General features: G+C 71.9%; 57 protein-coding genes. 19 read left to right on the top strand and 38 right to left on the bottom strand.

The features are described 5' to 3' along the window. Nucleotides 1-204 precede the first annotated feature (204 nt). Nucleotides 205-711 (bottom strand): A24 family peptidase, encoded by a 507-nt coding sequence (locus A5481_RS30715; RefSeq protein WP_048434687.1) that lies wholly within the window; start codon nt 709-711, stop codon nt 205-207. A gap of 179 nt (nt 712-890) precedes the next feature. Next, entirely contained in the window at nt 891-1,055 is a 165-nt protein-coding gene (locus A5481_RS30710) for a Flp family type IVb pilin (protein ID WP_060850171.1), read from the bottom strand. A 293-nt stretch (nt 1,056-1,348) separates the two neighbouring features. On the opposite strand from A5481_RS30710, the gene A5481_RS30705 reads away from it, so the two are divergent. From A5481_RS30705 to A5481_RS30695, 3 genes are all read left to right on the top strand, one after another. Beyond that, nucleotides 1,349-1,885 (top strand): pilus assembly protein N-terminal domain-containing protein, encoded by a 537-nt coding sequence (locus tag A5481_RS30705; RefSeq protein WP_048434688.1) that lies wholly within the window; start codon nt 1,349-1,351, stop codon nt 1,883-1,885. 85 nt (nt 1,886-1,970) lie between these two features. Continuing rightward, a complete protein-coding gene (locus A5481_RS30700; RefSeq protein WP_053082410.1) occupies nt 1,971-2,588 on the top strand; it encodes a TadE/TadG family type IV pilus assembly protein in 618 nt (205 codons plus the stop codon). After that, nucleotides 2,585-3,265: a TadE/TadG family type IV pilus assembly protein gene (locus tag A5481_RS30695; RefSeq protein WP_082173186.1), complete on the top strand. Its 681-nt coding sequence runs from the start codon at nt 2,585-2,587 to the stop codon at nt 3,263-3,265. The genes A5481_RS30700 and A5481_RS30695 overlap by 4 nt, the downstream gene beginning before the upstream one ends. 113 nt (nt 3,266-3,378) lie before the next feature. On the opposite strand, the gene A5481_RS30690 is transcribed toward A5481_RS30695, so the two are convergent. Further along, nucleotides 3,379-3,891 carry a retropepsin-like aspartic protease family protein gene (locus A5481_RS30690; RefSeq protein ID WP_048434689.1) on the bottom strand — a complete coding sequence of 171 codons (513 nt, stop codon included), beginning with the start codon at nt 3,889-3,891 and terminating at the stop codon, nt 3,379-3,381. A gap of 296 nt (nt 3,892-4,187) precedes the next feature. Here A5481_RS30690 and A5481_RS30685 point away from each other — a divergent pair, with 296 nt between their 5' ends. The 5 genes from A5481_RS30685 to A5481_RS30665 all read left to right on the top strand — a co-directional run bounded on the left by A5481_RS30685 (nt 4,188) and on the right by A5481_RS30665 (nt 8,501). Beyond that, entirely contained in the window at nt 4,188-4,874 is a 687-nt protein-coding gene (locus A5481_RS30685) for a 50S ribosomal protein L25/general stress protein Ctc (protein WP_048434690.1), read from the top strand. A gap of 90 nt (nt 4,875-4,964) precedes the next feature. After that, nucleotides 4,965-5,576, top strand: a complete 612-nt coding sequence (gene pth, locus A5481_RS30680) for an aminoacyl-tRNA hydrolase (RefSeq protein ID WP_048434691.1) — start codon at nt 4,965-4,967, stop codon at nt 5,574-5,576. A 79-nt stretch (nt 5,577-5,655) separates the two neighbouring features. Next, nucleotides 5,656-6,753, top strand: a complete 1,098-nt coding sequence (gene ychF / locus A5481_RS30675; RefSeq protein WP_048434692.1) for a redox-regulated ATPase YchF — start codon at nt 5,656-5,658, stop codon at nt 6,751-6,753. A gap of 19 nt (nt 6,754-6,772) precedes the next feature. Further along, on the top strand, nt 6,773-7,438 hold the full coding sequence (nfi, locus tag A5481_RS30670; protein ID WP_048434693.1) for a deoxyribonuclease V: 666 nt from the start codon (nt 6,773-6,775) through the stop codon (nt 7,436-7,438). Between the two features lie 64 nt (nt 7,439-7,502). Continuing rightward, nucleotides 7,503-8,501, top strand: a complete 999-nt coding sequence (locus A5481_RS30665; RefSeq protein WP_048434694.1) for a MaoC family dehydratase — start codon at nt 7,503-7,505, stop codon at nt 8,499-8,501. Here the strand turns inward: A5481_RS30665 and mtnA are convergent. The 6 genes from mtnA to A5481_RS30635 form a co-directional block, all read right to left on the bottom strand. After that, nucleotides 8,498-9,595, bottom strand: a complete 1,098-nt coding sequence (gene mtnA / locus A5481_RS30660) for an S-methyl-5-thioribose-1-phosphate isomerase (RefSeq protein ID WP_048434695.1) — start codon at nt 9,593-9,595, stop codon at nt 8,498-8,500. The two genes, A5481_RS30665 and mtnA, sit on opposite strands and share 4 nt — an antisense overlap. A 54-nt stretch (nt 9,596-9,649) precedes the next feature. Then, a complete protein-coding gene (locus tag A5481_RS30655) occupies nt 9,650-10,030 on the bottom strand; it encodes a type II toxin-antitoxin system death-on-curing family toxin (RefSeq protein WP_048434696.1) in 381 nt (126 codons plus the stop codon). Nucleotides 10,031-10,033: 3 nt separating this feature from the next. Next, complete coding sequence (locus A5481_RS30650) at nt 10,034-10,258, bottom strand: AbrB/MazE/SpoVT family DNA-binding domain-containing protein (RefSeq protein ID WP_048434697.1); 225 nt, start codon at nt 10,256-10,258, stop codon at nt 10,034-10,036. Between the two features lie 99 nt (nt 10,259-10,357). Beyond that, complete coding sequence (gene serA / locus A5481_RS30645; protein ID WP_048434698.1) at nt 10,358-11,956, bottom strand: phosphoglycerate dehydrogenase; 1,599 nt, start codon at nt 11,954-11,956, stop codon at nt 10,358-10,360. Between the two features lie 407 nt (nt 11,957-12,363). Further along, on the bottom strand, nt 12,364-13,536 hold the full coding sequence (locus A5481_RS30640) for a phosphoserine transaminase (protein WP_048434699.1): 1,173 nt from the start codon (nt 13,534-13,536) through the stop codon (nt 12,364-12,366). 95 nt (nt 13,537-13,631) lie between these two features. Then, a complete protein-coding gene (locus tag A5481_RS30635) occupies nt 13,632-13,847 on the bottom strand; it encodes a hypothetical protein (protein WP_048434700.1) in 216 nt (71 codons plus the stop codon). 142 nt (nt 13,848-13,989) lie between these two features. On the opposite strand from A5481_RS30635, the gene A5481_RS30630 reads away from it, so the two are divergent. Then, nucleotides 13,990-14,694: an ABC transporter permease gene (locus A5481_RS30630; protein ID WP_048434701.1), complete on the top strand. Its 705-nt coding sequence runs from the start codon at nt 13,990-13,992 to the stop codon at nt 14,692-14,694. 16 nt (nt 14,695-14,710) lie between these two features. Here A5481_RS30630 and A5481_RS30625 read toward each other — a convergent pair whose 3' ends face one another. The 5 genes from A5481_RS30625 to A5481_RS30605 form a co-directional block, all read right to left on the bottom strand. Beyond that, complete coding sequence (locus A5481_RS30625) at nt 14,711-15,511, bottom strand: ABC transporter substrate-binding protein (protein WP_048434704.1); 801 nt, start codon at nt 15,509-15,511, stop codon at nt 14,711-14,713. Between the two features lie 158 nt (nt 15,512-15,669). Then, the gene (locus A5481_RS30620) at nt 15,670-15,951 is read right to left on the bottom strand and encodes a hypothetical protein (RefSeq protein WP_064504495.1); all 282 of its coding nucleotides are present in this window, start codon (nt 15,949-15,951) and stop codon (nt 15,670-15,672) included. After that, nucleotides 15,938-16,732 (bottom strand): Crp/Fnr family transcriptional regulator, encoded by a 795-nt coding sequence (locus A5481_RS30615; RefSeq protein ID WP_064504494.1) that lies wholly within the window; start codon nt 16,730-16,732, stop codon nt 15,938-15,940. The genes A5481_RS30620 and A5481_RS30615 overlap by 14 nt, the downstream gene beginning before the upstream one ends. Before the next feature lie 197 nt (nt 16,733-16,929). Beyond that, a complete protein-coding gene (gene trmD / locus A5481_RS30610; protein ID WP_064504493.1) occupies nt 16,930-17,646 on the bottom strand; it encodes a tRNA (guanosine(37)-N1)-methyltransferase TrmD in 717 nt (238 codons plus the stop codon). A 67-nt stretch (nt 17,647-17,713) separates the two neighbouring features. Continuing rightward, on the bottom strand, nt 17,714-19,102 hold the full coding sequence (locus A5481_RS30605; protein WP_048434872.1) for a deoxyribodipyrimidine photo-lyase: 1,389 nt from the start codon (nt 19,100-19,102) through the stop codon (nt 17,714-17,716). A 376-nt stretch (nt 19,103-19,478) separates the two neighbouring features. Here A5481_RS30605 and A5481_RS30600 point away from each other — a divergent pair, with 376 nt between their 5' ends. Further along, nucleotides 19,479-19,670, top strand: a complete 192-nt coding sequence (locus A5481_RS30600) for a hypothetical protein (RefSeq protein WP_048429329.1) — start codon at nt 19,479-19,481, stop codon at nt 19,668-19,670. A 45-nt stretch (nt 19,671-19,715) separates the two neighbouring features. Here the strand turns inward: A5481_RS30600 and A5481_RS30595 are convergent, their stop codons facing one another. Next, nucleotides 19,716-20,801: a TRAP transporter substrate-binding protein gene (locus tag A5481_RS30595; RefSeq protein ID WP_048434873.1), complete on the bottom strand. Its 1,086-nt coding sequence runs from the start codon at nt 20,799-20,801 to the stop codon at nt 19,716-19,718. 197 nt (nt 20,802-20,998) lie between these two features. On the opposite strand from A5481_RS30595, the gene A5481_RS30590 reads away from it, so the two are divergent. Next, on the top strand, nt 20,999-21,580 hold the full coding sequence (locus A5481_RS30590; RefSeq protein ID WP_048434874.1) for a tyrosine phosphatase family protein: 582 nt from the start codon (nt 20,999-21,001) through the stop codon (nt 21,578-21,580). A gap of 6 nt (nt 21,581-21,586) precedes the next feature. On the opposite strand, the gene A5481_RS30585 is transcribed toward A5481_RS30590, so the two are convergent. After that, a complete protein-coding gene (locus A5481_RS30585; protein ID WP_048434899.1) occupies nt 21,587-22,390 on the bottom strand; it encodes a Cof-type HAD-IIB family hydrolase in 804 nt (267 codons plus the stop codon). A gap of 26 nt (nt 22,391-22,416) precedes the next feature. Next, the gene (locus tag A5481_RS30580; RefSeq protein ID WP_048434875.1) at nt 22,417-23,694 is read right to left on the bottom strand and encodes a lipase family protein; all 1,278 of its coding nucleotides are present in this window, start codon (nt 23,692-23,694) and stop codon (nt 22,417-22,419) included. Between the two features lie 229 nt (nt 23,695-23,923). Between A5481_RS30580 and A5481_RS30575 the strand changes: the two genes are divergently transcribed. Then, the gene (locus A5481_RS30575) at nt 23,924-25,093 is read left to right on the top strand and encodes a polysaccharide biosynthesis/export family protein (RefSeq protein WP_048434876.1); all 1,170 of its coding nucleotides are present in this window, start codon (nt 23,924-23,926) and stop codon (nt 25,091-25,093) included. A gap of 468 nt (nt 25,094-25,561) precedes the next feature. Here A5481_RS30575 and A5481_RS33035 read toward each other — a convergent pair whose 3' ends face one another. From A5481_RS33035 to A5481_RS30515, 12 genes are all read right to left on the bottom strand, one after another. Then, complete coding sequence (locus tag A5481_RS33035) at nt 25,562-27,994, bottom strand: PAS domain-containing protein (RefSeq protein ID WP_245238919.1); 2,433 nt, start codon at nt 27,992-27,994, stop codon at nt 25,562-25,564. Between the two features lie 120 nt (nt 27,995-28,114). Further along, nucleotides 28,115-28,936, bottom strand: coding sequence for an IclR family transcriptional regulator (locus tag A5481_RS30565; protein WP_048434877.1), 822 nt, complete (start codon nt 28,934-28,936; stop codon nt 28,115-28,117). A 29-nt stretch (nt 28,937-28,965) separates the two neighbouring features. Further along, entirely contained in the window at nt 28,966-29,691 is a 726-nt protein-coding gene (locus tag A5481_RS30560; RefSeq protein WP_048434878.1) for an SDR family NAD(P)-dependent oxidoreductase, read from the bottom strand. Beyond that, the gene (locus tag A5481_RS30555) at nt 29,688-30,014 is read right to left on the bottom strand and encodes a hypothetical protein (protein WP_048434879.1); all 327 of its coding nucleotides are present in this window, start codon (nt 30,012-30,014) and stop codon (nt 29,688-29,690) included. The genes A5481_RS30560 and A5481_RS30555 overlap by 4 nt, the downstream gene beginning before the upstream one ends. 167 nt (nt 30,015-30,181) lie before the next feature. Next, the gene (locus tag A5481_RS30550) at nt 30,182-30,739 is read right to left on the bottom strand and encodes a 2,4'-dihydroxyacetophenone dioxygenase family protein (RefSeq protein ID WP_048434880.1); all 558 of its coding nucleotides are present in this window, start codon (nt 30,737-30,739) and stop codon (nt 30,182-30,184) included. Nucleotides 30,740-30,932: 193 nt separating this feature from the next. Continuing rightward, on the bottom strand, nt 30,933-31,193 hold the full coding sequence (locus tag A5481_RS30545; protein WP_048434881.1) for a GCG_CRPN prefix-to-repeats domain-containing protein: 261 nt from the start codon (nt 31,191-31,193) through the stop codon (nt 30,933-30,935). Nucleotides 31,194-31,318: 125 nt separating this feature from the next. Then, nucleotides 31,319-32,770 (bottom strand): sensor histidine kinase, encoded by a 1,452-nt coding sequence (locus tag A5481_RS30540; protein WP_245238921.1) that lies wholly within the window; start codon nt 32,768-32,770, stop codon nt 31,319-31,321. Continuing rightward, complete coding sequence (locus tag A5481_RS30535) at nt 32,767-33,507, bottom strand: response regulator (RefSeq protein WP_048434882.1); 741 nt, start codon at nt 33,505-33,507, stop codon at nt 32,767-32,769. Before A5481_RS30535 ends, A5481_RS30540 begins: the two co-directional genes overlap by 4 nt. A 137-nt stretch (nt 33,508-33,644) precedes the next feature. Then, on the bottom strand, nt 33,645-34,436 hold the full coding sequence (locus A5481_RS30530; protein WP_048434883.1) for a Crp/Fnr family transcriptional regulator: 792 nt from the start codon (nt 34,434-34,436) through the stop codon (nt 33,645-33,647). Nucleotides 34,437-35,312: 876 nt separating this feature from the next. Continuing rightward, nucleotides 35,313-36,086: a NepR family anti-sigma factor gene (locus tag A5481_RS30525; protein ID WP_053082416.1), complete on the bottom strand. Its 774-nt coding sequence runs from the start codon at nt 36,084-36,086 to the stop codon at nt 35,313-35,315. 248 nt (nt 36,087-36,334) lie between these two features. Then, nucleotides 36,335-36,706 (bottom strand): CsbD family protein, encoded by a 372-nt coding sequence (locus A5481_RS30520; protein WP_048434884.1) that lies wholly within the window; start codon nt 36,704-36,706, stop codon nt 36,335-36,337. 113 nt (nt 36,707-36,819) lie between these two features. Beyond that, nucleotides 36,820-37,023 carry a CsbD family protein gene (locus tag A5481_RS30515; RefSeq protein ID WP_048434885.1) on the bottom strand — a complete coding sequence of 68 codons (204 nt, stop codon included), beginning with the start codon at nt 37,021-37,023 and terminating at the stop codon, nt 36,820-36,822. A gap of 168 nt (nt 37,024-37,191) precedes the next feature. Here A5481_RS30515 and A5481_RS30510 point away from each other — a divergent pair, with 168 nt between their 5' ends. Then, on the top strand, nt 37,192-38,439 hold the full coding sequence (locus tag A5481_RS30510; RefSeq protein ID WP_048434886.1) for an Hsp70 family protein: 1,248 nt from the start codon (nt 37,192-37,194) through the stop codon (nt 38,437-38,439). A gap of 22 nt (nt 38,440-38,461) precedes the next feature. On the opposite strand, the gene A5481_RS30505 is transcribed toward A5481_RS30510, so the two are convergent. The 4 genes from A5481_RS30505 to A5481_RS30490 all read right to left on the bottom strand — a co-directional run bounded on the left by A5481_RS30505 (nt 38,462) and on the right by A5481_RS30490 (nt 43,221). Beyond that, a complete protein-coding gene (locus tag A5481_RS30505) occupies nt 38,462-39,409 on the bottom strand; it encodes an ABC transporter substrate-binding protein (RefSeq protein WP_048434887.1) in 948 nt (315 codons plus the stop codon). An 8-nt stretch (nt 39,410-39,417) separates the two neighbouring features. Continuing rightward, nucleotides 39,418-40,521 (bottom strand): LLM class flavin-dependent oxidoreductase, encoded by a 1,104-nt coding sequence (locus A5481_RS30500; protein WP_048434888.1) that lies wholly within the window; start codon nt 40,519-40,521, stop codon nt 39,418-39,420. 16 nt (nt 40,522-40,537) lie between these two features. Then, nucleotides 40,538-41,716 carry an acyl-CoA dehydrogenase family protein gene (locus A5481_RS30495; protein ID WP_053082417.1) on the bottom strand — a complete coding sequence of 393 codons (1,179 nt, stop codon included), beginning with the start codon at nt 41,714-41,716 and terminating at the stop codon, nt 40,538-40,540. A 581-nt stretch (nt 41,717-42,297) separates the two neighbouring features. Then, nucleotides 42,298-43,221: a LysR substrate-binding domain-containing protein gene (locus tag A5481_RS30490; protein WP_048434889.1), complete on the bottom strand. Its 924-nt coding sequence runs from the start codon at nt 43,219-43,221 to the stop codon at nt 42,298-42,300. 193 nt (nt 43,222-43,414) lie between these two features. Here A5481_RS30490 and A5481_RS30485 point away from each other — a divergent pair, with 193 nt between their 5' ends. Together A5481_RS30485 and A5481_RS30480 are read left to right on the top strand one after the other, a co-directional pair. Further along, nucleotides 43,415-44,767, top strand: a complete 1,353-nt coding sequence (locus A5481_RS30485; protein WP_048434890.1) for an LLM class flavin-dependent oxidoreductase — start codon at nt 43,415-43,417, stop codon at nt 44,765-44,767. An 80-nt stretch (nt 44,768-44,847) separates the two neighbouring features. Next, complete coding sequence (locus A5481_RS30480) at nt 44,848-45,387, top strand: flavin reductase family protein (RefSeq protein WP_048434891.1); 540 nt, start codon at nt 44,848-44,850, stop codon at nt 45,385-45,387. A 29-nt stretch (nt 45,388-45,416) separates the two neighbouring features. On the opposite strand, the gene A5481_RS30475 is transcribed toward A5481_RS30480, so the two are convergent. From A5481_RS30475 to A5481_RS30455, 5 genes are read right to left on the bottom strand one after another with little or no spacing between them, the layout of a single operon-like run. Further along, nucleotides 45,417-46,247 carry a histidine utilization transcriptional repressor HutC gene (locus A5481_RS30475; protein WP_053082418.1) on the bottom strand — a complete coding sequence of 277 codons (831 nt, stop codon included), beginning with the start codon at nt 46,245-46,247 and terminating at the stop codon, nt 45,417-45,419. Next, nucleotides 46,244-47,050: an amino acid ABC transporter ATP-binding protein gene (locus tag A5481_RS30470; protein ID WP_048434892.1), complete on the bottom strand. Its 807-nt coding sequence runs from the start codon at nt 47,048-47,050 to the stop codon at nt 46,244-46,246. Before A5481_RS30470 ends, A5481_RS30475 begins: the two co-directional genes overlap by 4 nt. Beyond that, nucleotides 47,047-47,709 carry an amino acid ABC transporter permease gene (locus tag A5481_RS30465; protein WP_048434893.1) on the bottom strand — a complete coding sequence of 221 codons (663 nt, stop codon included), beginning with the start codon at nt 47,707-47,709 and terminating at the stop codon, nt 47,047-47,049. The genes A5481_RS30470 and A5481_RS30465 overlap by 4 nt, the downstream gene beginning before the upstream one ends. After that, nucleotides 47,706-48,350 carry an amino acid ABC transporter permease gene (locus A5481_RS30460; RefSeq protein WP_048434894.1) on the bottom strand — a complete coding sequence of 215 codons (645 nt, stop codon included), beginning with the start codon at nt 48,348-48,350 and terminating at the stop codon, nt 47,706-47,708. The genes A5481_RS30465 and A5481_RS30460 overlap by 4 nt, the downstream gene beginning before the upstream one ends. Nucleotides 48,351-48,374: 24 nt before the next feature. Further along, nucleotides 48,375-49,169 carry a transporter substrate-binding domain-containing protein gene (locus A5481_RS30455; protein ID WP_425339747.1) on the bottom strand — a complete coding sequence of 265 codons (795 nt, stop codon included), beginning with the start codon at nt 49,167-49,169 and terminating at the stop codon, nt 48,375-48,377. A 734-nt stretch (nt 49,170-49,903) separates the two neighbouring features. Between A5481_RS30455 and A5481_RS30450 the strand changes: the two genes are divergently transcribed. The 4 genes from A5481_RS30450 (at nt 49,904) to A5481_RS30440 (ending at nt 52,895) form a co-directional block, all read left to right on the top strand. After that, nucleotides 49,904-51,184 (top strand): tyrosine-type recombinase/integrase, encoded by a 1,281-nt coding sequence (locus tag A5481_RS30450; RefSeq protein ID WP_048434896.1) that lies wholly within the window; start codon nt 49,904-49,906, stop codon nt 51,182-51,184. 8 nt (nt 51,185-51,192) lie between these two features. After that, the gene (locus A5481_RS34350; RefSeq protein WP_156311907.1) at nt 51,193-51,846 is read left to right on the top strand and encodes a hypothetical protein; all 654 of its coding nucleotides are present in this window, start codon (nt 51,193-51,195) and stop codon (nt 51,844-51,846) included. A gap of 92 nt (nt 51,847-51,938) precedes the next feature. Beyond that, nucleotides 51,939-52,136, top strand: a complete 198-nt coding sequence (locus tag A5481_RS33030) for a helix-turn-helix transcriptional regulator (RefSeq protein ID WP_082173204.1) — start codon at nt 51,939-51,941, stop codon at nt 52,134-52,136. 498 nt (nt 52,137-52,634) lie between these two features. Further along, entirely contained in the window at nt 52,635-52,895 is a 261-nt protein-coding gene (locus A5481_RS30440; protein ID WP_048434898.1) for a hypothetical protein, read from the top strand. Nucleotides 52,896-52,960 lie beyond the last annotated feature (65 nt).

The raw sequence follows: 52,960 nt of genomic DNA, 5'->3' as shown, positions 1-52,960 counted from the left end.
GCGGTTCTGTTAGGCGCTCTTAGCATTCGCGTCGCGCCCGCGGCCCTGGCAGGGCGGCCGGGCTCGCCCCCTCCCGCAGGCGCGACGGCCGGACGGGCGCCGGCCCGCGTCGGCGGGCCGCGCGGATGGACGGGCGGAGAGGGTGAAGGTGGGAGGCCGGGGCGGATCGCGCGGACGTCGGGCCCGCGCCGGACGGCGGAAAGCTCAGGCCGACAGGGCGAGGCGCCAGAGGGGCGCGGCCGGGCAGACGACGAGGCCGGAGGCGGCCAGGGCCAGCCCGTAGGGCACGCCCTCCCGGGTGTCGTGCAGCTTGAGCGCGAAGGGCCAGGCGGCGGCGAAGCCCGGCAGCGGGTGGCGGCGCAGGCCGAGCACCGCAAGGGTCAGCAGGCCGCCGAACAGCGAGGCGACCGTGAGGTAGTCGAGAAGGGACCCGAATCCGAGCCAGAGCGCGGTCGCGGCCGCCAGCTTGGCGTCGCCGCCGCCGATCTTGCCGGTGCAGAACAGCCCGAAGCCGACCGCCAGGGTCGCGCCGAACGCGCCGGCATGGTCCGCGAGCTCGGCCCAGCCGAGGCCCGAGACCAGGGCGACGACGACGAAACCCGCGACGAGCGCGGCGCTCACGCGGTTGGGGATCGTCATCGTCAGGAGGTCGCTGGCGGCCGCGTAGGCCATCAGGAACGGAAATACGGCGAGGAGGCAGAGGCTGGCCATGCGGGCTCGCGACGTCGAACGGGGAGCGCGGCGACAGGGGCGGCCGGCCCCTGCCGGAGCCGCCGCCCTTGGTCGCCTTCGCCGTGGGGCTCGCCGGAAAGCCGGGCCGACGACCGGATCGTCGTCTCGCACCGGCGCAGGACGCGCCGACCCACGCGCGCAGGTCGGCTCACGTCGTCTTACTTGAGGTTGCCGGCGATCGAGTTGAACTGAGCGCCCAGGTTCTGGCCGACCGTGCGCGCCGCAACGATCACCGCCAGGGCGATCAGGGTGGCGATCAGGCCGTACTCGATCGCGGTCGCGCCGGACTCGTCGCTGACGAAACGCTTCAGCTTGGTGATCATAACTCTGTTCCCGCCTCAATAGTCTCGGTTAGTCCGTCGACAATCGACTGGCGCCGATCGGGACCGACCTCAACCTAGGCCGGACCACGTTGAGGTTGAGTTAAAACGATCGCGCATCCGCGCCCGCCGCGGCGAAATTCCGGCCGTGGTTAACGAAGGCCCGACCGGCCCCGCGACGGGCCTGACCCAGGGGCGGGCGCACGGGCCGGGACGGGCTTAGCGGTTTCTCAACCGTCCGGCGCTTGACTGTCGCGGACACGAGACGACGCCGCGCCCGAAAGATCAGAACGCCGATGACCCCGCCCCGCCGTCAGAGCCTCGTGCCGAATCCCCTGCGCGCCGTCCGCCGCGCCGTCAGCCCTCTGGCCCTGGCGCTGCTGCTCGTCCCCGCCGCCGGCGCGCGGGCGGATGACGGGGCCTCCGTCACCGTCATGGTCGACAACGCCAAGGTGATCCGCCTGCCCGAGCGCACCGCGACCGTGATCGTCGGCAATCCGATCATCGCCGACGTCTCGCTGCAGCGGAACGGCATCGTGGTCCTGACCGGCAAGAGCTTCGGCAGCACCAACCTGATCGCGCTCGACGCCGCCGGCACCATGCTGGCCGAATCGGCGATCAGCGTGCGGGCCGGCAGCCCCTCGGTGGTCACGGTGCAGCGCGGGCTCGAGCGCGAATCCTATTCCTGCACGCCGGCCTGCCAGCCGGCGGTGCAACTCGGCGACGCGCAGCGCTATTTCTCGGAAGTGAGCGGGCAGACCGGGCAGCGCAACTCCCTGGCGACCGCCGGCGCCGCCGCCGCCGCAGGGGGCGGGCCGTCCGCGATGCGGTGAGGCTCGGGGATCGGCGCAACGGATCCGAAACCTCCGCTTCGTATCCCGTCCACGTCCGCCCCGCCTGGATCCCCCGGATCGCGCCATGCTCCCTCGTCGCCCGCTCGATGCCGCTGGACCGCCGGCCGCGACGACGCGCGGTCCGCTCGCCGGCTTCGCCGCGGCACGGGACGGGGCGACCGCGGTGGAATTCGCGCTGATCGCGATGCCGTTCCTGTGCCTCGTGGCGGCGATCGTCGAGACCGCGCTGGCGTTCTTCGCCGGCCAGGTGCTCGACAACGCGGTCTCGAGCGCGGCGCGCCAGCTCTATACCGGCCAGTTCCAGACCGCCCGCGCCTCGGACCCGGCCCCGCCCTCCGGCACGACCTCGCAGCAGGTCGCGCTGCAGAAGTTCAAGGACGCGATCTGCAACGGCCGGGTCACGATCTTCTCCTGCAGCGACGTCAAGATCGACGTGCTGACGATGGCCGACACCACCGACTACACGCCGGCGAGCCCGATCGACGCCAGCAAGAAGGCGTGGCGGCTCACGCCGACCGCCTTCGGCACGCAGTACCAGAACCCGTCCTCGAACCAGATCGTCATCGTCCAGGCGGCGGTGGAGTTTCCGGTCTTCTTCAGCTTCCTGAATCCCAACACCCTGGCGAACGGCAAGCGGGTGCTGCAGAGCACCGTGGCCTTCCGCACGGAGCCCTACCAATGAGCGCGCGCCAGAGCCCGCGCCGTCCCGGCCCGCGCCTCCCGGAAACGATCCTGCCCGCGCTCGCGCGCTTCCGGCACGCCCGGGGCGGCCTCGCGGCGATCGAGTTCGCGATGGTGCTGCCGCTCCTGCTGCTGCTCTATCTCGGCACCACCGACCTCGCCGGCTACGTCAGCAACTACCGCAAGGTGACGCTGGCGGCCCGCACCGTCGCCGATCTCGTGGCGCGGGAGGCCGGCGACGTGCCCTCGGCCCAGTTCGCCACCATCGTGAAGGCCGGGCGGGCGGTGCTGGCGCCCTACGACGGCGCCACGGCGCGGATCGCCGCCAAGGCGATCGGCGTCTACGATACGAGCGGGCGCGCCCGGGTCTGCTCCTACGCGGTGGATGCCGGCAATGCCGGCGTCGCCGCCCCCACCGCGGCGACCGCCGTGCCGCCGGTGCCGGACGCATTCAAGAAGGCGGGCGTGCGCTACGTCGTCGTCGAGCTGACGATGACCTACAAGCCGCTGTTCGGCGCGCAGCTCGCCACCCGATTCAACCTCAGCACGATGACCGAGACGGTGGTCTGGCCGGTGCGCAACGGCAAGGTCTACAACGTCTCGGTGACCTCGCTGCCGGAGATCGTGCTGCCGACCGTGGTGAACGCCAGCAACGGCGGCGCCTGCCCGAGCAGCTGAGCCGGGGACGGCGGCGCGCCCGACCCCGCAAGGGATCGCCCCCCGGCAAGATCCCGCAGGGATCACACCTGCATGACCCCGCAGGGATCATACCTGCATGAACCCCGCGGGGATCACCCCCGCAGGATCATCCGCCCGGCGGCGACCTCGAAGCCGCGCAGGCGGCGCAGGAACGACATGCCGAGCAGGCTGGTCTCGAGCCGCCCGCGCGGCAGGACCAGCGCCTCGACGTCGCGCACCGCGATCCCGCCGATCCGCATCTCGCGCACCCGCACCGGCGCCGCCGGCACCGTGCCGTTGGCGGTGCCGACCCGCGCGGTGAAGTCGCGCTCCGCGACCCTGATCCCGATCCGCGCCGCGTCCTCGCTGGTGAAGACGCAGAGCGTGGCACCGGTATCGACCAGCATGCGCAGCACCTGGCCCTCGACCTGCGGGTGGGCCTTGAAGTGGCCGGACAGGTCCTGCGACAGGGTCACGCTGGCGGCCGAGCCCGGCACGGCCTGCGCCGCCTCGGCCGTCGGGGCGGTGCCGCCGCGGGCGAGCTTCGCGACCCGCTCGGTCATCGATCCGCCGGTGATGGCGGCGGTGCCGAGCACGCCGAGGGCCCAGAGGATCGGGCGGGTCACGGGAGGTCTCCGGGATCGGATGCGGGGTGCCCGGCAGAGTCGCGGCCGACCGGTTAAGGATCCCTCCGGCGATTGCGCGCAATCCGCGCCCATCCCGCCCCCGTCGTCCTCCCCGGCCGTCCCTCCTTGCCATCGGGGCGGGGCTCTGCTAGCAGCACCCCGCCCGCCGGACACCCTTGGAGGCCGGATTCCCGTCACGGGAACGGGCGTGGCGACGTCGGTTCACAGGGCCGTCCTCGAGGGGGCGGCCTTCGGCGTTTGAGCCATCCGCAACACCAGTTTTTAAGGATCACGCCATGAGCGCCGTGAAGCCGCTTGAGGCCGTGGCACGCGACCGGGTCGGCAAGGGGGCCGCCCGGGCCGTTCGTCGCCAGGGCCAGGTGCCGGCCGTCATCTACGGGGGCAACCAGCCGCCGCAGGCCATCGCCATCGACCTCATCCGCACCCGCACCCTGATCTACGCCGGCGGTTTCCGGACCACCGTGTTCGAGATCAGCGCCGGCGGCCGCAAGGTCCGGGCGATCCCGCGCGACTTCCAGCTCGACCCGGTCTCCGGCGTGCCGCTGCACGTCGACTTCCTGCGCGTCGTCGCCGGCCAGTCGATCGAGGTCGAGGTGCCGGTGCACTTCACCAACGAGGACGCGGCCCCGGGCATCAAGCAGAACGGCGGCACGCTCAACGTCGTCCACCACACCGTGACGGTCTCGGTCGCTCCCGAGTCGATCCCCGACGCGATCACCGTCGACCTGACCGGCAAGCACGTCGGCGACACCATCCACGTCTCGGACCTGCCGGTCCCGGCCGGCGTCTCCTTCGCGCTCGGCGGTGACGAGGTCGTCGCCACGGTCGTGCCGCCGACGGTGCTCGGCGCCGAGGTCGAGGCCGAAGAGGCCGCGGTGGCCGAGGCCGCCCGCGCCGAGTCGGCCACCGAGGCCGAGGCTGCCGAAGGGTCCGCCAAGGACGAAGAGGCCAAGGAGGACTGAGCCGGTCACGGTTCACCTCCCGCCCTTGTCGAGACGCCCCGGTCGCGAGACCCGGGGCGTTTCCCTTTTCTCGGGGAGCCTCGTTTCGCCATGCGGCTGTTCGTCGGCCTCGGCAATCCCGGGACCCGCTACGCGGGCAACCGGCACAATATCGGCTTCATGGCGCTCGACGCGATCGCGCGCCGGCACCGCGCCGCGCCGTGGCGCCGCAAGTTCCAGGGCGAGAGCACCGAGGCGGTGATCGGCACGGAGCGCGTGCTGCTCCTCAAGCCCCTGACCTTCATGAACGAATCCGGCCGGGCGGTGGCGGAGGCGCAGCGCTTCTACAAGATCCCGCTCGAGGGCGTGGTGGTGTTCCACGACGAGCTGGACCTCGCCCCCGCCAAGCTCAGGGTGAAGAAGGGCGGCGGCAATGCCGGCCATAACGGCCTGCGCTCGATCACCGCGCAATGCGGCAACGAGTACTGGCGCGCCCGCCTCGGCATCGGTCACCCGGGCGACAAGGCCCTCGTCCACGCCTACGTGCTCAACGACTTCGCCAAGGCCGAGATGCCGTGGGTCGAGGACATGTGCGACGCGATGGCCGACGCCGCGGAGCTGATGGCCTCCGGCGAGGATGCCCGCTTCCAGAACAAGGTTCACGTCGCCATGGCCGGGCGCGGCTGGGACGAGGTGAAGCGCGTCGGCGAGAAGCCGGCTTGACCCCGCCCTCTCCACACCGCAATGGCGACGCGACAGGAAAGCGGGCCGGCGGTCCAAGCAATTCGAACGGAACGATCTGATGGGCTTCAAATGCGGCATCGTCGGCCTGCCGAACGTCGGCAAGTCGACGCTCTTCAACGCGCTGACGCAGACCGCGGCGGCGCAGGCGGCCAACTACCCGTTCTGCACCATCGAGCCCAACGTGGGCGAGGTGGCGGTGCCGGATAGCCGCCTCGACGACCTCGCCCGGATCGCCTCCTCGAAGGAGATCATCCCGACCCGCCTGACCTTCGTCGACATCGCCGGCCTGGTGCGCGGCGCCTCGAAGGGGGAGGGCCTCGGCAACCAGTTCCTCGCCAACATCCGCGAGGTCGACGCCATCGCGCACGTCGTGCGCTGCTTCGAGGACGGCGACGTCACCCACGTCGAGGGCAAGGTCGACCCGATCGCCGACATCGAGACGATCGAGACCGAGCTGATGCTGGCCGACCTCGACAGCCTCGAGAAGCGCCTGACCGCCCTCGAGAAGAAGGCCAAGGGCGCCGACAAGGAGGCCAAGGAGGTCCTCGACCTCGTGCAGCGCGCCCTGCCGCTGCTGCGCGACGGCAAGCCGGCCCGCCTCGTCGAGCGCAAGGCCGAGGAGGAGCGCCTGTTCTCGCAGCTCGGCCTGATGACGGCCAAGCCCGTGCTCTACGTCTGCAACGTCGAGGAGGGCGCGGCGGATGCCGGCAACGCCCACTCGGCCGCCGTCTTCGCCCGCGCCGAGGAGGAGGGCGCCAAGGCGGTCGTCGTCTCGGCCAAGATCGAGAGCGAGATCGCGGTGCTGCCGCCGGCCGACCAGGTCGAGTACCTCGAGGCGGTCGGCCTCGCCGAGCCGGGCCTGAACCGGGTGATCCGCGCCGGCTACGAACTGCTCGGCCTCATCACCTACTTCACCGTCGGCCCCAAGGAGGCCCGGGCCTGGACCATCACGAAGGGCACCCGCGCGCCGGGCGCCGCCGGGGTGATCCACACCGACTTCGAGAAGGGCTTCATCCGCGCCGAGACCATCGCCTACGCCGATTACACGGCGCTGAAGGGCGAGGCGGGCGCCCGCGAGGCCGGCAAGCTCCGGCTCGAGGGCAAGGAGTACCTGGTGCAGGACGGCGACGTGCTGCATTTCCGCTTCGCCAACTGACGCCACCCCGGGGACCGGGATGGATCTCGTCCGGCGCCATGCCTGGGACGTGACGCCGAAGGAGGCGATCGCGCTCCAGCGCGACCTCGCCGCCGAGATCGTCGCCGACCGGCCGCTGACCCTCGACGCCGTACGGCTCGTCGCCGGCGTCGACGTCAGCGTGAAGAACGACCGCTCGCACGCGGCGATCGTGGTCGCGACCTATCCCGATTTCCGGGTGGTCGAGACCGTCACGGCGCTGATGCCGACGCCGTTTCCCTACGTGCCGGGCCTCCTCAGCTTCCGCGAGGGCCCGGTGCTGGAGGAGGCGTTCGGGCGGCTTGAGGCCGAGCCGGACGTCTTCCTGTTCGACGGCATGGGCACGGCGCATCCGCGCCGCATCGGCATCGCCAGCCATATGGGCCTGTGGCTGCAGCGCCCGACGATCGGCGTCGGCAAGACCCGGCTCTGCGGCCGCAACGCGCCGCTGTCCGAGGAGAAGGGCGCGCATCAGCCGCTGGTCGACAAGGGCGAGACCATCGGCGCGGTGGTCCGCACCCGGACGGGGAAGCACCCGCTGTTCATCTCGCCGGGCCACCTCGCCGACATCCCGACGAGCGTCGCCCTGGTGCTGGCCTGCGCGCCGAAATACCGCCTGCCGGAGCCGATCCGCCTCGCCCACAAGGCCGCGGGCGCTTTCAGTTGAGCGCTTTCGCGTAAGACCGTCGCCGTGCTAGCCCGGCGGCCCGCAACGCCGCCGGACGCCTGCCATGCCCCGCTACTGCTTCGAGGATCTCACGCCCGGCTTCACGCTCGATTTCGGGCCGCTGGAAGTCACCCGCGACGACATCGTGGGCTTTGCCCGCGAGTTCGATCCGCAGAGCTTCCACACCGACGAGGCGGCGGCGAGGGAGAGCTTCGTCGGCGGGTTGATCGCCTCGGGCTGGCATACCTGCGCGCTCGGCATGCGCCTCGTGGCCGACGGCTTCATCCTGCAATCGAGCTCGATGGGCTCGCCCGGCATCGCGGAGGTGCGCTGGCTGCGCCCGGTCCGCCCCGGCGACGCCCTGTCGATGACCATGCGGGTGACCGAGAGCCGGTCCTCCGGCAGCAAGCCCGACCGGGGCTTCGTGCGCGTCCTGCTCGAGATCGCGAACGGCGCCGGCCAGCCGGTGATGACCCAGGATTTCTGGGCGATGTTCGGCAAGGCCGGCACCCCGCCGCTGCCGCCGCGCCCGCGCCCGCCCGAGGGGCCGGCCCCCGCGGAGCTGCCCGAGGGCGAGGCGCTGCCCTCGGGCTACCTGGAGGACATGCCGCTCGACCGGACCTTCGATCTCGGCGCGCATCACTTCACCCGCGACGACATCCTGCGCTTTGCCCGCGCCTTCGACCCGCAGCCGTTCCACGTCGACGAGGCGGCGGCCGCGCGGACGCATTTCGGGGGCCTGTGCGCCTCGGGCTGGCACACGGCGGCGGCCTGGATGAAGCGGATGGTGGCGGGCCGCGACCGCGGCCGGGCGCTGGCGACCGAGCGCGGCGATCCGATCGTCGAGGGCGGTCCCTCGCCGGGCTTTCGCGACCTGCAATGGCTGAAACCCGTCTATGCCGGCGACACGATCCGCTACGACGTGACCCTGACCGAGGCCCGGCCCTCGCGCACCCGGCCGGGCTGGGGCGTGGTCAGCCACACCGCGACCGGCACCAACCAGCGCGGCGAGCCGGTGTTTCGCTTCGCGGGGGCGTGGCTGGCGCCGAGCCGGGCCGCTTAAGCCGCCGCCCGGCGCTCCGGATAGAGCCCCAGCAGCCCCTCCGGCGTCGCCTCCGCCACGCCGCGCTCGGTGATGATGCCGGTGACGAGGCGCGCCGGCGTCACGTCGAAGGCGGGGTTCGCCACCGGGCTTCCCGGCGAGACCACCGCCACGGTGGCGAAGGCGCCGTCGTCGGTGCGGCCGGTGAGGTGGGTCACCTCGCGGGCGTCGCGCTCCTCGATCGGGATGCCGGCGACCCCGTCGGTCAGCGTCCAGTCGATGGTCGAGAACGGGAGCGCGGCGTAGAACGGCACGCCGCAATCGCGGGCGGCGAGCGCCTTCAGGTAGGTGCCGATCTTGTTGCAGACGTCGCCGGTCGAGGTGGTGCGGTCCGAGCCGACGATGCAGAGATCGACTTGCCCGTGCTGCATCAGGTGCCCGCCGGCATTGTCGGCGATCACCGTATGGGGCACGCCGTGGGCGTTGAGCTCGAAGGCGGTGAGCGCCGCGCCCTGGTTGCGCGGCCGGGTCTCGTCGACCCAGACATGGACCGGTACGCCGGCATCGTGCGCGACGTAGATCGGCGCGAGCGCGGTGCCCCAATCCACCGTGGCGAGCCAGCCGGCGTTGCAGTGGGTCAGCACGTTGACCGGTCCGGTCTTCTTGCGCGCGATCGCGGCGATCAGGCCCGCGCCGTGCTCGCCGATCGCCCGGCAGCTCGCCACGTCCTCGTCGGCGATGCGGGCGGCCTCGGCGAAGGCCGCGGCCTCGCGCTCGCCCGGTTCGAGCGGCTGCAACAGGGCGGCGACCCGGTCGAGGGCCCAACGGAGGTTGATCGCGGTCGGCCGCGTCGCGGCGAGCCGCGCCCGCGCCCCGTCGAGGTTGCGGTCGGACGGATCTTCCCGCATCGCCAGCGCCAGGCCGTAGGCGGCGGTGGCGCCGATGAGCGGCGCGCCGCGCACGATCATGGTGCGGATTGCGACCGCGGCCTCCGCCTCGCTCCTCAGCGTCTTCGTCTCGAAGGCGAAGGGCAGGCGGGTCTGGTCGATGACGCGGATCCCCTCGCCATCGGGCGCGGGGAAGATGGTGCGGTAGTGGCGGCCGTCGATCTTCATGGGGGTGGGTTTAGCACGAAAGGTGGGAGTGGGGAGGCCTGTGCCCCGGCGCGATCATCGCGAGTTGGCGCGTAACCAGGCCGCAGTGTCATCCTCCCCGATCTTACCCGCAGCGATAGACAGCCAAGTCGCGACGACATCGGGCTCCGATGCGATGATGCGTAAGCCGTTCAATTGCAGGAACACGGCCGCAACCACGAAGGACACGCGCTTGTTGCCGTCGAAAAAAGGATGATTGCGGGCGATGCCGAAGGCGTAAGCAGCCCCCAGATCATGCAGATCCGCTGCCCCGTAGGCGGCTCGCTGCCGGGGGCGGGCGAGCGCCGAGTCGAGCAGGGCTTGGTCGCGCAAGCCGGGCAGACCGCCGTGTTCGGCGATCTGGTCGGCATGGATCGCCAGGACGATGTCCCGCTCGATCCAGACCGGCCCCGCCATGGCTCACTTCGCCAGTTCGCGCAGAGCGTTGCGGTACCGCTGCATGACGTCCCGCGCGGCATCCATTTGGCTCGTCCCAGACGGATCCTGTGGGGTGATCCGGTAACCGTCGGGTGTTTCCGTCAGGTGGAGCGTTGAACCTTCGGTCAGGGCGAGGCGGGCTAGAACGTCGTCCGGGAGGACGACCGCGAGGGTGTCGCCGATCGCCTTGACCTTCAGTGCAACCACGTCAACCTCCTCGGCACCGGATCCGGATAACGCCGCCGTTGGATATGTCGGTCCCTGGTAGCACCGCAAGGGATGGGGGCGGAAGCCGCCCCCATCCCCTCAGAACCGCACCGCCCGCGCCCGCTTCACCTGCGGGATCGCCTCGATCGCGTGCAGGAGATCGGGCGAGACCGCCTCGTCGATGGCGGCAAAGCAGATCGCGTCGCCGCCGGGCCGGTCGCGGCCGAGATGAAAGGTGGCGACGTTGACGCCGGCCTCGCCCATCAGCGTGCCGAAGCGGCCGATGAAGCCGGGCTGGTCGGCGTTGCGGATGTAGAGCATGTGGGGGGCCACCGCGGCTTCCAGCGCGATGCCGCGGATCTCGACGAAGCGCGGGCGGCCGTCGCCGAACACCGTGCCGGCGGCGTCGCGGGGCATGTCCTCGGCCTCGACCGTGACGTGGAGGCGCGAGGCGTAGGGGCCCTCGACCGCGGTGCGGGTCGCGGTCTCGACCTGGATGCCGCGGGAGCGCGCCACCTCGATCGCCGAGACCATGTTGACCCCTTCCAGGAACGGCCGCAGCGCGCCGGTGACGGCGGCGGCGGTGAGCGCCTTGGTGTTCAGCTCCGCCGCCTCGCCCTCGTAGACGAGGCGGATGCCGCGGATCGGCGCCTCGGTGAGCTGGCCGAGGAACGAGCCGAGCTGCTCGGCCAGCGTCACGTAGGGCCGCAGGCGAGGCGCCTCCTCGGCGGAGATCGACGGGAAGTTGACCGCGTTGCGGATCGCGCCGTGGAGCAGGTAGTCGCTCATCTGCTCGGCGACCTGGAGCGCCACGTTCTCCTGCGCCTCGGTCGTCGAGGCGCCGAGATGCGGGGTGCAGACCATGTTGGGATGGCCGAACAGCACGTTCTCCTTGGCCGGCTCCTCGGTGAACACGTCGAAGGCGGCGCCCGCGACGTGGCCCGACTCGAGGGCGGCCCGGAGCGCCACCTCGTCGACGAGGCCGCCGCGGGCGCAATTGACGATCCGCACCCCGGGCTTTACGCGCGCCAGCGCCTCGGCCGAGAGGATGTTGCGGGTCTTGTCGGTCAGCGGCACGTGCAGGGTGATGACGTCGGCCCGCCGCAGCAACTCGTCGAGCTCGACCTTCTCGACGCCGAGCGCCACCGCGCGCTCAGGGGTCAGGAACGGGTCGTAGGCGATGACCCGCATCCTGAGGCCGATGCCGCGATCGGCGACGATGGCGCCGATATTGCCGCAGCCGACGACGCCGAGGGTCTTGGCGGTCAGCTCGATGCCGAGGAAGCGGTTCTTCTCCCAGCGCCCGGCTTGGGTCGAGGCGTCGGCCTGCGGGATCTGGCGGGCGAGCGACAGCATCAGCGCGATGGCGTGCTCGGCGGTGGTCACGGCGTTGCCGTGCGGCGTGTTCATCACGATCACGCCGCGGGCGGTCGCGGCCGGTACGTCGATCGTGTCGACGCCGATGCCGGCCCGGCCGATCACCGCGAGGCGTCCGGCCCGCTCCAGGAGCGCGGCGGTGACCCGGGTGGTCGAGCGGACGGCGAGGCCGTCGTAGTCGCCGATCGCGGCGGCGAGCGCCTCCTTGTCCTTGCCGAGCTCCGGGCGGAGATCGGCCTGGATCCCGCGCTCGCGGAAGATCGCGATCGCCGCGGGGGAGAGGGTGTCGGAGATCAGGACTTTTTTGATGGGGGTGGGCATGGCGGCCTCGAACGGGGTCGCGCCATCGCCCCGCGTGAGGGAGCGGGTCGGCCGGGGGCTCGCACACGGATCACCGCGTCACACGTCTCCGCTCGCGCCGACGCCCCGGAGGACGCGCGCTTCCCCTCTCCCGTGTGGGAGAGGGGTCAGGGGTGAGGGTGCTACGGTTCCGCAAGAAGCCTAAACCGTTCCGCTGCCAGCTCGACGCTCAGCGATTCACACTGAGGCGTGTCACCCTCACCCCTACCCCTCTCCCACACGGGAGAGGGGATCCCGCGCCTACCTCGAGAGCGTTTGCGCGGCGGGAGATGTCGTTCGACGCGGCCTGCCAGGAGAACAAAGCCTCGGCCGACGCCGGCTCCCGCTCCCGCGGGGCTCCGGCGCCAAGATACGGCGATGGTGGGCGGTCAGGCCGCCTTCGTCAGGCGGGCCTTCTCCTGGGCGAAGGCCCAGTCGAGCCACGGCGTCAGGGCTTCGAGATCCGCGGCCTCGACGGTGGCGCCGCACCAGATCCGCAGGCCCGGAGGGGCGTCGCGGTACGAACCGATATCGAGGGCGACGCCCTCGCGCTCGAGCGCGGTGGCGATGCCCTTGGCCACCGCCGCCACGGCCTCGGGGCCGCGCCCGACCACGTCGGGATCGCTCACCACCAGGCACACGCTGGTGTTGGAGGCCGTCTTCGGATCCTCGGCGAGGTTGGCGATCCAGGGCGTGCGGGCGACCCAGTCGGCGATCACCCCGGCATTGCGGTCGGCCCGCGCCCGCAGGGCGGGGAGGCCGCCGAGGGATTCGGCCCAGCGCAGGGCGTCGATGTAGTCCTCGACCGCCAGCATCGAGGGCGTGTTGATGGTCTCGCCCTGGAAGATGCCCTCGATGAGCTTGCCGCCCTTGGTCATGCGGAAGATCTTCGGCATCGGCCAGGCCGGGACGTGGCTCTCGAGTCGCGCGACGGCGCGGGGCGAGAGGATCAGCATGCCGTGCGCCGCCTCGCCGCCGAGCACCTTCTGCCAGGAGAAGGTGACGACATCGAGCTTGCCCCAGTCGAGGTCCTGCGCGAAGGCCGCCGAGGTGGCGTCGCAGATCGTCAGCCCCTCGCGGTCGGCGGCGATCCAGCCGGCATCCGGCACGCGCACGCCGGACGTGGTGCCGTTCCAGGTGAAGACCACGTCGCGGGTGCGGGTGTCGACGGTGGAGAGATCGGGCAGGCGGCCATAGGGCGCCTTGATGACGCGGGCATCGAGCTTGAGCTGCTTGATCGCGTCGGTGACCCAGGTCTCGCCGAATGATTCCCAGGCCAGCATGTCGACCGGGCGGGCGCCGAGCAGCGACCACATCGCCATCTCGACGGCGCCGGTATCGGAGGCCGGCACGATGCCGATGCGGTACTCGGCCGGCACCTGCAGCACCGTGCGGGTGAGGTCGATCGCTTCCTTGAGCTTGGCCTTGCCGAGCTTCGCCCGGTGCGAGCGGCCGAGCGCCGCGTCGGAGAGGGCCTCGGGCGTCCAGCCGGGGCGCTTGGCGCAAGGTCCGGACGAGAAGAAGGGCGCGCGCGGGCGCGCCGCGGGGCGGGTCGTCGTCATGCTGTGTCCATCCTTCCAGATGGGCGCCTCTCGGTGGGGAGAGGTGTCCCGCCGACCCGGATGCGCCAGCCAAGATCCTCCGTCAAGACCCCGCGTCACCCCTGCGGCGGCGGAGCGACGCGGGCGAGGTGGGCGCGGTGCGCCGCGAGGTCGGACTGGAAGTCGGCGAGCAGGCGCCGCGCCATCTCGGCCACCCGCCCGCCGGCCGGATCAAGGCGCGAGACCAGGGCGCGCTGGCGCAGGACCCGGATCTCCGCCTCGACGACGTGGCGCCGGGCCATCTCGAGCGCCGTTTCGCCGGGCGGACCCATGACGGAGCCCTCCTGCATAGGAGCCGGGCGGGCGACGGAGAGACGGGTGGCGGGACGATCGCGCGCCGGAAGCCGGGGGAGCGGCCGGCACTATGGCACGGCGGCGCCCGCCCGGATAGGACGGGGCGCGAGGAGGAGCGGAATGGACGAGTTCGGGCGCGCCCTGGGGCTGGCGGTCGCGATGATCCTGCGGGCCGATGCCGACCTCGTCGCCATCGTTGGCCTGTCGCTGCGCGTCAGCCTGACCGCCGCCGCCCTCGGCTTCGGCTTCGGCGCCCCCCTCGGCGCGCTGCTCGCCGCGACGCGGTTTCCCGGCCGCGGCGCCCTCCTCGTCGTCGTCAACGCACTGCTCGGCCTGCCGCCGGTGGTGGTCGGGCTCGTCCTCTACCTGCTGGTCTCGCGCTCGGGCCCTCTGGGGAGCCTCGGCCTGCTGTTCACGCCGGGCGCGATGGTGATCGCGCAAGGGGCGCTCGCCCTGCCGATCGTGGCGGCGCTCTCGCACCGCACCTGCGAGGCCCTGTGGGCGGAGTACGGCGACGCCCTGCGGGTCGACGGCGTCGGGGCGGGGCACGCGGCGCTGATCCTGCTCGCGATGGCGCCGGCGCCCCTCGTCACCGCCTTCCTGGCGGCGTTCGGGCGGGCGATCGCCGAGGTCGGCGCGATCCTGATGGTGGGGGGCAACATCCGCGGCTACACCCGCACCATGACGACCAGCATCGCGCTCGAGACGAGCCGCGGCGACCTCGCTCTCGCGCTCGGCCTCGGGCTCGTTCTGGTGAGCCTGACCCTGGTGGTGAGCGCCGCCGCCTTCGGCATCAACCGGGTGGCGGCGCTCCCCAAGGGGTGAGGCAGCGGCGTGGGGGCTACTGGCTCGGCATCGTGCCGGTGGGGAAGAACAGCTGCTCGCCGTTGATCGTGAACGAGGCGATCGCCGCCCGGCCGCGCTCGGAGGTCAGCCACTCGTGCCAGACCTTGGCGTCGGCGGCATGGATCTGCGGGAACCTGGCCGGGTTCACCAGGATCGAGCCGTAGGGGTTGAACAGGGCCGGATCGCCCTGGACCAGGATCACGAGGTTCTGGCGGTTCTTGAAGCTCGCCCAGGTCGCGCGGTCGGTCAGGGTGTAGGCGTCCATCGCGGCGGCCGCGTTCAGGGTCGGGCCCATGCCCTGGCCGAGCTCGCGGTAGCTCGTGCCGATGCCGCGCGCGTCGATGCCGGCCTTCTTCCACAGCCGCAGCTCGGTGCGGTTGGTGCCGCTGTCGTCGCCGCGGCTGGCGAAGGGCGCCTTGGCGCGGGCGATGCGGGCGAGCGCCTCGGTGGCGTCGCGCCCGCCCTTGATGCCGGCCGGGTCGGCGCCCGGCCCGACGATCACGAAGTCGTTCGCCATCACGTCGCGCCGGTCGATGCCGTTGCCGTCGGCCACGAACTTGTCCTCGCCGGGCCGGTCGTGGACGAGGAGCGCGTCGGCATCGCCCTTGGCGCCGATCGCGAGCGCCTGGCCGGTGCCGACCGCGACGACGCGGACCGCGATGCCGGTCTCGCGCTGGAAGATCGGCAGCAGGTGGCCGAACAGGCCCGACTGCTCGGTGGAGGTGGTGGAGGCGAGCGTGATCGTCCGGTCCTGCGCCGCCGCGGGCCGGGCGAGGACGGGCGGGAGGGCCAGCAGGGCGAGAACGGCCGAGCGAAGGACGGCCGAGCGGCCGAGCGGGTGACCGAGGGCGAGGCGGCGCGGGATCAGGGGGATCAAGGGGCGGGCTCCGGTGGGTCCGCCCTCAGCGATACGGGCGCCCCGGCTCCGGCGCCAGGGGCAAGCGCCAACGGCGATCAGTCCGGCGTGCCGGTCCCGGCCGCCGCGAGGCTGTTGGCGATGGTGGCGAGCATGCCGGCCGCGAGGCGGGCCGTCTCCGGCTCGTGCCCGTCCGCCGCGATCCGGCGCTTGGTCTCGATCACGGTCTCCACCGCGTCGATCAGCTCGACCGCCGGGATCGTCCCGCGCTCGATGAGGGCCAGCATCAGGCTCTCGACCAGCATCAGGGCCGCCTGGCCGGCGGCGGCGTGCTCGCGGGTCATCCCGTCGCGTTCCGCTTCGCCCTCAGCGACCGGCATCGTCGCGCCCCTTCTCCTCGGCGCCGGCCGCCGCCTCGGAGGGGCCGACGAATTCCCGGCGGCCGCGCTCGGAGATGTCGAGGAGCGGGGCGGCGATCCGCACCAGGGCGTCGAGGTCGCCGATCGTCACCCGGCGCCCCCGCATGGTGACGACCCCGTCCTCGCGCAGCGCCCGCAGCACGCGGTTGACGTGCACGTTCGAGATGCCGAGATGGTCGCCGATCTGCTCCTGGGTCATCGGCAGGTCGTAGGCCAGGGCGTCGGGCGGCAGCACGCCGGCGAGGATCAGGCGGCCGCGGAAATCGATCAGCAGCATCGCCAGGCGCTCGTCGGCGCTGCCGCGGCCGAGCCCGACGACCCAGTTGTGCAGCCGGCGCTCCTCCTCGATCACCTGCCACATGCACCGGGTGGCGAGGTCGGGGTCGCGCTCGTAGGCCTCGCGCAGGGTGCGGTGGTCGACCTGCTCGACCAGCACCTCGGACAGGGCCTGGACCGCGTCCGGGCTGTGGGTGACGAACAGGCTTTTGACCGCGAACAGGTCGCCGGGCAGGAAGATCAGGATGAACTGGCTGCGCCCGTCCTCGAGGGTGCGCAGGCGGCCGACCCAGCCCTTGCGCAGGCGGAAGATCGTGGTGTTCGGGCTGTCGGGCTCCACCAGCAGGCGCCCGGCCGGGTAGAGCCTCCCCGAGCCGCCCATCACCCGGTCGAGGGCCGCCTCGCCCCGGCGCAGGGCCTCCAGGATCTCGGGCCTGTGCAGCAGGTAGCGGGCGGAATCGGACATGGGGGCGGGCGGAGTTCCGGATGATGCGGCGCGAAAGACGCCGGGAGACCGGAGCGCTGTAGGAAGGCCGGCGGCCGCAGACATTCACCTGCGTTGTCTTTCCGGCATACTCCTCCGGTGTTCCAACGCAAAGTTCGCCGCCGGCCGGAGCGCGGGTCCTCGAGCGGTGTCCGGCGGCAGCGCGATCGGGCGCTGCCCTAGGCCTGTCGCTCCGGCCGCACGAGGTCCGGGCGTCGCTCGCGGGTGATGCGGGCCGATTCCGCCGCCCGCCAGCGGGCGATGGCTGCGTGGTTGCCGCCGGTGAGCACGTCCGGGATCTCTCGCCCCTCCCAGTCCCGCGGCCGGGTGTAGTGCGGGTATTCGAGGGCGCCGCCCTCGAAGCTCTCCTCGACCCCGGAGGCGTGCTTGCCCATCGTGCCGGGCAGGAGGCGCACGCAGGCATCGAGCACCACCAGGGCCGCGGGCTCGCCGCCCGACAGCACGTAGTCGCCGATCGACACCTCCTCGAGGCCGCGCCCGGCGATCACCCGCTCGTCGACGCCCTCGAACCGTCCGCAGACGACGATCACCCCCGGCCCCTCCGCCAGCGCCCGGACCCGCCCCTGCGTGAGCGGCCGGCCGCGCGGGCTCATCAGCAGGCGCGGGCGGGGATCCCCGGGACCGGCGGCGGCGTCGATCGCCGCCGCGAGCACGTCGCAGCGCAGCACCATCCCGGCCCCGCCGCCGGCCGGGGTGTCGTCCACCGTCCGGTGGCGGCCGAGGCCGTGCTCGCGGATGTTGCGCGCCTCCAGGCTCCAGGCGCCCCGCGCCAGCGCGTCGCCGGCGAGCGACAGGCCGAGATGGCCGGGGAACATCTCGGGGTAGAGGGTCAGGACCGTGGCGCGCCAGGGCGCCTGAGGGGCGGGGGAGGTCATGCGGGTTGATGGCCCCGGCGGGGCGGGGCGGTCAACCGGGGCGGCCGCCCGGAAGAGGTCCGGCCGCTCACTCCTCCTCCGCCCGGCACAGCGCGTCCACCGCCGCCAGGTACGCCTTTGCGTCGAACTTCTTGAGCGTGTTCTGCCCGAGATAGCGCACGGTGCCGAACACCTTGCGCCGGCCCCAGGGCCGGTCGTGCAGGCCGAACAGCCAGGCGACGTTGGTGAACGAGTTCGCGTCGCGCCCGTCGAGGAAGTAGCGGTTGTTGAGGCGCAGGGCGACCGCGAACGCCTCTTCCGGGGAGGGCGACCATTCGAGGATCTTCTTGCCCCAGTACATGCGCAGGTGGTTGTGCATGTAGCCGGTCTCGCGCATCTCGCGCATCGCGGCGTTCCAGTACTCGTCGTGCGTGCGGCCGTCCGCCAGCGCCCCCTCGTCGTAGAGGTGCGGGCGCGGATCGTCGGCGTGCTCGGCCAGCGCCTTGCGCGACCAGTCGGGCAGGGCGGTCTCGTAGCGGTCGTAGCCCGGATTGAAGTTCACGTGGTTCATCGCCAGCTCGCGCCGGACGATCAGCTCCTCCAGGAACGCCGCCCGGTCCTCCGGGCCGCCGGTCTTCGCGGCCTGCACCTTGAGGGCGGCGGCGACCGGCGAGATCTGTCCGAAATGCAGGTAGGGGCTCAGGTGCGAGGCGGCCCCGGCCTCGGGCCGGTTGCGCACGGTGCCGTACTCGGCGAAGGGCCCGGCGAGATAGGCCTCCAGCCGGCGATAGGCCTCGACCTCGCCGCCGCGGAAGCGCTTGACCGGCGCGACCTTGCGGTCGAGCGTCATCGCGGCGAGCGCCCCGTCGGGATCGGAGACGTCGAGGTCGCTCTCGAGGCCGAGGTCGTCGGCCGGGTGCTTGACCGTCCGGGCCCGCAGGGGGGCGAGGTAGGGCTCCCAGGTCCTGTGCAGCTTCGGCCGCAGGGTGCGGGCGGCGAATTCGTGCTTGCCCGAGGCGACGTCGACCGGCACCACCACGTCGCCCTCGACCTGGACCAGCCGGCCGTCGAACCCCTTGTCGATCTCGGCGTACCAGCTCTTCTGGATCGTCAGGTAGCCGCGGTCGAGGACCAGCATCGCGGCCTTGCGCCCGAGCTTCAGCGCCGCCTTCGCGGGCGTGGCGCGATGCAGCACGAAGGCGATGCCGCGGCGCTCGAGGCCCGCCTTGGCGTCGGCCAGCCCCTGGAGCAGGAAGGCGTAGTGCCGGGCATTGGCCTCGGGGAAATGGGCGCCGCTGTCGAGCAGGCCGAACCCCGCCACGACCGGGAGCCCGAGGCGGTTGGCCTCCTCCACGGCGTATTCGAGCGCCGGGTTGTCGCGGCTGCGCATGCCCTGCTGCATCAGGTAGAGCACGTAGGCGCCGTCGCGCGGCTCCACGTCCTTCAGAACCCGGATCCGCCCCGCCTGAATCGCCATCCCGCACCCCCGTCAGGTCCTCGAACCTAGGCCGTGGCGGGCTCCGGTCGAGCGCGGCGCGGCGCCGCTGCCCGCAAAAGCGGCAACGATGCCGACAATCGCGCCTTGCGTTCCGGCACCGCACTCCTATCTTGTTGCAGTGCGGGACCGCGATGGCGTCGCGATCCCGTTGCCCTTCTTGGGCGTTTCCTCCCTAGACTTCGGGCCGCCCGCAAGGGCGGCCTTTTTTCTTGCCTTCACGCTTCGCTAAGCCTCTCGGGCCAGCATACCCTTGCGCCCGGTGGAGCTTATGGCCGCGCTCCGCGTTGCCACACGGCGCTGGCCCGTCTCGTGCATCGCGGGCGATGGGAGCCGAGCGTGAGGGAGCGGTCGAGCGATGCGTCAGTTCACCCTGCGGGTCGAGGAGAGCGGCGAGGGCCTCGTCTGCATCACCAGCCCGGAGATCAAGAGCCTGTTCGTGGCCGACGAGACCCTGGCCGGCGCCCTCGAGGCGGTGCCGAGCGTGGTGCGGGCGCTGATGCGCGAGGAGGGGCGGGGCACCCTGCCGGGCGAGGAGGCCGCCGAGTAGGCGGCCCCGGCGCGCCGCCCGGCGCAGACCGCGCCCCGGGCGGCGTCAGCCCCGGGCGCGTGCCCGGATCATGAAGTTGTCGTAGGTGTATTCCGCGACCTGGAACCAGAGGTATTCCTCGTTCCGGAACGCCTTCAGCACGTCGTAGACGCGCTTGAAGTCCGGGTTCTTGGCGCCGAGCTCGGCGTAGAGGTCGTTCGACGCCTTCAGCGCCGCCTCCATCACCTCCTGCGGGAAGGGGCGCAGCTGCGCCCCGCCGCCGACGAGGCGCCGCAGGGCCGCCGGGTTGCGGGCATCGTACTTCGCCTGCAGGTCGCCGTTGACGCTCGCCGCCGCGGCCTGCGCGATCGCCCGGTAGGCCTTCGGCAGCTCGGCCCATTTCTGGGCATTGAACCAGAAGTGCAGCATCGAGCCGCCCTCCCAGAAGCCCGGATAGTAGTAGAACGGCGCCACCTTGTTGAGGCCCAGCTTCTCGTCGTCGTAGGGGCCGATCCACTCGGCGGCGTCGAGGGTCTTGCCCTCGAGCGCGGCGTAGAGGTCGGCGCCCGGCATCGTCTGAGTGGCGACGCCGAGCTTGGCGAGGACCTGGGCGCCGAGGCCGGCGATGCGGAAGCGCAGGCCCTGGAGGTCGGCGGTCGTCTTCACCTCGCGCCGGAACCAGCCGCCCATCTGGGTGCCGGTATTGCCGCCGGGCAGGGCGTAGAGCCTGCTCTTGGCAAAGATCTCGTTGAACAGGTCGAGCGCCCCGCCCTGGTACATCCAGGCGTTCTGCTGGCGCGCGTTGAGGCCGAACGGGATCGCGGTGGCGAGCGCGAAGGTCGGGTCGCGGCCGACCTCGTAATACGCCGCGGAATAGGCCATCTCCAGCGTGCCGGCCCCGACCGAGTCGAGGAGGGCGGCCGATTCGCCGGCGGGCGCCGCCGCGACCTCGATCTGGAAGCGGTTGTCGGTCGCCTCGGCGACGAGGCGGGAGAACAGCTCGGCGGCGCCGTAGAGCGCGTCGAGGTTGCGCGGGAACGCCGATTGCAGGCGCCAGCGCAGCTCGGGCGCGCCCTGCGCCACGGCCGGCGCCGCCAGGGCGGTGCTTCCGGCCAGGCCGAGGCCGGCCGTCAGGATGTCGCGACGCTTCATGCTCTGCTCATCAGCCTTTGCCATCGGAGGAACGTGCGTACCGTGTCGCCGCCAGAGGTAGCGCGCTTGCGGACAAAGCGCACCCGGCGGGCGCGGGCCTGCCCCTGGGCAACCCCCTCGTGCGCGGGTTACGCCTATGCTACGTCCCGGCGGGGCGCCGTGCCGGCGCACCGCCGTCCCGCCGGAGCCCGACCCGCGTGAAGCCCGAACCGATCTCCCTGCACACGGTCTGCGGCCTCGAGGAGCTGGGCCACCACTCGACCCGCGGCGTCACCCACGTCCTGTCGATCCTCGACCCGGCCTGGCCCGAGCCGGAGGCCTTCGGCGCCTACGACGCGCATCACCGCACCACCCTGCGCTTCCACGACATCATCGAGCCGACGGACGGCCAGGTCCTGCCCGAGCGCCGGGACGTCGAGGCGATCCTGCGCTTCGGCGAGGAGCTCGCCGCCGAGACCGCGCGGCGCAAGACGCACCTGCTGATCCACTGCCATGCCGGCATCTCGCGCTCGACCGCCGCGATGACGATGCTGCTCGGCCAGGCCCATCCGGACCTCGACGCCGAATCGGTCGTCGGCAAGGTCCATTCCCTGCGCGAGAAGGCCTGGCCCAACGCCCGCATGATCGCCTTCGCGGACGACGCCCTGCACTACGACGGCCGCCTGACCGAGGCGGTGCGTCGCCTGCATGCCGAGCAGCTGCGGGTGCGCCCGAACCTCGTCGAGCTGATGCGGGGCCTCGGGCGCGGGCGGGAGGTCGACGCGGCCTTGGCGGGGTAGCGGGGGTCACCCCCCGGCGAGCACGTAGCGCTCGATCGCCTCGGCGAACCCGTCCGCCTCGTTCGACCCCGTGACCCGGGTCGCCGCCCGCTTCACCGCGTCGCTCGCGTTGCCCATCGCGATCGACAGGCCGGCACGGGAAAACATCGCGGTGTCGTTCGCCATGTCGCCGAGCACCGCCACCGCGGCGAGGGGGATGCCGCGTTCCCCGGCGATGCGCGCCACGAAGTGGCCCTTGTCGATGTGGGGCGGGGTGACGTCGAGATAGTAGACCTGCGAGCGGTGCACGGCCGCGCCGTCGCCGATCTCGTCCGCCAGGCGCGGCTCCAGGGCGGCGAGGCGGGCGTGGTCGCGGGAGACGCCGACGAGCTTCGCCGCGCGGGCGAGGTGGGGCGCGAGGTCGTCCACCACCCGGGGCTCGGCCTGGAGGGTGCGGCGCTCGAGATCGGTGTAGGGACCGTCCGGGTCGGTCACCAGCCACGCGCCCTCGGCGAAGACCCAGAGGTCGATCCCCTCCGCGGCGAACCGGGACGCCGCATTCCGGGCGGCGTCCTCCGGGATCAGGGTCTCGTCGATCAGCGAGAGGTCGGGCCGCACCACCGTCGAGCCGTTGAAGGCGCCCATCGGCAGGTCGAGCCCGAGCGGCCCGACCAGCGGGCGCAGGCCGATCGGCGGGCGGCTCGACGCCACCGTGAAGGCGATGCCGCGCTCGCGCAGGGCGGCGACGGCGCGGATCGCCCGCGGCGTCAGCTGCTTGTCGCCGGTGACGAGGGTGCCGTCGACGTCGGTGACGACGAGGGAGATGGGCATCGCGGCGGGCTCCTCGGATCTCATGCTCAGATCTCCCTGTGAACCGGCACCGGCTCGGGCGGCGTCTCGGGCCGCAGCGGGACGATCTCGGGCGCCAGCACCCGCTCGCCAAGGGCCTGCGGCCCGAGCGTCAGGGCGAAGAAGTCGAATTCGCCCGGCAGGTCGTTGGCCATCAGGAACTGGAAATGCATCCGGAACGGCCGGAACGAGATCCGGCGGTAGACGGCCGGGTCGATGATCTCGCGGAACTTCGTCGAGCGGATCGCCGGGTTGCGGACCGGGCCCGCGGGGGTCTCGCCGAGGTCGCGGGCGGGGTTGAAGCCCGGGAAGTTCATCCAGTCCTGCGGCGCCTGGTAGTCGGCCCAGACCAGCCGGTCGCTGCCGACGAGCCGCATCACGTCGGCCCGCACCCGGCGCGCCCGCGGGTTGATGGTGACGAGGGGCAGCCCGGCCCCGAGGGTGAGGAGCGACAGGCGCGGGGCGGCGGGCAGGGCCTTCTCCAGCACCCGCGCGGCGACCTCGGCGGCGGTGAGCCCGCCGGAGGAATGGCCGACGATCATCACCTCGTCGACCTCGCCGGCCCGGACGATCCCGGCGACGTGGTCGGCAAACAGCGCCAGGCGGTCCTCGTAGTCCCGCCGCCAGCCGTTGCTGTGCTGCCAGTTGAACACCCAGTCGTTGATGAGCTGGCGCAGGAAGATGCGGTCGAGGAGCGGCGTCGCGGCGAGCACGAGCCCGATGCCGGCGAGCGCCCCGACGAGGCCCGCGGCGAATCCCGGCAGCCACCCGGCCAGCAGATGAGCGACGCCGGTGCCGAGGAACGCCGCGAGCGCCCCGAGGATCAGCACCATGCCGAAGGGATAGAGGATGACGTTGCCGTACTTCCAGTTCAGGCCGTAGAGCCGGAACAGCTTGCCGGTCGCCAGGCTGTGCAGCATGCCGGCGGTGAGCAGTGCCATCGAGGCGATCAGCGGCCGGCGGAAATCCGCCCGCACGACGTCGTCCCACAGGAGCACCTGGTAGGTGGTGCGGGTCTCGGCCTCGCCGCGGCCGGCCTCGACGGTCCAGGTCTGGACCAGGCCGTCGGGCCGGGTCTCGGCCCGGGTGATGCTGCGCGTGCCGAGAGCGAAGCGCTTGGCGTAGCGGGTGAACTCGCGGGCGAACAGCGCCCGGTAGCGCTTGCCCGCCTCCGGATCGTAGCCCGGCAGGTAGACGACGTGGCGCCGCCGCACCGGCCCGGGCGCCGGCGCGGCAGGATCCGCGGCGGGGAAGTCGGGCGGCGTGAAGCCGATCTGTGTGGTCATCTCTGCCCTGTCATCCGTGCCGTGCCATCCTGAGGCCGCGATTTCGTAACCACTGTCGTGCTTGGTCGGCACGGCGATGACGGACGGCCCCTCGTCCTCGTCCCTGTGTCTAGCGGGGAAGGCGACGCCGGGGGAGGGCTCCCGACCGCACTGTGACACGGGGGCCACGGACAGGGGCCACCGAGTCGGCTAGGGACCACTCTCAAGCGAAGGACGAGCAATCTCCCCGATGCGCGCATTCCCGATCGCCCTCTGCGCCGCGCTCGCGGTCTCGGGCTGCTCCAGTTTCCTGCCGGCGTCCGGCCCCTCGGCCAGCGCGGTGGAGACGGGCGCCGACGTGGCGACCGACCAGGGCCTGCTCGCCCGCTACGAGATCGTCGACGTCAATTCCGCCGTGGTCGAGGCCCTGCGCGGCCGCCCCCTCGACAGCCTGCTCGCCTCCTTCGGCGACCGCCGCCCCTCGGTCGAGCCGGTCATCGGCGTCGGCGACACCGTGGCGGTCACGATCTACGAGGCCAGCACCGGCGGCCTGTTCTCCGGCTCCCTGTCGGTCGACCGGTTCTCCTCCGGCTCGAAATCCGCCACCATCCCGCCCCAGGTCGTCACCCGCGACGGGTCGATCACCGTGCCGTATGCCGGCCGCATCCAGGTGGCGGGCAAGCGCGTCCAGGACGTGCAGGCGCAGATCGAGCAGGAGCTCGCCGGCAAGGCGATCGAGCCGCAGGTGATCGTCACCGTCGTCCAGCCGACCAGCACCGCCGTGACGGTGACCGGCGAGGTGACGGCGGGCGCCCGCGTGCCGCTCTCGACCAAGGGCGACCGGCTGCTCGACGTCGTCGCGGGGGCGGGCGGCGTGCGCGCCCCGGTCTCCGAGACCTTCGTGCGGCTGTCGCGCGGCGCGACCACCGCGACGGTGCCGCTCACCGCGATCGTCTCCAACCCGCGCGAGAACATCTTCCTGCGCCCCGGCGACACCCTGACCCTGGTGCGCGACCCCCAGACCTTCCTGGCCGTCGGCGCGCTCGGGGCGCAATCCGAGATCCCGTTCGCCGCCGAGGGCATCACGCTCGCCCAGGCGCTCGCCAAGGCCCGCGGCCTGTCCGACGTGCAGGCCGATCCGGCCGGCGTATTCCTGTTCCGGTTCGAGCCGGCCTCGGTGGTGCGCCGGATCCGCCCGAACAGCCCGCTGCTGTCGTCGAACTTCGTGCCGGTGGTCTACCGGATCAACATGCGCGACCCCAACAGCCTGTTCGTTTCCCAGGCCTTCCGGATGCGCAACCGCGACCTCGTCTACGTCTCGAACGCCCCCTTCACCGAGGTCCAGAAGGTGCTCGGCGTGTTCTCGACCATCACCGCGCCGGTCTCGGCCGGCGCCTCGGTCTACGCCGGCGTGCGCTAGACCGTCGTCCGACGAAGCGGGACCCGCTTCGTCGTCGACCCTGCGGGACGAGCGAGGCTCGAGCATCGGCCGATCGCCGCGACACGGCAGGCCGGCCCGGGCCTTGCTCTCGTCCGGCTTCGGGCGCCCCGCCGCGCGGCGCGGACCCTCGCCTCAGGATCTCGGACGAGCCGGCCTTTGCCGGACCGGGACGCATCACCGAGCATTCCGATCCCTCTCCCGGACGACTGAAGCGTCAGCGGGAGGAGATCCGGGATCCAGCATTGAAAGCCGCGAAGCGTCCGTGTGTCTGCACCGGTGCAGCATTCGGAGCCGCTGCGCGGCACGTCTCCCGCTGGATCCCGGATCTCCCTCCACTTCGTTGCAGTCGTCCGGGAGAGGGGGAGCCTTCCGACGATCGCCAGCCTCCACGGTCGAGATGCGGTCGCACGGTCGTGGCTCGTGGGGCAGCGCGATCCGGCGCGGCTCTTAGCCGAGCCGCTCGCGCTCCCGGCCCGCCTCGATGATCGAGCGGATGCGGGCGGCCATCGTCTCGATGGCGAAGGGCTTGGTCAGCACCGCCATGCCGGGGCCGAGCTTGCCGCTGCCGAGGATGTCGGTCTCGGCGTAGCCGGTGATCAGCAGCACCTTGAGGTCGGGCCGGGTCTCCCGCGCGGCATCCGCCATCTGGCGGCCGTTCATGCCGCCGGGCAGGCCGATATCGGTCACCAGCAGGTCGATGCGGACGTCCGATTGCAGCACGCGCAGGCCCGCCGCGCTGTCGCCGGCCTCGATCGCCGTGTAGCCGAGATCGTCCAGGATGTCGGTGACGAGCATCCGCACGGTCGGCTCGTCGTCGACCACCAGCACCGTCGCGCCCTCGTCCGAGCGCGGCAGCTCCAGGGCCCCGCCGGCCCCGTTCTCCCGCGGCACCGCGCCGTCGTGGCGCGGCAGGTAAAGGCTCACCGTCGTGCCCTCGCCGACGGTCGAGGCGACGCGCACTTGGCCGCCGGATTGCTGGGCGAAGCCGTAGATCATCGACAGGCCCAGCCCCGTGCCCTCGCCGATCGGCTTCGTCGTGAAGAACGGCTCGAACACCCGGGCGATCACCTCCGGCGCCATGCCGGTGCCGGTATCGGTGACGCGCAGGCGCAGGTACTCGCCCTCGGGCATGTCGTGCCGGCGCGCGGCCCGCGCGTCGATCGACCGGTTGGCGGTCTCGACCGTGATGCCGCCGCCGTCGGGCATCGCGTCGCGGGCGTTGATGCAGAGGTTGAGCAATGCGTTCTCGAGCTGCGACGGATCGACGAGCGCCGGCCAGGCATCCGGGGCGCCGACCACCTCGAGGGCGATGCCCGGCCCGACGGTGCGCTGGATCAGCTCCTGCATGCCCTCGACCAGCCGGTTGACGTCGGTCGGCTGCGGATCGAGCGTCTGGCGGCGCGAGAAGGCGAGGAGCCGGTGGGTCAGCGCCGCGGCGCGCTTGGCCGCGCCCTGCGCCGCCGCCATGTAGCGCTCGACGTCCTTGAAGCGGCCTTGCGCGAGCCGGGTCTGCATCAGTTCGAGCGAGCCCGAGATGCCGGCGAGCAGGTTGTTGAAGTCGTGGGCGAGGCCCCCGGTGAGCTGGCCCACCGCCTCCATCTTCTGCGACTGGCGCAGCGCCTCCTGGGTCGAGGCCAGCTCGGATTCGGCCCGCAGCCGGTCGGAGATGTCCTTGGCGAAGTGGAACGCGCCGATCACCCGGCCCTCGCCGTCGCGCAAGGGGGAGTAGGAGACCTCCCAGGCCGGCTTGGCGAGGTCGGGGTCGCCGAATTCCTCCGTCACCGTATAGGCTTCGCCGGTGAGCGCCCGGGCCATGAAGCCGCGCATCACCGGCGCCTGGTCCGGCGGGAACAGGTCGGGGAAGACCTCGCCGATCTGCACCCGGTGCCCGAAGATCCGGTAGAACTCGTCGCTGTGGGCCTGGTTGAAGGCGATCAGCCGATAGGCGGTGTCGAAGGCGCAGATCGGCGCGGCGCTCGACTGGATGATGTCGCCGTAGAGCCGCAGCTCCGCCGTGCGGTCGGCGACCTGCCGGCCGAGCGAGACGGTGAGGTCGCGCGAGGCGGCCTCGGCGGCCTTGCGCTCGGTGATGTCCGTGGCGGCGCCGTACCACTCGGTGATCCGGCCCTCCTCGTCGAGCACCGGGACGGCGCGGGACGAGGCCCAGCCGATCGACCCGTCGGCGCGGTGGACCCGGTGATCGAGGCTGTAGGAGGTCTTGGTGCGGATGGCGCGCTCGATCTCCGCCCGCAGCGCCGGGCGGTCCTCGGGCGGGATGTAGCCGTCGATCCAGTCGGTCGAGGCCGACGTCGTGTCGGTCAGGAAGTCGCCGCCGGAGAGCTGGTACAGCCGGCTCCAGTCGGCGCTGATCCGGTAGCGCACCTCGGAGGACGAGCGCACCAGGGCGTCGAGCATCTGCTCGCGCCGGCGCAACGCCTCGCCGAGGTTGCGCAGGTGCTCGCGCTCCAGCGTGACGTCGAACTGCGAGGCGAAGAAGTAGGTGAGCGCGCCGTCCTCGTCGAAGACCGGCGAGATCAGCAGCCGGTTCCAGAACCGCTCGCCGTTCTTCTTGTGGTTGAGGAGCTCGATCTCGATCGCCTCGCGCCGCCCGATCGCGTCGCGGATCTTCGCCACGTCGGCACGATCGGTGTCCGGCCCCTGCAGGAAGCGGCAATTCCGCCCCAGGACCTCGCCGCGGGTGTAGCCGGTCAGCTTGGTGAAGGCGGCGTTGGCGAAGATGATCGGGTTGTCGGGCTGGCTCGGGTCGGTGATCAGCATCGGCATCCGCGTCGCCCGCACGGCGGCGGCGAACGGGTCGTGGCTCGGGGCGAGGCGCCCGATCTCGGCATCGATGCGGTCTGTTTCGCGGCGATCAGTCACTGGTCCGTCGCCCTCACTCGCGACCTCCGGCGGCGCTCTCTTAGCACCGGGACCCGGCCCTACCATAGCGTGACCGTGTCGCGCACGACCCTGTTTGCACTGCGGCGATCCGCGCGGGCGTCAGTCCGGACGGGGGGCGCCCGCGACCCGGGCGACCGCTTCGGCGCAGGCCGCCATCGCCCGCAGGACCGTCCCGGGCGGCAGGGCCTCGAAGCGGTAGCGCGGCAGGCTGACGCTGATGCAGCCGAGCACCCGGCCGCCGGCACCGCGAAGCGCCATGCCGTAGCAGCAGATGTCGAGCTCGTTCTCCTGCCGGTCGAGGGAGTGGCCGTGCGCCCGCGTCCGGGCGATCTCGCGCCGCAGGGCGTCCGGATCGGTGAGGCTGTGGGGCGTGCGCGCCGGCAGCGCGAGCCGGGCGAGGAGCGGGGCGAGGTCCGCCTCGGGCAGCGTCGCGAGCCAGGCCTTGCCCACCGCGCTCGTGTTCAGCGCCACCCGGGTGCCGATGCGCGAGGCCATCCGCACGGTGCGGTGGCTCTCGAGCTTGTCGAGATAGACCATCTCGCCGGCATCCGGCACCGCGAGGTGCACGGTCTCGTCGAGGGCGTCGCGCAGGGCGAGCAGGGGCTCGCGCGCCGCCTGGCGCAGCAGCGAGCCGTCCCAGGACCGGAACGCCAGGCTGACGAGGCGCGGGCCGAGGCAGAGCGCCCCGTCCTCGTCGGTCAGCAGGCCCTCGGCCAGGAGCGCCGCCACGATCCGGTGCACCGTCGGCCGCGGCAGGGCCGTCGCCTTCGCCAGCCGGGCGACGCTCGCCTCGCCGGGCGCGTCCGCCGCCGCCTGCAGCACCCGCATGAACTTGCCGAAGGCGGCGGTACCGGGGACCTCCGGGCGCGGGCCGGCCCCGGGCTCGGACGCGGCGGCGGGTTCGGACTCCTCTGGGGCCATGCGGCGGGCGATCCTTCCAGCGTGCGACCTCAGGCGACGAGGTAGCCGCCGTCGACCGGCAGCACCACCCCGGTCATGAAGGCGGCAGCCGGGCTCACCAGGAAGGTCACCGCCGCGGCGACGTCCGCGGGCGTACCCCAGCGCCCGAGCGGCGTGCGCGCCAGGATCGGCCCGGCCCGGGCGGGGTCGTCCTGCAGCGCCTGCGTGAGCGGCGTCGCGATCCAGCCCGGCGCCACCGCGTTCACGCGGATGCGATCGGGGGCGTACGCGATGGCGAGCGACTTCGTCAGCTGCGCCACCCCGCCCTTGCTGGCGCTGTAGGCCGGCACCAGGCCGCCGCCGAAGAAGGACAGCATCGAGGCGGTGTTGACGATCGTGCCGCCGGTCTCGGCCAGCCGCGGCCGCGCCGCGGCGCAGACCCGCATCGTGCCGGTGAGGTTGACCGCCAGCACCTCGGCGAACACCTCCGGCCGGTGCTCGTCGCCCCGGCGGATGATGCCGGCGCAATTGACGACGATGTCGAGCCGGTCGCAGGCGGCGACGAGCGCGGCGACCGCGTCGCCGTCGGTGACGTCGAGCTCGTGCGCGGTGAGGGGTAGGCCGTCCGGGACCGGGCAGGCGGCGGCCCCGATGCCGGCGGCGAGCACCCGGGCGCCGAGGCCGGCCAGCGCCTCGGCGATGCTCGCGCCGATGCCGGAGGTGCCCCCCGTGACCAGGGCGGTGCGGCCGGCGAGCAGGGTGGGGGTGAAGGTCATGCCGTGCGCTCCGTCGGAATCAGGGTCTCGCCGCCCTCGACGGGCTTGCGCACCAGGACGATGTAGGCGACCGCCGCCAGCACCGCGACCGCGGCGGCGGCCAGCAGCGCGTTGACGGAGGATCCGGTGCCCTGGACGATGTAGCCGGTGATCACCGGCGCGAACGAGCCGGCGAAGTAGTTGATGATGCCCGCCGCCGTCAGGAAGCCGACGGCGATCCACTGGATGCGGCGCAGGCGCGGCGACTTGACTGAAGCCGACTTGGGGAATGACGACTTGGCGAAAGACGACTTGGTGGCGGACGAAGACGTGCCGGACGACATCGCGTTCCGGTCCTCCCGATTGGTGTTCGTTGAGACGTGCCGGGGCCGTGCGCGGTGTCCGGCCGCTCCAGGCGGGTCGGGTGCGCGAGCCCGCCCACGCCTCGCCGCGTCGTCCCGGACCTCGCCGGAACCGGAAACCCGGGACGACGCGGCGGGCGCCGTGGTCGCTACCGGATGAACCGGTCGACGTAATCCGCGCCCAGGCCGACGGATTCATAGTGCGCCCGGCACATGTCGACCTTGGTGAAGACGTCCTCGTAGCCGGTATGCCGGCCCCACGGGTCGACGTAGTACATGCAGCCGTTGACCTGGAAGTAGGTGATCATCTCCTCGACGCCCTCGTCGACGACCAGGGTATGGGTCTCGCCCGGCGGCTCGAAGGCGTAGGCGCCCTCGCTCGCGACCCAGTCGTGCTCGAGGTAGCGCCAGCTGCCCTTGAGCACGAAGGCGTGGACGGGACCGGGATGGCGGTGGCGGCTGAGGATGCCGGCCTTGCGCACCTTGAGGAGGTTCATCCAGTAGCCGGCCGAAACGTTCAGGCAGAGCGGCCGGAACCACACGCTGTCGGCCTGCGGCACCCAGATCCGGTCGTCCTCGGGGATCGCCGGCGCCACCACCAGGTCGGGCCGGATCTCGGCCGGCTGCGGATTCTGGTAGGGCATCCGCCGCAGGGTCCCGGCGTCGAGCCCGGCGGCGGGATCGCCGTCCGGTGGGCTGGCGCTCATGATTTCCTCCCAATGTCCATATCGTGGACTTTTTGTCCGTAATATGGATGATCCAGGAGAGCATCGGGCAAGTCAAACCGTGGCCGCCGCATGGCAGCGTTGCAGCGGGCCGAGTTCCGCTGCCTGGCAGCGTCGCAGCGGGCCGAGCCCCGTCGCCGGGGCGGCGGGGCTCGCATTCGTCGGTGCGGCGAGGTCAGTTCGGCCAGCAGCGGCGGCCGTAGGGGCCGATATGAAAGCCCGCCGGGCAGGAGCGGCCGCGGACATAGCCGCCCCACTGGCCGCCGGTCCGGCACCCCCCGTAGGGGCCGCGATGCCCGTAGGGCCCGCAGCCGCCATAGACCTGGATGATCGGCGCGCCCCCGGTGGCGATCGCGTCCTGGACCAGGGGAAGGGCGGAGGCCGGGCCCGCCAGCCCGGCGAGGAGGAGGGCGGCGGAGGCGAGGATCTTCGGCATGGATGAACCATCTCCCTGATGCGGTCGGGCCGGGAAGGCCGGCCGCGCGACGGGAAGGAGGTTCGCCCGCGCCCTCGTCCCGGATATGACGGCAGGCGGCGGATGTGTAACGATCGGTAACGGCCTCACGCCGCCGGCAGCTCGACCACCAGCCGGGCGCCGCCGAGATCCGCCGCGGCGGCCGAGAGGGCGCCGCCATGCGCCTCGACGATCTGGCGGGCGATGGCGAGGCCGAGCCCCGTGCCGCCGGTGCGCCGGCTGCGCGAGCGCTCGACGCGGTAGAACGGGCTGAAGACGGCGTCGCGCTCGCCCTCCGGGATACCCGGCCCGTCGTCGTCGACCACCACCCGGCAGGTCGCGCCGACCCGCTCGACCCGGACGGCCACCGCCGCGCGGCCGTAGGTGACGGCGTTCTGGATCAGGTTGGCGATCACCCGGCGGAGCGCCACGGCGTCACCGGCGACGACCGCATCCGCCACGTCCTCCCCCGAGAAGCCGATCGCGGCGCCGAGCGCCGCCTGCTCGGCCACCTCCGCGGCGACGAGGTCGGCGAGGTCGACGCCGGACCGCCGCGCCTCCACCGACGTGCCGCGGGCGAAGGTGAGCGAGGTCTCGATCAGGTCGGTCATCGCGTCGAGATCGGCGATGATCCGGGCGCTCAGGGTTGGATCGGCGACGCCCTCGGCGCGCAGGCGCAGCCGCGTCAGGTACGTCTTGAGATCGTGCGAGATCGCCCCGATCAGGAGCGAGCGCTCGGAGAGGAGCCCGGCGATGCGCTCCTGCATCGCCCGCACCGCCGCGGCGAGGCGGCGGATCTCCGGTGCGCCGCCGCCCGAGGGCACCGGCTCGGGCGTGCGCCCGTCGAAGCGCGCCACCGCCGCGGTGAGCCGGCGCAGGGGGGCGATCTCGTTGCGGGCGCCCAGGAGCGCCAAGCCGGCGACCAGCACGCCGAGCCCGGCGACCCAGAGGCTGAGCGGCTGGCCGAACAGGAACAGCGCGAGGCCGCGCGGCCGCTCGAGCGCGTCGATCACGACGACGCGCCCGTCCGGCAGGCGGTAGGTGGCGCGGGCGAGCCGGCCGAGGGGCAGCCGGCCGGGCGAATCCTCCGCCGCCCTCGCGGGATCGATCCCGCGATACAGCATCGACCGATCGGTATAGGCCTTGAGCTCCGCCTCCTCGGGCAGCCCCGCCAGGCGGCGCAGGCGCGCCTCGATCCCGGGCTCGTGCAGCAGGGTCGGCCCCTCCGGCGGAGCGTCCCGGCGGATCTCGGCCCGCAGGGACTGGCCGCTGACCGCCCGCAGGATCGCGGCGCGCTGCGCCGGCGGCGCCTCGTGCAGCAGCGCGACGATGCCGGCGGCCTGGTCGATGCGCGGGTAGGGCGTCGGATAGAGATGACGGACCTCCCGGCGCTGCCAGTGGTCGAGGGCGACCGTGGCCAGCACCAGGGCCGAGAGGGCACCGAGCAGGATCAGCATGATCCGCCCGAGCAGGCCGACCCGGCCGGGGAGGCCGACCCGGCCCGGACGACCGGCTCTGCCCCGAAGGCCGACCCGGCCCCGGAGACCGCGCGCCGTCACGGGGCCTCCGCCGTGAGCGGCGTCACCGGCGCCGCCAGGATGTAGCCGGCGTTGCGGACGGTCTTGATGAGGGCGGCGGCCATGCTGCCGGCGCCGTCGAGGCGGTGGCGCAGGCGGCTCACCTGCACGTCGATGGTGCGGTCGAAGGCGTCGGCGGTGCGGCCCCGGGTCCAGTCGAGGAGCTGGTCGCGGGAGAGCACCCGCTGCGGGCGGGTGACGAAGCAGTGGAGCAGGTCGTACTCGGCGCTGGTGAGCGGCACCTCCACCGCCGCCTCGCCGGTCCGGACCGTGCGGGCGGCGAGGTCGATGACGAGGTCGGCGACGCGCAGGCGCTCCGCCGCGGCGGCCGGGCCGGGGGGCGCCCCGCCGGCCCGGCGCAGCACCGCGCGGATCCGGGCGAGCAGCACGCGCGGGTTGAAGGGCTTCGCGACGTAGTCGTCGGCGCCCATCTCCAGGCCGAGCACCCGGTCGATGTCCTCGTCCTTGGCGGTCAGCATGATGACCGGCGGGCCGCCGGCCTCGCGCAGGCGCCGGCAGATCGACAGCCCGTCCTCGCCGGGCAGCATCCAGTCGAGCACGACGAGGTCCGGCCGCCTCCCTTGCGCGAGCAGACGGTCGAGCCCGGCACCGCCGTCGAGGCAGCGGACACGGAATCCCTCGCTCTCGAGGTACCCTGCGAGCAGGGCGCGGATCTCGGGATCGTCCTCGACGAGGGCGATGGTCGGATCGTCCTTCATGACGTTCGAGGATACGGCCGGGCCCCCTCGCGACAACCGGAAAGGCGCTGGGGTTACAAAACGTTACACCGCGTCGGAGGCCGTCGCGCGGCGGAGGCATCCCCGGGCGCGAACCCGGCGCCCGGCGGATGGCCCGGTCAGTCGTCGTGCCGCCGCGTCGGGTCGACCGCCACGATGGCGCCGCTCTCGGCGTAGACCGCCCCCAGCACGGTGCGGAAATGGTGCCGGACCTTGCCGTAGCATTCGCAGGCGGATTGCTCGGCGACGGCACGGTCCAGGATGGTGATCTGGCCCCGGCGCACCGAGATCAGGCCCCGGCGCTGCAGCGCGCCGAGCACGCCGGTGAGGTAGGTGCGGCGCACGCCGAGCATCTCGGCCAGCATCTCCTGCGTCACCGGCAGAACCGGCGTGCCGAGACGATCCTGGAAGGTCAGGAGCCAGCGCAGGCAGCGTTCCTCGATCGGGTGGACGGCGTTGCAGGCCACCGATTGCAGCACCTGGGCGAGCAGGCAGTCGGCGTAGCGCACGAACAGGTCGCGCAGGGACGGGGAGGCGGCCCTCGCCCGGGTCAGCCGCTCGGCGTCGAGGCGCAGCACCGAGCCCGACACCTGCACCACCGCCTCGCTGAAGGCCGGCAGGTAGCCGTTGCTCACGACCCCGCCCACCGCACCCTCGTGCCCGACCGTCGCGGTCTCGACCATGCGCCCGTCGCGCATGCGCGAGACCAGGGTCACGGTGGTCTGGTTCAGCGGGAAGGTGACGTGCGAGACGTCCTCGCCGGCGCGGAACAGGACCGTGCCCCGCGCGCGGTGCCCGCGTTCGAGATACGGCGCCAGCAGGGCGCGGTCGTTCGTGTCGAGGGCTTCGAGCAGGAGGTTGCCCTCGAAGAGCCCGCCTTCCGGGGATCGCGGCTCGTCCGGCGCATTCAAGGTCGTCGTCTCCGGAAGTCGTCGGCGCGCCGGTGCGGGCCCGGCCGGGATGGGGCGTCCGCTCCGGTGAAGGCGACGGTCGCGGGGAATGGGGTGGCCCTCGCGCGCCGCGCGTCCCGTCACCGGAGCGAGCCGACGCTTGATCTAACGACCACACAGTCTCGTGTCTGTCCTGTATCGAACGTTTCACGCTTGAATCCGGCCTATCTCCATTAGCCGAATGCATGATCTGGACGCACTCCGCATACTATGCCCCACTATGTAGTCGATCAAGCTTTCGCAGGAGTCGTGTATTATATTAACGCGGCGGCATCGAGTTCCGTCGTTCCTGTTCGCCTTTTCGGCACGCTTCGCGCACCGACGATCCGCGCCGGGGCGGCACGGCGAGGGGTGACGCGACGTCGGCCGAGGACCGTCCACCCCGAGACCGGGCGAGACATGATCGCAGCGATCGCGCGACGCCTCGCCGGCTGGGCGCAACCGAGGCGATCCGCCATGCGCCGGAAAAGGTCGCAGCGCTGCGCGACCCGCCCCGTCTCCGAGCGGCATGGCGACGCAAGTATATCTTAATATATTCCTATCGTCGATCGACGCTTTTCAATATGTAACGCCGATCGATCCCCAAATCAAAAGACGAAACACGCTATCCGTCCCATCATCCCTCCGAGGCAGATACCCTCGAAGAGCTGCGCGCCCGGGGACGTCACCGAGAGAGCCGCACCGTCCACCGGGGATGCCGCAAAAGTCCTACTCGCACGGCGCGACGATCCGGCGCGGCGTCACACGGTTTCCGGCTGATCGCTTCGCGATGCGGAAACCGGCTTCACCGCGCGGGCTGGTGATCCCGTCCGGGCAGGGGATCTTCCGGAGACGGGATCAGCCGTCGAGGGCCATCGTGCCGGAATGCCCCATCACCGAGCGGGTCAGGCGGTCGGCCCCGAGCTCGCCGCCGCTATATCCGAGGAGCTCGGCGAGCTTGTCGCGGGCGCGGCAGACCCGGCTCTTCACCGTGCCGACCTTGCACTGCATCAGCGCGGCCGCGTCCTCGTAGGAGAGGTCGCCGACGGCGACCAGCATCAGGGCCTCGCGCTGCTCGGCGACCAGCTTGTTCAGCGCCGCCTGCAGGTCCTGCACGTCGAGGCGGTCGCCCTGGTTGGGGGCGGAGGTCAGCCGGGCCGAGTACGTGCCCTCGCCGTCCTCGACCTCGCGGGCGCGCTTGCGGTGCTCCGAGTAGAAGGCGTTGCGCATGATCGTGAACAGCCAGGCGCTGAGATTGGTCCCGGCCTCGAACCGGTCGCGGTTCTGCCAGGCCTTCAGCATCGTGTCCTGCACTAGGTCGTCGGCGCGGACCGGGTTGGCGGTCAGGGTCAGGGCGAAGCGGCGAAGCGCCGGCGCCGCCGCGAGCAGGTCCTCGCGGAACCGGTCCTGCTTCGGCGCGCCCATGATGGCGAGCGCCTGTTCCAGCCGCGTCAGCAGATCCGCGAAGGCGGCGGGGGCCGGCTCCTCCTCGACCGCGGCGTAATGGGCGCGCAGCCGCTCGCCGAGATGCTCCTGCACCGAGACGGGCAGGGCGGGGGCGGTCTTCGCGGCGGGATCGGCCGTCAGGGCATGGGCGGTCTCGGGCGGACCGGGGGGCGTGCTCTGGGTCATCGGGTCTTCGGCTGGCGCGGGGATCGCGCCAAGCTAGACCATAAGCATCCCGGAGGCGAGGGCGAAGCCGCCCTCGTCCGCTGCATTGCGGCAGAGGACGGCCGTCCGTGCCGCCGCGTTGCCGCGACGGCACGGGTCCCGGTCTCCGGCGCCCCGCCCGGTCGCGTCGCGATCGGGCGCCGCTCCAGGTCGTCGGCCGTGCCGCATGCTCCTTCGACGAACCGGCATCCGCTTCGCCGGACAGTACCTTAGCGGCGGCCCTTCAGCAGCCAGCCGGCGGCGAAGGCGAGGCCGGCGACGGCGAGCAGCGTCTCGGTCGGATGGGTTTCGGCGTGGCGCAGGGCGGCGCGGCCGCGGTGGCGCGCCTCGCCGTAGGCGTCGCGGCCGCGCGCATAGGCGTGGCGCCCGCGCCGCTCGACCTCGTCGGCGAGGGCGGCGCCGTCATGCGTCAGTTCCTCGGCGACGCGCCGGCCGCGGCCATAGGCGTACTGGGCGCCGCCGATCACCTGGTTCAGCGCGCCCTCCGCCTGCGGCCGGACGCGGCCCGACACGGCGCCGAGCGCGGTCTGGCCGCGGCCCTTGATGTTGCGCAGGCCGCCTTCGATCTGGTCCCTGTTCATGCTGGTCTTTCTCCGTTCCCGCAAAGAAAAGGCCGGCCTCCCGCACGGGGTGCGAGGGGACCGGCCCGATCGTTCGCTCGGTCGGGCCGGCGCGAGGCCGGCCCGCGCCCGGATCAGAGCTTGCTCTTCACCGTGTCGGCGGCGTTCTTGACGCCGTCCTTGACGTCGCCGGCGGTCTTCTGGGCCTCGCCCTTCAGCTCCTGGGCCTTGCCCTCGGCCTGCAGCTTGTCGTTGCCGGTGGCGCTGCCGACGCCCTGCTTGATGTTGCCGACCGCCTCGTTGGCGAGACCCTTGATCTTGTCGGTGGTGCTGCTCATGGGAAGCTCCTCGGTTCGTGCAGTTCAGCGACTGCTCAGGTCTGACGAACCGCCGAGACGGCACATTGTTCCGCTGCGACAGAGGATCGGGCCGGCCCCGGGCTGGACCGTGGCGGCGGAACCCGCTAGGTCGCGCGCCCCTCCCTCCGGCACCGGCAGAGATTCGGCATGGCGGCCTGCGGCCTCGATTTCGGCACCTCGAACACCACCCTCGGGCTCACGGGAGCCGGGGGCCTTGCGCTCGCGCGGCTGGAGGGCGAGGCGGTCACGATCCCGAGCGCGATCTTCTTCCCGCCCGCCGGCGACGAGGCGATCGGCCGGGCGGCGATGACGGCCTACGTCGAGGGCCATCCGGGACGGCTGATGCGCAGCCTCAAATCGGTGCTCGGCTCCTCCCTCCTCGACGAGACCACGCCGGTCGGGCGCCGGCGGCTGTCGTTCCGGGCGGTCATCGCCCGCTACCTCGGTGCCGTGAAGGCGCGGGCTGAAGAGCAGACGGGCGACGCGCTGACCCGGGTGGTGCACGGCCGGCCGGTCCACTTCGTCGACGGCGACCCCGACGGCGACCGCCGGGCCGAGGAGGCGCTCGCCGGCATCGCCCGCGAGGTCGGGTTCCGGGACGTGTCGTTCCAGTACGAGCCGATCGCCGCGGCGCTCGACTACGAGCGCGGGCTCGCCCGCGAGGAGGTGGCGCTGATCGCCGATATCGGCGGCGGCACCTCCGACTTCTCGGTGGTGCGCCTGAGCCCCGAGCGCCACCGGGCGGTGGAGCGCGCCGGCGACATCCTGGCCAATGACGGCGTGCGGATCGGCGGCACCGATTTCGACCGCACGCTCAGCGTCGGCGAGGTGATGCCGCTCCTCGGGCTGGGCAGCCCGATGCGCCGCCCCGGCCTCGACGTGCCCTCGTCCTACTACCACGACCTCGCCACCTGGTCGCAGATCAACCGGCTCTACGACGGCAGGACGCTGCGCGAGCTGCGCTCGCTGCGCCGCGACGTGGCGCGCCCCGACCTGATCGACCGCCTCGCCGCGGTGATCGAGGCCGAGCGCGGCCACACCCTGGCGATGGAGGTCGAGGACGCCAAGATCGCCCTCTCGGAGGTCGACCGGATCGGCCTGCCGCTGGGCTGGGTCGAGCCCGGCCTGACGGCCGAGATCGGCCGCCCCGAGCTCGCCCGGCACACGGCCGATCTCGCCCGGCGCATCGGCGCCTGCATCGCGCGCTGCCTGCGCGAGGCCGGGGTGGCGCCGGGCGGGATCGACGCCCTGTTCCTCACCGGCGGCTCGACCCGCCTCGCCCCGGTCCGCGCCGCCATCCTGGCGGCGGCCCCGGAGGCCCGGGTGGTCGAGGGCGACACCTTCGGCTCGGTCGGCCTCGGGCTGACGGTCGAGGCCGCCAGACGCTACGGGTAGCTTCGGCGTTACGGCCGAGGGCTCACTGCGTCGCCGCCGCGACGCCTGCGCGGGCGGCCTCGTTGAACGAGGTGTCGAACACGCCCGCCGCGTCGAGCCGGCGCGGGATCAGCCCGCCCCGGTGGTAGAGGTCGGCGACGCGCTGCTCGTCGGCGATCACGCGCTCGTCGATCGGCGCCGGGCGGATGTCGGCCCGGCGGAACCAGGCGAGCGGTACCGCCTCCGGCAGGCCGATCAGCGCCGACCAGCGCCGGGCGAAGGCCTCCGGATGCGCCGTGCCCCAGACCCGGGCCCGGGCGAGCCGCCGCACGAAATCCTCCAGCGCCGGGCGCTTGCCCGCGATGGCGTCGTCGCGGGCGATCTGGAAGCTGAGGCCCGGGGTCAGCCCGCGCCCGTCGGCGACGACCCGGGCGCGGCCCGAGGTCTCGAGTTGCGAGGTGTAGGGCTCCCAGGTCGCCCAGGCGTCGATGGCGCCGGAGGTCAGCGCCATCTGGGCGTCGGCCGGCAGCAGGAACGACAGCGCGACGTCGCCCGCGCCCCAGCCGGCGCGCTCGGCTTGCGCCAGGACGAGCATGTGGCCGATCGAGCCGCGCCCGGTCGCGACGCGCCGTCCCTTGAGGTCGGCGAAGGTCTTCACCGGCGAATCCGGCCGCACCAGCAGGGCGAGGCCGGCCTGGTCCTGGCGGATCGCGAAGATCGCCTTGATCGGCGCGCCGGCGGCGGCCGCGAAGGTGAAGGGCGCATCGCCGGCGATGCCGGAGTCGATCGCCCCGGCATTGAGCGCCTCGAGCAGCGGCGCGGCGGCCGGGAACTCGCGCCATTCGAGCCGGTAGGGCAGCCCGTCGAGGACGCCCGCCGCCTCCATCAGGGCGCGCGAGCCGCCCTTCTGGTCGCCGACCCGCAGGACGGTCTCGGCGTGGGCGGGCAGGGCGGAGAGGGCGAGGGCGAGGAGGCCGAGGATCAGGCGCATGCCGGGCCTCACGCGGCGGCCGGGCGGCGGGCCGGCGCACCGGCGAGGCGCCGGAAGGCCGGGATCAGCGCGCGCCCGTACTGCACCGCGTCCTCCAGCGGGTCGAAGCCGCGGATCAGGAAGGTCGTCACCCCGAGCTCGCGGTACTCGTGCAGCGTCTCGGCGACCTGCTCGGGCGTGCCGACGAGCGCCGTGGAATTGCCCTGCGCCCCGGTCTCGGCGGCGATCGCGGTGTAGAGCCGCCGGTCGAGCCGCTCGCCCTGCGCCGCCGCCGCGAGCAGCCGGCGCGAGCCCTCGTTCTGCGGCGCGGCGGCCGTGCCGAGGCCGCGGGTGGCGCGCAAGGCCCGGGTGCGCTGCAGGATGGCGTCCGCCCGCGCCCAGGCGGCCTCCTCGGTCTCCGCGAGGATCGGCCGGAACGACAGGCTGAAGCGGATCCGGTCCTCGCGCCCGTGGCTCCGCGCGGCGGCGCGCACCCGGGCGATCGTCTCGCGCACCTGGGCCTGGGTCTCGCCCCAGAGCGCGTAGGTGTCGGCGTGCCGTCCCGCCACCGCGATCGCGGCGTCCGAGGAGCCGCCGAAATAGACCGGCAGGTGCGGCTGCTGCACCGGCTTCACCGCCGAGTAGCCCTGCGCGACGCGGTAGTGGCGCCCGGCGTAGTCGAACGGCGCCGGGCTGGTCCAGGACGCCTTGACGATGTCGAGGTACTCGCCGGTGCGGGCGTAGCGCTCGTCCTTGGTCAGCGCGTCGCCGTCCTGCGCCAGCTCGGCGTCGTTGCCGCCGGTGATGATGTGGACGCCGACGCGCCCGTCGGTGAGCTGGTCGAGGGTCGCGAGCTGGCGCGCGGCCACCGTCGGCGCCTGGAAGCCCGGCCGGTGCGCGATCATCAGGCCGATCCGCTCGGTGACGGAGGCGACGTACTGCGCCAGGGCAAAGCTGTCGGGCGCGGTCGAGTGGAAGGCGATCAGCACCCGGTCGAACCCGCCATGCTCGTGCGCCTGGGCCGCCGCCCGGAGATAGGCGCGGTCGACGACCGGGCCGGCCGGGGCGTGGATCTCCGACCCGTACTGCGCCGCCACGAAGCCGATGAAGTGCACGTCGTCCGCGTGTGCCATGCTGAAAGGTCCTCGCTCAGGCGCCGAGGGCCGCGCGCCCGGCCGCCAGCCGGACCGCGTCGCCCTGGGGCGTGTGGATGCGCGCGCAGAGCACGTCGCGCAGGTGGCGCTCGAGCGGGTTTCTCCGCGAGAGGCCCGGATTGCCCACGAGGGCGACCGCGTCCTGGACGACCGCGATCGCGTTCTCGGTGACGGTGAGCTTCACGAGGCCGCCCTCGCTCGCGGAGGGCGGCTCCCCGGCATCGGTCTCGGCGGCGACGCCGCGCAGGAGCCGGCGATTGACGGCGAGCCGGCGCGCATTCTCGCCGACGGCCTCCTGGATCCTCGGCAGGCTCGCCAGCGGCGCGCCGAGATTGGCCGGCCTGCGCTCGACGAGGTGGCCGCACAGCCACGCCTGCGCCGCCCGCGCGACGCCGTCGTAGAGGCCGCCGAGCAGGGTGGTGAGCCAGGCGGTCGTCACCGGGTCGGGCCCGCCCCATTCGGCGGGCGGGCGCAGGTCGAGGGCGTGGTCGCCGGGGACCGCGACGTCGTCGAGGACGACGTCGTGGCTGCCGCTCGCCCGCAGGCCGAGGTGATCCCAGGTCTCCTCGATCCGCACCCCCGGCGCCGCCATCGGCACCGCCACGAACCCGACCCGCGGCTCGGCCTCGTCGGTACGGGCCCAGACGAGGCCGGCGGCGAGGACTGGCGCCCCGGTGGAGTAGATCTTGCGCCCGCTCACCCGCCAGCCGTCGGGCGTGGCCCGGGCCACCGTCTCCGGCAGCCCGCCGCGGGACGGCGAGCCGAGGGCCGGCTCGACCCGGAGCGCGTTGACGAGGGCGCCCTCGCGCAGGGCCGCCCGCTGCAGCCGCGCGACGATGCCGTCCGGCCCTTCGACGCGGCCCGTCCGGGCGAGGCTGGCATGCTGCACGAACTGCATCGCCAGGACGAGGCTCGCCGCCGGATCGGCCTCGGCGAGCGTCCCGATCACCGCGGCGGCGACCGTGAGCCCGGCGCCCCCGCCGCCCCGGGCGGCCGGCACCGTCAGGCCGGCGAGTCCCGCCTCCCGGATCGCCGCGAGGCTCGCATGGGCAAAGCGCCCCCCGCGGTCGTCGGAAGCGGCGAGCGGCGCCAGGACCGGCACGAGCGCGCGCGCGACCGCGACGGGGTCCCCGGCCGTCGCCTCGGGCGCGGGCCGCCGGAGCGCGATCGTCATGCCGCGGCGCCTCGCGGGCCATCGGGGTGGGGGGCCGGGCGGCACGGGATCGGGGTCGCGGTCCGTCCTGCGTCGCAACGGCGTCGAGCCGGCGCGCGACGGGTCGCGATTGCGAGGAAGTGCCGATATTCGAACATGTCAGAACGATAGCCGGGACGAGGCGAGCGTCAACCGGAATGATGTTCTGATATATTCGGGAGATTGAGAAGTATTTTTCTTGCGCGACGATCGAAGCGAGGACGATCATCGAGGCGGACCATGCACCGACCGGGGTCGCGATCCGGTCGACGAACCTCGGTGCCCGGTCGAGCACGGGCAGGCGTGGTGCCGGCACGCGCACGACCCTTCACGAGCCACACCCCTTTCCCGGACGACTGAAGCGTCGGCGGAAGCAGATCCGGGATCCGGCGGAAGAAGTGCCGCGAAGCGGCTCTGCATGCTGCCACGTTGCGGAAAGCCGGACGCTTCGCGCGTCCTTGTGCTGGTTCCCGGACCTCCCTCCACGTCGTTACGGTCGTCCGGGAGAGGGGACGACTGACGACAGGGCGAGGGGCTGCCGGCACCCCGGCTGCCGGCGGCCCTCACGCAGGCTCCCGGGCCGGCGGCGCGGAGAGGAGGCCCTGGGCCCGGCCCTCGCCGAGGAGCCAGCGGTGGAACGCCCGCGCACCGGTCTTCTTCAGGGAGGCGGGATTCCAGGCGAGGAAGTAGGGCTCCGGCAGGGGCAGGCGCAGGTCGAAGGGAATGACCAGCCGGCCCGTCTCGAGCTCCGGTCCGATGAAGGCCAGCTGCCCGAGCACGAAGCCCTGCCCGGCGAGGGCGGCGTCGATCGCGCTGCCGGACAGGCCGTAGGTGAGGTTCGCCGGCGGCGGCCGGGTGCCGATCAGCCGGCCCCACTCCGCCCAGCCCGGATTGGCGCCGAAGCGCGGGTCCCAGGCGATGTGCAGGAGGGGGAAGCGCAGGATGTCCTCCGGCCCGGACAGGGGCCGTCCCGCGATCAACGCGGGCGCGCAGACCGGCACGATGTGATCGGTGAACAGCTCGGTGCGATGCGGCGGGTGGGTGCGGCCGCCGTAATAGATGCGCAGGTCCGCCGCGCCCTGGCCCAGATCCGGTTCCGCGTCGCTGCCGACGAGCGAGATGCGGGCCTGGGCGCCGAGCTCGGTCCAGTCCCGCATCCGGCGGCCGATCCACTTGCCGAGCACGGTCGTCAGGCAGGACAGGACGATCACGTCCGCGGCCGCCTCGCGCAGGACCGCGCCGGCCTCGGCGAGGGCCGCGAAGCCCTGGCGGATCTGCGCGTGGTAGGTCGCGCCGAGCGGCGTCAGGCGCAGACCGCGGCCGTCGGGGGCCACGAGCTTCGCCGCCACCGCCTCCTCGAGCTTGCGCAGCTGCTGGCCGATCGCCCCCGGCGTCACCCCGAGATCGGCGGCGGCCAGCGTCAGGCTGCCGGTCCGGCCGAGGGCGTCGAAGGCCTGGAGCGCCTTGAGCGGGGGGAGGGCGGACATCGCGATCGTCGATCGGGGCGGGAGGGAGCCGGCCCTGCCGGCCCGTGCTCCCGGACCCGGCAGGTTTTCTAAACCATGAAGCAGAATTTCTCCGGTTCCGGCAAGCCCGCCCCCCGGCATACTGCGGCGGCCGAGACCGCGCCGGGACAGTCCGGGACCCCATGCATCGACGCCACCGCGCAGGAGACCGCGAATGCCCCGATCGGACCAGCTGAAGCTCGGCACGTTCGTCTACACGTTCGGCTTCCACCCCGCCGCCTGGCTGCATCCGGGCAGCGACGTGCGCGGCGCCAACGACCTCGGCCACCTGACCCGCTGCGCCAAGGTCTCCGAGGCGGCCAAGCTCGACTTCATGTTCTTCGCCGATTCCCCGGCGAGCGCGGTCGGCGAGGCGGGGGCGCTCGCCCGCAATCCCACCAAGATGAACCGCTTCGAGCCGATCACCGCGATCACCGCCCTGTCGCAGCACACCGACCGGATCGGGTTCGTGGCGACCGCCTCGACGAGCTACTACGAGCCCTACAACATCGCGCGGCTGTTCGCCTCGGCCGACCACCTCTCGCGCGGCCGGATCGCCTGGAACGTCGTGACCTCGGACCACGACGAGACCGGCTACAACTACAACCGCGAGGGGCTGGCGCCCCATGCCGAGCGCTACGAGCGCGGCGAGGAGTTCCTCGACACCGTGTTCGGCCTCTGGGACAGCTTCGAGGACGACGCGCTGCTGCTCGACCGGGAGAGCGGCGTCTACCACGACAAGGACAAGCTCCACACGCTCGACCACAAGGGCAAGCACTTCCAGGTCCGCGGCCCGCTGAACATCGCCCGCACGCCGCAGGGGCGGCCGGTGATCGCCCAGGCCGGCGGCTCCGAGCAGGGCATGGAGCTCGCCGCCCGCACCGCCGAGATGGTGTTCTCCCTCGCCTCGAACATCGAGAAGAACCGGGCCTTCTACGCCAACGTGAAGGGCCGGATGGCGGCCTACGGCCGCGACCCGGACGACCTCAAGATCCTGCCCGGACTCGTCATCAACGTCGGCGAGACCCGCGAGGAGGCCGAGGCCAAGGCCGAGGAGCTCGTCCGGCTGATGCACCCCGATGTCGGGCTCCTGATGCTCCAGGAATTCCTGGAGACCGACCTCCACGGCGCCGACCTCGACAAGCCGTTCCCGATGGACCGGATGCCCGCCTCCGCCAAGGGCTCGAAGGCGATGTTCGAGGAGCTGAAGGAGTTCGTCACGAAGGGCCACACGATGCGCGAGCTCATCACGCACTACGCCCGGCGCCACACCGGCAACGGCCTCACCGGCACGCCCGCCGAGGTCGCGGACTTCATGCAGGAATGGTTCGAGACCCGCGCGGCGGACGGCTTCATCCTGATGTGCCCGACCCTGCCGTCGAGCCTGGAGGACTTCACCCGCCTCGTCGTGCCCGAGCTGCGCCGCCGCGGCCTGTTCCGCGAGGAGTACGAGGGGACGACGCTGCGGGCCCATCTCGGCCTGTCGACCCCGCCGACCCGCCACGCGCGGGCCCGCGGGCGGGCGTGAGCATGGCGAGGACGACGGCGGCCCCAAGGTCGCATGCGGATGTCCGACGCGGCGGATGCGATGTCCCGGACGGGGGTAGGATGAGCGGAGACGACCTTGCCTCTTCCCGGCTGCGGCCGGGCGACGCCGAGACCGTCCGGCAGGTGTGGCGCGGCGTCGGCGCGACCGTGGCGCTGATCGCGACCGAGCACGGGCCCGGGCGTCACGCGATGCTGGCCACCGCCGTCAGCGCGGTCTCGATGGACCCGCCCTCGCTCCTCGTCTGCGTCAACCGCACCGCCTCGGCGCACGAGGCCCTGCGCGGGCGGGCCGCCTTCTCCGTCGGCATCATGGCCGCGCCGCACCGGGACCTCGCGGCCGCGATCGCCGCGGCGCCGTCGGCGACGCGGTTCGCGCACGGCACGTGGCGCCGGCTGGAGGCCGCCGCGGCGCCGATCGACGGCCTGCCCTGGCTCGAGGAGGCGCAGGCGACGCTGTTCTGCGCCACCGAGGCCTGCCTCGATCACGGCACGCACACGGTCATGATCGCCCGGATCGCCGGGGCGATCGGCTCGCCTGCGATCGATCCCCTGCTGTACTGCGACGGCGGCTACGGCCGGTTCGCGGCCGGGAAAGGGTGAGCCCGCGCCGCGTGGTTCCAGGGCGGCGCTCAGCCCCGGGCGGGCGCCGCCCCGGCCTCCGGGCCGAAATTCGCGACGAGCTGATGCTCGCTGCCGGGATAGAGCAGCCTGACCCCGGTCACCCAGTCGCCCGCGGCGTTCGTGCGCCGGACGATCTCCAGGCAGGCCTCGCCGACCGCGATCTCCAGGAGCTTGGCCTCGGCCGCGGTCGCGTTCACCGCCCGGACGCGGTGGCTCGCGACGCTCCACGGCACCGCCTGCAGCAGCCAGGCCCCCGGGGCGAGGGCGGCGAAGTCCTGGGCGGTCGCGCCCTCGGCGGCGGCGGGGTTGATGAGGCGGGTCTCGAGGCAGAACGGGCGGTCGTCCGCGAGGTGCAGGCCCTGCAGCCACAGGACCGGCCCGCCGCCGGTCGCGCCGCCGAGAAGCAGGGCGTCCTCCTCCTTGCCCGGCCGCGTCCGGCGCGCGAGCAGGCGGAAGCGGTAGGCCCGGCCCGACCGGCGCACCTCGTCGCGGATATCGGCGATCGCCACCACGGCGGATTCGGCCCGCGGCTGCGCGACCTGCGTCCCGCTCTTCTTGCGCCGGACGAGGAAGCCCTCGCGGGCGAGCTGGCCGAGCGCCTTGTTCATCGTCATGCGCGACACGCCGTAGCGCTCGGCGAGGTCGGTCTCGACCGGCAGCCGCGATCCCGGCGGCCAGGCGCCGTCGACGATGAGCGACCGGATGTCCTCGACGATGCGGTCGTGCCGCGTCGCGGTCCTGGGTGGGGCCGCCGTCTCAGACGGGGTAGCCGCGTCGGGCGAGCCGATAGCCGGACCGTCCCGGCCGCGCGCGCGGCGCGATCGGTCGGTCGCGCTCACGCGGGCTTCAGCAACATGGCCGCCCCGCGATCGAGGTAGGTTTCGAGGAACTGCGTCAGGCGCGGGTGGCGCGGCGGGGCGAACAGCTCCGCCGGCGGGCCGTTGAGGAGGACGCGGCCGTGATCGAGGAAGACGATGCGCTGGCCGACCGTCGCCGCGAAGCCGATCTCGTGGGTGACGACCACCATCGTCATGCCCTCGTCCCCGAGGTCGCGCATGACGTTCAGCACCTCGCCGGTCAGCTCGGGATCGAGCGAGGCGGTCGGCTCGTCGAAGAGCAGGATCTTCGGCTCGAGCGCCAGGGCGCGGGCGATCGCGACGCGCTGCTGCTGGCCGCCGGACAGCTCGGAGGGGTAGTGCCGGGCCCGCGCCTCGAGCCCGACCCGGCGCAGCTGGGCCATGCCGCGCTCGCCGGCCTCCCGGCGCGACAGGCCCTGCACGGTGACCAGCGCCTCGGTGACGTTGCCGAGCGCCGTCATGTGCGGCCAGAGGTTGAACTGCTGGAACACCATGCCGATGCCGGAGCGGACCTCGCGGATCCGCGCCTGCGGCAGGCGCCGGCGCCGGCCGTCGGCCTGCTCCTCGAAGCCGAGCGGCTGGCCGTTGACGAGGATCGTGCCGCTGGTCGCCTCCTCCAGGAACGCGATGCAGCGCAGGAGGGTCGACTTGCCCGATCCCGACGGCCCGATCAGGCAGGTGGTGGCGCCGCGGGCGATCTCGAGGTCGATGCCGTGCAGCACCTCGGTCTGGCCGTAGCTCTTGCACAGGCGGCGGATGGCGATGGCGGGGGCGGGGAGCGTCATGCGAACCTGAACTTCGACAGCCGGCGCTCCAGCGCCCGCCCGGCCCAGCCGCAGGCCTCGACCAGCAGCCAGTAGATGAGGGCCAGAAGGAACAGCGATTCCACGAAGGCGTATTGCTGCGAGCCGAGCGCGCTGATCACGGCGGTCGCCTCGGGCACCGCGATGATCGACAGGATTGCGGTCTCCTTGACCAGGATCACCGCCATGTTCACGCATTGCGGCAGGACCAGCATGGTCATCTCGGGCACCAGGATGCGCCGGACGATCTGTGCCCGGCTCAAGCCCACGCATTGCGCGGCCTCGACGTGGCCGCGCGGCACCGCGACGAAGCCGGCCCGGAAGATCTCGGAGAAGTAGGCCGCGGCGTAGACGCTGAGGCCCAGGAGCCCGGCCGGTACCGGATCGAGCCGGATCCCCACGAACGGGCCGCCGAAATACAGCAGGAAGATCTGGATCAGGAAGGGGGTGCCGCGCAGGACCTCGACCGCGAGCCGCAGGGCGAGGCCGAGCGGCCCCGGCCCGAAATGCCGCAGCGCGGCGACGGCGAAGCCGAGCCCGATGCCGAGCGCCAGCGCGGCGAGCCAGATGCCGAGGGTGACCTGGAGCCCCGCCAGGATCGCCGGCAGCGCCGCGACGACGACGGCGAGGTCGAAGCTCATGCGAGCCGTCCCCGGCGCAAGCCGCGCTCGGCCAGGGCGCCGCCGCCCGCCACGATCCAGTTGATCGCGAGGTAGAGGCCGCCGGCGACCGAGTAGAACAGCAGCGGCTCGTAGGTCGAGGCCGCGAGGTTCTGGGCCGTGCGCGTCAGCTCGATGACGCCGACCACCGAGACCAGCGAGGACGCCTTGAGGATCAGGATCGCCTCGTTGACGAGAGCCGGCACGGTGAGCCGCAGCGCGATCGGGGCGCGGATGCGGCGGAACTGCTGCCAGGGCGACAATCCCGCCATGTCGGCGGCTTCCAGCAGGCCGCGCGGCACGCTGGCGAAGCCGCCGCGCAGGTTCTCCGCCTGGTAGGCGGCGGTGCAGAGCGAGAGGCCGACCAGCGCCGCCACGACGCTCGGGACGACGATGCCGACCGCCGGGAGCAGGTTGTAGATCAGCAGCAGCTGGACGAGGAGCGGGACGCCGCGGAAGAAGCTGACGAACACGCCCGCCGGCCAGCGCAGCCAGGGGCGTGGCGACAGCTTGGCGGCGCAGACCAGGATGCCGACCAGGAGGCCGATCCCGATCGAGGCGACGCTGATGACGACCGTGTAGCCGGCCGCCTTCAGCATCAGTTCGAACAGCCGGGCGGTCATCGGGCGCTCAGGGCGGGAACCGCGTCAGAAGCTCGGCTCCGGCGCCACGTCCGGCGTGTCGAACGAGGTGCCGAACCACTTCTCCTGCATCTTCTTCATGCGGCCGTCGGCCTTGATCTTCACCAGCGCCGCCTGCACGGCGTCGAGCAGGGGCTGATCGTCCGGCTTCTTGGTGCCGATATAGCCGAAATAGCTCGTCTGGCCGAAGGGCGGCTTGACGACCGCGAAGGTGCCCGGCTGCTTGGAGGCGACGTAGGCGATGTTCGGCAGCGAGTTCGCGACCGCCGCGATGCGCCCCGCCGCGAGGTCGGCATAGGCTTCGTTGAAGGCCGGGTACTCGCGCGCCACGACCGGCTTCGGCAGCGTCGCGCTGTAGGTCTTCAGCTGGGCGAGCTGCGCCGTGGCCTTGCCGGCGCCGACCATCTTGCCGGCGATGTCCTCGGGCTTCTGGATCGTCGCGTCCTTGGCGCCCTTCAGGACGGCGACGGTCGCCTCGGCGACCGGCGACAGGAACCGGTAGCGCTCCATGCGCGCCTTGGTGATGGTGGCGGGCCCCGCCACCATGTTGAACTGGCCGGCTTCGAGGGCCGGCAGCACGCCGTCCCACGGCAGCTCGACCCACTGGATCTTGACGCCGAGCTCCTTGCCGACCTCCGCGAAGGCATCGACGTTGAAGCCGGCATGATCGCCCGCCGCATCGATGAAATCGAACGGAGCGAAGGCGGTTTCGGTCCCGACCTTGAGAACCCCCGCCGCCTTGACGCGCGCGAGGGAATCCTGGGCCTGCGCCAGCAGCGGCATCGTCATCGACAGCCCCATCCCGAGGGCGATCTGTACGAAGAAACGCTTGTTCATGCAGATCTCCCGTCGGATAAAGCAGGGCGACTGACACGCGCCGATCGATAATATGATTAGACATATGGGCGTCATCCGCGCCTGGTTGTCAATCCGTTGGGCAGCCTGCGAACTGGGAAAAGATCAGGCAGATCGTGCCCTTCCGTGAGGCGGACGGCCCTCCGCGCGCCTCGCCGCCCATCGTCCGCGACCGGTTTCGATGCCTCGGCGCCCTCTCTCGGCCCTCCCACGGGACCTGAATGCTCTCGCGACTTGCCTTCGCGCGAGGCTTGGCGCGTGGCTTGGACTCTTCCGAGACTGGGCGTCGCGCGGCTTCTCGCTTCGCGCGAACGTTGGCTTCGCGGCTCGGAGCCGGAATCCGGAAGGGGTCGCGGCCCACGATCCGGCAGCCGGCCGCGTCTGCGGCTCGCCTCCGCGGCGACCGCACCGATCCCGCGACGACCCGGGAGCACTCGAACATGTCGGATGAGATGACCGCGCCAGCGAAGCTCGAAGCTCGAAACCGCTGGCGCGCCCTACGGGACTCGAACCCGTGTTTTCGCCGTGAAAGGGTCTCTCTGACGTCTTTCCGAGTCTACGGCTGTCCCCAAAATCCGTTCAACATCAGATTGTTAGTTCGCAGGCGTCTAAGCTTGTGCGTGCGAGTTTTGCCGCGCATATTGGACATCTGTTGGACACGGATCAGGAAGACACCTCCCATGGCCCGAACCGTCCGCGACGCCAACCTGGAGACGCGCACCGCACGCGCTCGTCTTGAGCAACGAGGAAAACCGTATTTCCGCACGCTCGAACCCGGCTTGCATCTCGGCTACCGCAAGGTGGCCAAGGGTGCAGGCAAGTGGGTGGCTCGGCACTACGTCGGTGAGCGCACCTACGAAGTCGAGACGCTGGCGACGGCGGACGACTTCTCCGACGCCGACGGTGTGGCGATCCTCAGCTTCCGGCAGGCTCAGGAGCGAGCCCGCGAGCGCATGGTTCAGCGCGCTCACGCTGCGGCCGGCAAGACCAGCCCGTTGACCGTCAAGGATGCCCTGGAAGCCTACCTGGAGTTCCTTGACGCGAACCGGAAGTCGGGCCTGGATGCTCGCCATCGTGCGCAAGCTTTCATCTATCCGTCCCTCGGCGAGGTCGAGGTGGAGGCACTGACGACGTCGAAGCTTGAGAAATGGCTTGCCGATCTGCCGAAGATGCCAGCGCGGATCCGGTCTAAGGCCGGGGCGGAGCAACGCTACCGCAAACTCGGCGAAGACGACGAGAGCAAGCGCCGGCGACGGTCGACAGCGAACCGCACACTGACGGTGCTGAAGGCGGCGCTCAATCGGGCGTGGCGCGCAGGCAAGGTCTCGTCCGACGCAGCCTGGCGACGGGTCGAGCCGTTCGAGAACGTGGATGCGGCACGGGTACGCTACCTGACCGTGGTTGAGGCCAAGAGGCTCATCAACGCGGCTGAACCTGACTTCCGCGCGCTCGTGCAGGGAGCGCTTCAGACCGGGGCCCGCTACGGTGAGCTGGTCGCACTAAAGGTGTCTGACTTCAATCCGGACTCCGGCACGATCGGGATCCGGCGCAGCAAGTCCGGCAAGCCCCGCCACATCGTGCTCACTGACGAAGGCGCCGCGTTCTTTGCCCGCCATGTCGCCGGTAGGGCAGGGGATGCGTCCATGTTCGTGAAGTCGAGCGGCGGGACTTGGGGCGCCTCGCATCAGCTGCGACCGATGGCTGACGCCTGCCGCAACGGCCGGATCACCCCGGCGATCGGCTTCCATGGCCTGCGCCATACCTGGGCGAGCTTGGCGGTCATGAACGGCACGCCCCTGATGGTGGTGGCGCGCAACCTCGGCCACGCCGACACACGCATGGTCGAAAAGCATTACGGCCACCTAGCTCCATCCTACGTGGCTGATGCGATCAGAGCAGGCGCACCACGGTTCGGAGCCATGAGCGACAATGTTGAGCCGCTGCATTCATCGGGAGGTTGATACGATCGATGAAAATGAAAATGATCCCATCTGGCCATCTGCTACTACAAGATGCGTGGCAAGATTTGACAGAACGGTACGTGAATTTGGCTTATCCTGATGGAAGGCCAAAACTTCCTTCCGGCGAAGAAACATCAAGTTTTCTTTTAGGAATGCACCAGTTCCACGCGAGTTACGTAATACAGCAATGTCTACTCGATGGCGAGATGGTGGGACTATATACCGATCTTGAGGGAACAAAGAATATTCCAGCAGGATTTTGGCGAGACAATGCTGGGAACGATGCGATATGGAATGGAATAACTCCAGCTAGTTTAACTAGCAGCAGCGAGTGGATATTTGTTACATCCAATCAATACAAAGATTTATTATCAGCTTTGCGAATGATCGAGGTTGCTGGCGCCGGGCTGCAGATTGATAGGGCTGAGGCTCACGGGGATGATACCGCTAAGCGGAAGACACTAACAGCAGCGGATATTCGTAGCGCCGTCGCGATGTTGAGCAAGGAAACTCGGGCGAAAAGGATGACGCGCGACGCGCAGAAGCGGCTTCTCCGTCAGAGTTTCGCAGGCAAGGACATCACAGAGGCGAATTTTCGCAGCATTTTCAAGGAGGTGCCGACCAAGATCGGCGCGCCCAGAAAGGCTGACAAGGAAGGCTGACGCTAAATTCGAGCGTCAGCTTTATCATAGTTGTTGATAGATAATCGTCTGCATACCTTGAAGCACCGCCAGAGACGAAGGCAGGTGCACAGATGCAATCACTGACGATCCATGAATGGTGCGAGCGCCACAAGCTGTCTCGCGCAAGTTTCTACAATCTGCTGAAGGCCGGCAAAGCGCCGCGCATCATGAAAGTCGGTGCAGCTGTCCGGATCACGGATGACGCTGACCGCGACTGGTGCCGTGCGCGAGAGGCCGATGCACTAATGAAGCAGCAGGAGGCCGCGTAACAGGCATGGCCCACAACGTCAGAACCCCCGCCGCGGGCACGGCGAGGGTCCTGGGAAATGTCTGCGTCGCTGCTGACACCTGGGATATACCGTACAGTCCCCGCGAAATCCAGATGCGGCGCTTGCTTGCCCGCTTCGATTTCAGCCCTGAGCGCGCTCGCGCCGTCGCCGAGTTGGCGTTCGCTACGACCGGGAGGCGCGCGTGAGCGCCCCCACCCCCGCGCTCCGGCCGGCCGATCGATATGGTCCATGGGCCGACGGACTGAGCACGGCCGAGCGGCGCGCACGGCTCAGGTGCTTGCGAGCTATCGTGCACCTCGTTTGCGGCACTCACGGTGCCGATCTAGCCGCGACGCTTGAGCAGGCAGAATTCGAAGCTGATGCGCTCCGGCGCTCTGTCGATGAGCTGGGACGGCTTGCCTCTTTGGATCGAAGGAAGGTGCTGACAACGTTCGCGACGCTGCACCGCCGGCGCGCGCCAAACCGGGGGAGCGAGTCATGAACGCGCCCCTCCGGAACACCAACCACATCGCCCACGGCAGCCCCGAGATGCTGCGCGAGTGCGCGGCAGAGTGTCTGAATATGGTCAGCTTTTACACCGGCATGGCAGTCGATTACGCCGCTGCCACCGACGATGTCGGACTCAACTACGCGACCCGTCAAGCCGTCGCCGCAATGCGCCAAGCCGTCAGCATCTTGGCGATGCTCCGCGCGATGAAGGAGAACGGCAGTCAGAACCGCGAGGAGGTGCAGTCGTGAAGCGCGAGCACGATCCTCTCGACGAGCCGCTGCCTGACATGGGGCCTGGGATTGCCCCGTTTCTG

The organism is Methylobacterium platani (assembly GCF_001653715.1).
Lineage (GTDB): Bacteria > Pseudomonadota > Alphaproteobacteria > Rhizobiales > Beijerinckiaceae > Methylobacterium > Methylobacterium platani.
This window is presented reverse-complemented; position numbering and strand designations above follow the sequence as displayed.

Excerpts from the sequence above, each read along its gene's own strand:
- A5481_RS30715 (WP_048434687.1), bottom strand. The coding sequence starts at position 711 with ATGGCCAGCCTCTGCCTCCTCGCCGTATTTCCGTTCCTGATGGCCTAC.
- A5481_RS30710 (WP_060850171.1), bottom strand. The coding sequence starts at position 1,055 with ATGATCACCAAGCTGAAGCGTTTCGTCAGCGACGAGTCCGGCGCGACC.
- A5481_RS30705 (WP_048434688.1), top strand. The coding sequence starts at position 1,349 with ATGACCCCGCCCCGCCGTCAGAGCCTCGTGCCGAATCCCCTGCGCGCC.
- A5481_RS30700 (WP_053082410.1), top strand. The coding sequence starts at position 1,971 with ATGCTCCCTCGTCGCCCGCTCGATGCCGCTGGACCGCCGGCCGCGACG.
- A5481_RS30695 (WP_082173186.1), top strand. The coding sequence starts at position 2,585 with ATGAGCGCGCGCCAGAGCCCGCGCCGTCCCGGCCCGCGCCTCCCGGAA.
- A5481_RS30685 (WP_048434690.1), top strand. The coding sequence starts at position 4,188 with ATGAGCGCCGTGAAGCCGCTTGAGGCCGTGGCACGCGACCGGGTCGGC.
- pth (WP_048434691.1), top strand. The coding sequence starts at position 4,965 with ATGCGGCTGTTCGTCGGCCTCGGCAATCCCGGGACCCGCTACGCGGGC.
- ychF (WP_048434692.1), top strand. The coding sequence starts at position 5,656 with ATGGGCTTCAAATGCGGCATCGTCGGCCTGCCGAACGTCGGCAAGTCG.
- nfi (WP_048434693.1), top strand. The coding sequence starts at position 6,773 with ATGGATCTCGTCCGGCGCCATGCCTGGGACGTGACGCCGAAGGAGGCG.
- A5481_RS30665 (WP_048434694.1), top strand. The coding sequence starts at position 7,503 with ATGCCCCGCTACTGCTTCGAGGATCTCACGCCCGGCTTCACGCTCGAT.
- mtnA (WP_048434695.1), bottom strand. The coding sequence starts at position 9,595 with ATGAAGATCGACGGCCGCCACTACCGCACCATCTTCCCCGCGCCCGAT.
- A5481_RS30655 (WP_048434696.1), bottom strand. The coding sequence starts at position 10,030 with ATGGCGGGGCCGGTCTGGATCGAGCGGGACATCGTCCTGGCGATCCAT.
- serA (WP_048434698.1), bottom strand. The coding sequence starts at position 11,956 with ATGCCCACCCCCATCAAAAAAGTCCTGATCTCCGACACCCTCTCCCCC.
- A5481_RS30640 (WP_048434699.1), bottom strand. The coding sequence starts at position 13,536 with ATGACGACGACCCGCCCCGCGGCGCGCCCGCGCGCGCCCTTCTTCTCG.
- A5481_RS30635 (WP_048434700.1), bottom strand. The coding sequence starts at position 13,847 with ATGGGTCCGCCCGGCGAAACGGCGCTCGAGATGGCCCGGCGCCACGTC.
- A5481_RS30630 (WP_048434701.1), top strand. The coding sequence starts at position 13,990 with ATGGACGAGTTCGGGCGCGCCCTGGGGCTGGCGGTCGCGATGATCCTG.
- A5481_RS30620 (WP_064504495.1), bottom strand. The coding sequence starts at position 15,951 with ATGCCGGTCGCTGAGGGCGAAGCGGAACGCGACGGGATGACCCGCGAG.
- A5481_RS30615 (WP_064504494.1), bottom strand. The coding sequence starts at position 16,732 with ATGTCCGATTCCGCCCGCTACCTGCTGCACAGGCCCGAGATCCTGGAG.
- trmD (WP_064504493.1), bottom strand. The coding sequence starts at position 17,646 with ATGACCTCCCCCGCCCCTCAGGCGCCCTGGCGCGCCACGGTCCTGACC.
- A5481_RS30605 (WP_048434872.1), bottom strand. The coding sequence starts at position 19,102 with ATGGCGATTCAGGCGGGGCGGATCCGGGTTCTGAAGGACGTGGAGCCG.
- A5481_RS30600 (WP_048429329.1), top strand. The coding sequence starts at position 19,479 with ATGCGTCAGTTCACCCTGCGGGTCGAGGAGAGCGGCGAGGGCCTCGTC.
- A5481_RS30595 (WP_048434873.1), bottom strand. The coding sequence starts at position 20,801 with ATGAAGCGTCGCGACATCCTGACGGCCGGCCTCGGCCTGGCCGGAAGC.
- A5481_RS30585 (WP_048434899.1), bottom strand. The coding sequence starts at position 22,390 with ATGCCCATCTCCCTCGTCGTCACCGACGTCGACGGCACCCTCGTCACC.
- A5481_RS30580 (WP_048434875.1), bottom strand. The coding sequence starts at position 23,694 with ATGACCACACAGATCGGCTTCACGCCGCCCGACTTCCCCGCCGCGGAT.
- A5481_RS30575 (WP_048434876.1), top strand. The coding sequence starts at position 23,924 with ATGCGCGCATTCCCGATCGCCCTCTGCGCCGCGCTCGCGGTCTCGGGC.
- A5481_RS30565 (WP_048434877.1), bottom strand. The coding sequence starts at position 28,936 with ATGGCCCCAGAGGAGTCCGAACCCGCCGCCGCGTCCGAGCCCGGGGCC.
- A5481_RS30560 (WP_048434878.1), bottom strand. The coding sequence starts at position 29,691 with ATGACCTTCACCCCCACCCTGCTCGCCGGCCGCACCGCCCTGGTCACG.
- A5481_RS30555 (WP_048434879.1), bottom strand. The coding sequence starts at position 30,014 with ATGTCGTCCGGCACGTCTTCGTCCGCCACCAAGTCGTCTTTCGCCAAG.
- A5481_RS30550 (WP_048434880.1), bottom strand. The coding sequence starts at position 30,739 with ATGAGCGCCAGCCCACCGGACGGCGATCCCGCCGCCGGGCTCGACGCC.
- A5481_RS30545 (WP_048434881.1), bottom strand. The coding sequence starts at position 31,193 with ATGCCGAAGATCCTCGCCTCCGCCGCCCTCCTCCTCGCCGGGCTGGCG.
- A5481_RS30535 (WP_048434882.1), bottom strand. The coding sequence starts at position 33,507 with ATGAAGGACGATCCGACCATCGCCCTCGTCGAGGACGATCCCGAGATC.
- A5481_RS30525 (WP_053082416.1), bottom strand. The coding sequence starts at position 36,086 with ATGACCCAGAGCACGCCCCCCGGTCCGCCCGAGACCGCCCATGCCCTG.
- A5481_RS30520 (WP_048434884.1), bottom strand. The coding sequence starts at position 36,706 with ATGAACAGGGACCAGATCGAAGGCGGCCTGCGCAACATCAAGGGCCGC.
- A5481_RS30515 (WP_048434885.1), bottom strand. The coding sequence starts at position 37,023 with ATGAGCAGCACCACCGACAAGATCAAGGGTCTCGCCAACGAGGCGGTC.
- A5481_RS30510 (WP_048434886.1), top strand. The coding sequence starts at position 37,192 with ATGGCGGCCTGCGGCCTCGATTTCGGCACCTCGAACACCACCCTCGGG.
- A5481_RS30505 (WP_048434887.1), bottom strand. The coding sequence starts at position 39,409 with ATGCGCCTGATCCTCGGCCTCCTCGCCCTCGCCCTCTCCGCCCTGCCC.
- A5481_RS30500 (WP_048434888.1), bottom strand. The coding sequence starts at position 40,521 with ATGGCACACGCGGACGACGTGCACTTCATCGGCTTCGTGGCGGCGCAG.
- A5481_RS30495 (WP_053082417.1), bottom strand. The coding sequence starts at position 41,716 with ATGACGATCGCGCTCCGGCGGCCCGCGCCCGAGGCGACGGCCGGGGAC.
- A5481_RS30490 (WP_048434889.1), bottom strand. The coding sequence starts at position 43,221 with ATGTCCGCCCTCCCCCCGCTCAAGGCGCTCCAGGCCTTCGACGCCCTC.
- A5481_RS30485 (WP_048434890.1), top strand. The coding sequence starts at position 43,415 with ATGCCCCGATCGGACCAGCTGAAGCTCGGCACGTTCGTCTACACGTTC.
- A5481_RS30480 (WP_048434891.1), top strand. The coding sequence starts at position 44,848 with ATGAGCGGAGACGACCTTGCCTCTTCCCGGCTGCGGCCGGGCGACGCC.
- A5481_RS30470 (WP_048434892.1), bottom strand. The coding sequence starts at position 47,050 with ATGACGCTCCCCGCCCCCGCCATCGCCATCCGCCGCCTGTGCAAGAGC.
- A5481_RS30465 (WP_048434893.1), bottom strand. The coding sequence starts at position 47,709 with ATGAGCTTCGACCTCGCCGTCGTCGTCGCGGCGCTGCCGGCGATCCTG.
- A5481_RS30460 (WP_048434894.1), bottom strand. The coding sequence starts at position 48,350 with ATGACCGCCCGGCTGTTCGAACTGATGCTGAAGGCGGCCGGCTACACG.
- A5481_RS30455 (WP_425339747.1), bottom strand. The coding sequence starts at position 49,169 with ATGGGGCTGTCGATGACGATGCCGCTGCTGGCGCAGGCCCAGGATTCC.
- A5481_RS30450 (WP_048434896.1), top strand. The coding sequence starts at position 49,904 with ATGGCCCGAACCGTCCGCGACGCCAACCTGGAGACGCGCACCGCACGC.
- A5481_RS34350 (WP_156311907.1), top strand. The coding sequence starts at position 51,193 with ATGAAAATGAAAATGATCCCATCTGGCCATCTGCTACTACAAGATGCG.
- A5481_RS33030 (WP_082173204.1), top strand. The coding sequence starts at position 51,939 with ATGCAATCACTGACGATCCATGAATGGTGCGAGCGCCACAAGCTGTCT.
- A5481_RS30440 (WP_048434898.1), top strand. The coding sequence starts at position 52,635 with ATGAACGCGCCCCTCCGGAACACCAACCACATCGCCCACGGCAGCCCC.